We start from the raw sequence: 56,553 nt of genomic DNA, 5'->3' as shown, positions 1-56,553 counted from the left end.
AGCGTGTCACCTAAAAACTAATTCGCTCAACAGACAGACAGGACGGTCTATCTGGGCGTTTTGGCTACGCTCGGAGGGCACACCCAACACAGTGAGGAGCACCAATGTCCGGTATCTACTCGTTCGAGGGGAAGACCCCGCGCATCCACCCCAGCGCCTACATCGCCCCCGGGGCCACCATCATCGGCGACGTCACTATCGCCGAGGACGTCAATATCTGGCCGGGCGCGGTGCTGCGTGGCGACGTCGGCGCCATCGAGATCGGGGCGCGCTCCAACGTCCAGGACGGCTCGGTCATCCATGTGGAGACGGGAAGCACGACCGTCCTCGGGGAGGACGTCACGGTCGGGCACATGGCAATGGTCCACGGCTGCACCGTGGAGCCAGCCTGCCTGATCGGGATGAGCGCGACGGTGCTCTCCGGCGCGCGCGTGGGCGAGGGCAGCATCGTCGGCGGCGGGGCGGTGGTCCTGGAGGGGCAGGTCGTCCCGCCATTTTCCATTGCGGCCGGGGTGCCGGCGAAGGTGCGCAAGCAGCTGGACGCGGAAACCCGCGAGCAGCGGGTGCGCCACGCCGCGGGCTACGTGGAGCTAGCTCGCCGCTACCGTGAGGGGCTCGCGGAGCACGAGGTCTAGCGCGGCGGCGCGGGCAATGTCGCGCACCACCTCAGCGTGGGTGGGGATCATGCGCAGCTCGGGCGCCTGCTCCATTTCTGCGCGCACGGTGCGGGCGAAAGGAGCGGGGGCGTGGGGGTCGTCGATAAACGCGCTCCCCGCGATGACCACCGTGGACGGCGCGTGCTCGGTGCTGAGCTTGGCCACCAGGCTGCCCAGGTCGCGGGCGCGTTCGTCCAGCGCGGTGCGGGTGTCGGGGCTGGAATCCTGGACGGCGTCGAGCAGCGTGGCAAGCCCCGGCTTGTGAATACGCTCGAGCAGGCCGCGCGTGGTCAGCTCGTGCCGCTTCACGCGGATCGGCTGCACGCCGTCGCCGGTGGACACCGCGCAGCCGATCGAGTCGTCCGCGAACAGCGCCATGATCGGCCCGTCGCCAAGGTCCAGGTTCGACTGCATCTCGGAGCCGATGATCGCAGCGCTAATCGACGTCACCTCAACCGGAACAGAAAACTGCTCCCGCAACTGCCCGGCGAGGTCCACGCCGTCCCAGCCCAGGTTCACGGCGATGACGGTGCCGTCCTCCGTCACGGTGCCCGACGTGGTCACGCCGAGGGCGGCGAGGCGCCGCTGCATGCCCGCGGTGAGGCGGTTGAGTGCCGCCATGAGGTGCTGGATGACGTCGTCGGGCGTCATGCTGGCGACGGGCAGCTCGAGGTCGACGCAGCGCAGGGTGCGACCGCGCAGGTCGAAGACGGCGACGTAGGTGAAGTCGGTGCCCACGGCGATGCCGCCGTAGATGGGGTCGGGCTCGGCGAGCTCCAGGGGGATCGTCGGCCGACCGCGCCCGGTGGAGCGGGTGAGGTCGGTTCGCTCGTTGACCAGCCCGGCCTCCGTGAGCGCGGCGATGGCGCGCGTGACGGTCGGCTGGGAGAGCCCGGTGGCTTGCACGAGTTCACTGCGGGACGTGAGGTCCTGCAGGCGAATGAGGTGGAGACACTTCGCCGCGGGGGTCGTCGGGCGAGTGAACGGCAATGTTGTGCAAGTCATGTGAATATATTTACTCACTGGCAGACTGCTTTGTCCAGTCGCCGCCCTAAAAATGGCCGAAAAATGCGGTCTCACCATATGAAAACGTGTGCTCTGAGCAGGACAGACAGCTTGGTTCAAAAGATTTCCGATCGCAGGAAAATTCGCAGGTGGGTTAGAATCCCCAATCATGACGTCAGTTCTCCCGACCGAGCCCACACCCGAGCACGCGCCAGGTGCGATGCCTGGCCGAGAGCCATCGCTTCTCGACGCCACGTGTGAGGACTTCGTCTACGACTACGCCCAGCTCACGCCCACCCTGGGCACGCAGATCGGGCTCGAAGGCTTCGACGCCGACCTCCAGGACTTCAGCCCCGAGTACTGGGACGCGATGGCGGACCGCATCCGCGACCTCATCGCGGACGTCGACGCGCTCAACGACTCCACCGACGCCTCCGACGACGAGGACGACTTTGACGAGGTGGACAGCCTGACCGCCACGATCCTGCGCGACCGGCTGGCCTACCACCTGGAGCTGCACCACCAGGGCGAGTTCCTGCGTCGGCTGAACAACATCGAGTCGCCCGTCCAGACGATCCGCGACTCCTTCCTGCTCATGCCCAAGGTGACGGAGGAGGACTTTGACAACGTCGCGGCCCGCCTGAGCAAGGTGCCCGACGCGCTGTGCGGCTACACCGAATCCCTCTCCGAGGCGGCGAACACCGGCCACGTGGCGTCGCACCGCCAGATCGACGCGGTGATCAACCAGTGCGAGACGCTCGGTGAGTCCGGCTCAACCCTGGACTACCTGGGCCTGCCGCCGGAGTCGAAGGTGGTAGAGGAAGCCAAGGAGGCGTTTGCCAAGTTCGCGGACTGGCTCTCCACCGAGCTGTCGCCGCAGGCAAACCACGAGGACGGGGTGGGCCGCGACCGCTACGAGCTGTTCTCCGAGTACTTCTTGGGCCGCGAAGTGGACCTCGATGAGGCGTACGCGTGGGCGGAAGACGAGTTGCGGGTGACCGTCGATAAGCAACAGGCCCTGGCGCGGCAGCTGTACGGCGCGGAGACGAGCGTGCCGGCGGCGTACCGGCGCCTCAACGAGGATGACCGGTACACGCTGCACGGCACCGACGCGCTGCTGGAGTGGCTGGACAAGGTGAACGCGGAGGTCGTCGAGTGCTTCGCCGGCAGCGAGCTCGACATCCCGGAGGACATGCCCGGGGTGAACACCGCGATCGACCGGGCCGGGTCCGGTGGCGTCTTCTACACCCCGCCGAGCGACGACATGCTGCGCCCCGGCACCATGTGGTGGTCCGTGCCGGAGGGGCAGGAGACCTTCCACACCTGGCAGGAGCTGTCCACCGTGTTCCACGAGGGCATCCCCGGCCACCACCTGCAGCACGGCGCTGCGCTGCTCAACCGCAACGAGCTCAACCTGTGGCGGCGCTCCGTGTGCTTCAACTCCGCGCACGGCGAGGGGTGGGCGCTCTACGCCGAGCACCTCATGGAGAACTTCGGCTGGTTCGAGGACCCCGGCTACCTGATGGGGCTGCTGGACTCGCGGCGCCTGCGCCTGGCCCGCGTGATGGTGGACATCGGCGTCCACCTGAAGAAGCTCTCGCCGGACGGCAGCGGCACCTGGGACGCCCAGTACGCGAAGGCGTTCCTGCGCGACAACTGCGCCATGCCGGAGACGCGCATCTCGTTCGAGCTGGACCGCTACATGGGGTGGCCGGGGCAGGCGCCGTCGTACGCCATCGGCTACCGCGATTGGTGCACGCTGCGCGAACGCGCGCTGGCCCAGGGAATGACTGCCGCCCAGTTCCACACCAAGGCGCTCGGCCTCGGGTCAATGCCCATGGACATGCTCGCCCACGAGGTGCTCAACCACTAGCGCGAAAGCTTCCGCAGCAGGTTGGGCAGGTAGCCGGCGACGATGAGGATGCACACCAGCCGGATGATCTGCAGCGACACCACGGCCGGCCCCGCGCCGCCCTCCGCGGACAGCGCGAGCGCAGTCTCCAGCGCGCCGGGCGTGGTGGCCAGGTAGCCCTCGTAGAGCGAGAGCCCGAGCCACTTAGACATCACCCAGCCGGACGCCGCGCACGCCGCCATGAGCAGCACGATGTAGGCGAGCGTGGCCGGCAGCAGCCGGCTGAACTGCCGCAGCGCCGGCACGGAGAGCCCGCCGCCGCACATCCAGCCGAGGCAGAGGAACGCCCCGACCATGAGCGGCTGCGGCGGGATGATCTGGAACGGGGTGAGCGAACCGAGGAGCGCGGTGAGCAGCATCGGGCCGAACACGCTTGAGTTGGGCAGGCGCAACAGCTTGCCCAGCGGCTGGCCCACCAGCACGATCGCCGGCACGAGCAGCCACATCCACCAGTACGGGTCCGTTTCCTCCGGGGCGTGCGTCTGCGGTGCGCTGAGCAGCCCCGCCACCAGCGGCAGGGTCATAGAGACCACGAGCAGGCGGAGGTACTGCGTGAGGGTCACGTAGCGCACGTCGGCCCCGACGTCCTTTGCAATCGCGGGCATTAACGACGCCCCACCCGCCAGCAATGACAGCACACCGGTCTCCCGCGACACACCGTGGTTGGCCAGCACGAAACCGCCGACGAACGCCAGCACGATCACGAACGCGGCGGCGGCGACGCCGGGAAGGAGAAACGGCAGCAGCTCCCTCGGCGGGATGCCCACCAGCGGCAACGCCGCCATCACGCCGACTGCACCGCGGGCGAGCCGGAACACGCGGTCATCCAGCGGCAGGTCGCTGCCGGTGATCAGCGCCGCGGCGCCGGAGGCGATGATGGCGCCGAGGATCCAGGCTGCGGGCACATGGAGCGCGGAGAGCACCCAGCCCAGCAACACCGAAGCCGGGGCCACAACCATCCAACGCTGCATAGGACCTCATAGTAGCGTTTACTGCCATGGGCACACTTCTCCTGCTCGCGGTGGCGTCGGCGGCGGCCGGGTGGATCGACGCCGTCGTCGGCGGCGAGCGTGCTGGCCACCAACAAGGTCGCGGCGGTGACCGGCACCGCCTCCGCCGCGGCGACGCTGGTGCGCAAGGTTGGCGTCCCGCGGGTGACCTGGGGGTACGCGGTGGCGGCGGGGTGTGCGTCGGCAGGCGGGGCCCTGGCGGTCGCCCTGATCAGCGACTCCGTCATCCGCCCCGCAATCATCGTCCTGCTGCTGGCCGTGGGCGTCTTCATCACGCTGAAGCCCGAGTTCGGGGCGGAGGGGAACCGGCTGATCACCCGGCGGCGCGCGCTCATCGGGCTGGCCATCGCGGCCCCGGCACCGGCATGTTCCTCATTATGGGGTTCACGGCCGTGTTCACCCAGTCGTTCCTGCAGTCCGCCGCGATGGCGAAGGTGATCAACACCGCGACGAACACCGGGGCACTCGTGGTGTTCATCGCGGGCGGCTTTGTTGAGTGGAAGTTAGCGCTCGTGCTTGCTGCGGCGAACGTGGTGGGCGCCCAATTGGGGGGCAAGGACCGTATTGAGCGGCGGTTCAAAACTCGTGCGTATCGCGCTTTTGGTGCTCGTTGTGGTGCTCTGCCTGCGCCTCGGGTGGCAGGAACTGCTGACACGCTCCTAGGGATATGCCAGAATATTGACGTATGGCACACATTGATCGTGACGCAAAAGGAGACGGTTCCGCCAAGAAGCTCACCACCGAGGAGCGGATCTACGCATCCGTGCTCCGCATCGCGCAGCGCGAGGGGTTTAGCGCAACCTCCATCGACGCGGTCGTCGCCGATTCCGGTGTGGCCAAAACGACCATCTACCGTCGCTACGCGGACCGCAAAGAGATGCTGGTCGACGCGCTGGACAACATCGCCATCTCCATCCCCAACATCGTGGACTACTACTCCGAGGATGACGCGCTGACCAAGGAGGCGTTCCGCGAGTACATCACGGAGCTCGGTTCCTTCATCGAGGACAATGTGGGCACCCGCGTCTTCGGCTCGCTCATCGCCTCTGCCGACCCGCTCGTGGTCGCGTGGCGCGAGCGCTTCGAAGAGGCGTTCTACGACAGGTTCATCGAGGACATCGAGGACGCCCAGACGAAGGGCACCCTGCGCCCCGAGGCCGACCCGGGCGTCGTCGGCGCAATGGTCGTCGGTGCTGTGATTCTGCGCTCCACTTTTAACGTGGGCAGCGCGAAGCTGCAGGCCGAGCGCATCACCGAGGTGTTGTGGCCGGTGATTGGCGTTAGCTGAGGGTGAGTGTGCCGTCGATAAGCCTGAGCACCGCGAACGCGGCGCCGACGACAACGATGGCGACGACAACCCACTCGAACGCATTGAACAGGCGCTCCTTGTTGTGCACGCGCGTCCACACGTACGGCACGATGCACGGCAGGACCGCGAGCGCGCCCAGCAGCACGTAGACCGGGTCCGCGGCGTAGACGAGCCACAGCGAGTAGACGAACCCGACCACGCCGATGATGAGGCTGCGGCGGTCGTCCGCGCGGGTGGTGGCCGGCCCGGAGTCGTCGAAACGCTCGCCCGCGTGCGGGTGGCTCAGGCCCTTGCCGCGCGAGGCCAGCAGGATCAGGTACAGCGAGGAGAAGATGTAGGGCAGCAGGTACATGATGGTGGCCAGCTGCACCATCGCGTTGTAGGAGGCCTCGTTGGAAAAGAAGATGATGACAAAGAGCTGGATCACCACCGTGGAGATGAGCTGCGCGCGGAACGGGGATCCCTCGTTGTTCGTCTTGCCCAGGGCCTTGGGCAGCAGGCCGTCGTTGGCCATGAGCACGATCGGCTCCGCGCACAGCATCTGCCACGACACGTAGGCGCCGAGCACCGACAGGCACAGGCCGATGGAGATGAACACGCCGCCCCACGGACCGACGACCGCCTCGAGGACCGCGCCCATCGAGTTTTCCGGCAGCGCCGCCAGCTCCGGCTGGGTGAGCACGCCGTAGGACAGCGTCGACACCGCGACCAGCAGCAGGAGGACGGAGAGGAAGCCGATGATGGTGGCGCGGCCGACGTCCGTGCGCGTGCGCGCCTGCTTGGAGTACACCGAGGCGCCCTCGATACCGATGAACACCCACACCGTGTACAGCATGATGCCCTGCAGCTGCTGGGAAAACGGGATCGAAGAACTTTCGCCCCAAAAGTCCAACGTGAATTTGTCCCAGGAAAAGCCGAGGAAGGCGACGAGGACCACGAAGCACAAAATCGGCACCAACTTGGCCACCGTGGTGATCACGTTCATCACCGCGGCCTGCTTCACCCCGCGCGTGAGCATGGCAAAGATCGTCCAGGTCAGGACGGTCACCGCGCCGGCCAGCACCCAGTCGTTCTTGAACGCCGGCACGTAGTAGCCGATGGTGGAGAAGAACAGGGTGGCGTAGCCCACCTGCGCCATCACGGAGCCCAGCCAGTACCCTAACCCGCTGGTAAAGCCGATGAAGTCGCCCAGGCCCGCGCGCACGTAGGAGTACACGCCGGAGTCCAGGTGCGGCTTGCGACGCGCCAGGATCTGGAACACAAACGCGACAGAGAGCATGCCCACGCCGGCGATCACCCAGCCGATCAGCATCGCCCCGGGGCTGGCCACCGAGCCGATGTTTTGCGGCAGGGCAAAGATGCCGGAGCCGATGGTGGAGCCGATGATCAGGGAGACCAAAGTCCACATAGTTACAGTGTGGGCGCGGGTAGTCATGGCGAATAAGTTACCCGGCGAGCCCCCAAATCTGTTAGTTTTGGTGCTTTTTTGTGCGTGCAGTCGGCGTCGCGCTCCACGGGTCCTCCGGCCACGGGTGCTTGGGGTAGCGGCCGCGCATCTCCTTGCGCACGTCCTGGTACGGGCCGTCCCAGAAGCTGCGGAGGTCGTCGGTGACGGCCAGCTCGCGCCCGGCCGGCGACAGCAGGTGGAAGAGAAGTTTGCGCCCCGCGATCACCGGCGAGTCCGCCAGCCCGAACGCCAGCTGCAGCTTCACCCGTACGAGCGGTCGCCCCGTCGAGTAATCGATCCTGCCGATCGGCAGCCGCTCCGGCGCGAGCTCGTCCAGCTTCGCGGCCTCGGGCCACGGCAGCTGCCGCATGAGTGCGTTGCGCATATTGAGCTCGCTTATCGACGCCCCACCCGCCAGCTCGCCAACCTCCACCGAATAGTCGCCACGCGACACATCGGGCCACGGACTGCCAAGCGCGTCGTGCAGGAAGTCCAGCCGCTGCTTGAGCTTCTGCGCCGCGTCGTCGAGTTGGAGATCCTCCAGGGAGATCCCTTTGAGCGCCCCCTGCGCCTCTTCCGGCGACAGTTTCACTGGCGTCGACGACAGCTCGATCGCGCCGACCGCCCGAACCTTCCGCCCGCGGACCTTCCCGTTGTGCAAGGTTGCTCGGACGGTCTCCTCGACGCGCGCTTCCGGCAGGTGATACGGCGCGGCCTCGCGGATGATGGCGCCGCGGGACGTCCTCTGCACCTCGGCGGCGGCGATCCACTCTTCTTTTCCTGCAAAAGTTGCGCGGGTGCCGCTGGCCAGCAGGTACTCGTCGCCGCCCCGCTTTGCCACCCACTGCGGGAACGCAGTCGCAATCACGTCGCCGTCGGGGACCTTTGAGGTTTTCGGCACGAGCCGGCCGAGCCGCTTCGTGTCCATGTCGCCGAGCCTGGCGACGCACTCCGCCGCCCCCGACCCGTACTCCAGCAGCGCCGCCCCGAGCCGGGGGTCCAGCGGCAGGCCCACAAGTTTTCGGCCAAAAGTGGTGATGGCGTTGTCGGCGTCGAGGGCTCCGAGTTGGCGGAGGGTGGCGTGGGCGTCGGCAAGCGACTGCTCCGGCGGCTGATCGAGCAACGGCAGGTCGGGCGAGCCCCACGCCGCGATGGCGAGCGCGGCGCCGGTGAGGTCGCTGGTGGCAATTTCGGGCGAAATGTCCGCCGCGAATTTTTGGAAGTCATCGCGGGAAAATGCTCGAATGACGTGCCCCGGCCCGAGCCTGCCTGCGCGGCCCGCCCGCTGCTCCGCACTCGTGACGGCCTCCGAGACCGTGACCAGCCCCGTCATGCCGCGGTTGTCGCGCTTGGGCACGCGCGACAGGCCCGCGTCGACCACGCGGCGCACGCCCGGCACCGTGATCGAGGACTCCGCAATACTCGTCGCGACGACGACTTGGGAGCTTCCGTTCAGCGCCTCGTCCTGCTCGGCGGAGGAAAGCCGCCCGTGCAGGGGCTTCGCATCAGCACATGCGCCGTACACCAGGTCCACCTCGCGCGCGCCGGGGACGAAGACGAGGGTGCGCGTTGTGCTGGCCTGCGCCAACTGCGCAACGTGGCGGTAGAAGTCACGCGTGCCCTGGACGCGCTCCGGGTGCGGCGCGTACTCGATGTCCAGCGGGTGGGTCACCGCTTCCGTGGACATGACGTGCGCGCCCATGTGCTGGGCGAACGTGCCCGCGTCGAGGGTGGCGGACATGGCGGCGAGGTAGAGATCGTCGCGAAGCACTGCGACCTCCATGCACATGGCCAGCACCAGGTCGGTGTCCAGCTGGCGCTCGTGGACCTCGTCGAGGATGACTGCATTGACTCCCTCAAGCCCCGGATCCTTGAGCAGGCGGTTAAGGAGTACGCCCGGGGTGACGAACTCGACGAGCGCGCCGTTCTTATGCTCGCCGCGGATGGAGTAGCCAACTTTTTGGCCCAAAGCTGAACCGTCCAGGTGCGCCAGCCTTCTCGCCGCCGAACGCACCGCGACTCGCCTCGGCGCGGTGACGATGGTTTTGCCGACCTTGTTTGCAATCGCCGGCGGCAGCAGCGTCGTCTTACCCGTTCCGGGCGGGGCCTGTACGACGAGCGGGCCGGAATCGGGCAGCTGGTCCAGGGAATCCGCTACTGGCAGACCCTTTCCGATTTTCGCAAGGTCAAACATGAGTTTCCAGGGTAGCGTGAGGGGCATGAGACGTCTCTTCGCAGCGATCGTCCCACCGGCCGAGGTCACGGAGCACCTCATCACTGCCCTGCGCCCGATCCGGGAGTTCTCCGGCACGGAGGTGCGCTGGACGGACCCGGACAACTGGCACATCACGTGCGCGTTCTACGGCAGCCAGCCGAACGACGCCGCCGCGGTGAGCGACCACCTCTCGCAGGCGACGGCGTTTACCCGCCCGCTGCGCCTGCACCTGCGCGGCGCCGGCTGCTTCGACCGCCGCACGCTGTGGATCGGCGTCGGCGGGGACAAGGCGCCGCTCAAGGACCTCATGGCGGACTGCCAGCTCGACCCGGAGCAGTGGCGGCGCCAGCGCGCCCACCTGTCAGTCGCCCGCAGGGGGACGAGGACGCGGGACATGCTGCTTCTCGACGACCACGCCCACGCCCTCTCCATCTACTCCGGCCCCGACTTCACCGTCGACGAGGTGCTCCTCATGGAGTCGCACCGCGGGCAAGGTCGAAGCGGCGGCCCGAAGTACGAGGTCGTGGACCGGTTCTACCTGCGGTAGCGGGCGCTACTTGATGGAGAAGATGAGCATCTCGGTGTCGTCCGGCTTGCCGCGGTAGCGGCCGTCGTTGCCCGGGAAGTTGTTGTCCAGGGCGGTGAGGTAGCGGCCGTCCTTGAGCTGGACGATGGTTTCCACGCTGACCAGCGGGAAGGAGAAGGGGTCGCCGACGCCGTACGCGCGGGCGTCGGACACCATGCCGATCTTGCCCGGGTTTGCAATGTTGAGCAGGTCCACCATCAAGTCCTTCTCCAAGGTGCTGCCCGGCTCCGCATCCTTGAAGCCCTTGACCTCGAAGACCTTCTTCAGTGCCGCGTCGGAGCCCAGGTTGTCGTCGCGCTCGAGGACGAGGAGGCGGCCGTCCTCGGTGAGGAAGGCGTCGCCTAGGTTCGCGTCCTCGGTCTCGGCGACGTAGTTCCAGGTCTTGCCGGTGTACTTGCCTTCCTCGGTGTCGAACTGGGAGACGACGCGGACGTGCTTGTCGGTGGCGTCGTCAAGATAGCCCTCGAAGATGGGGTAGAGGTAGCGCCCGTCGGTGGCCATGGGCTCGAAACCCTTGGAGTTACGCAGGTTGGGGGTTTCCCCGTCCTTCAAGGCCGGGTTGGACGGGCTGGTGACGCCGGGGTAGGGGAACGGGGCGTCGAGAAGCGTGCCGTCCTTGTCAAGGTGCAGGATGTACGGGCCGAACTCTTCGCCGACCCAGAAGGTGCCGTCCTCGGCCTGGACGAAGGATTCGGGGTCGAAATCCGCGCCGGTGAGGAGGCGGTCCTCCGTGTCGTTGTTGACGATCTCCCACGGGATCTTGTGGTTCGGGTCCTTCATCCCGGCGAAGTCGAGCACCTCGACGCCGCCGACGCCCTGCGGGTCCTTGGCGGTTTCCGCGGTCTCCCAATTTGGCCTGACGTGGTAGATGCGCAGCAGGAAGTCGGAGGAGTTGTCCTTGGCGCCGAAGCCGTTATCAGGCAGGGCGTAGAAAGAACCGTCGCCGATCTCGATCATGCCGGAGAAGCCGGGGATGACCTGGCCCTTGAATGGGTGGGTCTGGCCGTTGCCGTCGAACGCGTCCTTACCGGAGTCCGGACCCGGCGCCTGGTAGAGGGCGTCGAGCTTCGCGCGGGCTTCCAGGGTCGGGCCGGTGGTGGTCTCGGTGGTCTCGGTGTTCTGGGTGGCGATCGCGCTGATCGCGCCGCCGACGAGTCCGCCGGCCACGAACACGCCGGCGATGGCGGCGATGACCTGTTCGAGCGTGGCGTCCTTGACCATCTGGTTGAGGGGTGCGGGGAGTTGCATGTGGTGCTACCTCGTTTTCGTTGCATGGTGGGTCGTGCCCAGCGAAGTTTAGGGCGCGTATCCACTTCGCGCTCGGTGAAAAGGACTAGCTCGGGAAAATCATTCCGTACTCCCGCTCGAGCGCCGCGATCCGCGCGTTGGCCTTCTCCTCGTCGTGGTCGCGGTCGAGCTCGTCCAGGATCGCGTGGCCCTTCGCGGCGAACTCGGCGGCGCGCGCCCGATTCCTTCGCACGCTGTCCAGGCTGGACCTCCATCGCGGGTGCGTCGGCACGGCTTCCTGGTTGAGGAGCCCCTCGGACTCGGCGAACTCGTACGTCCCGTCGGCGAACAGCCAGACCACCTCACCGGTCGCCCGGTCGACCAGGTACGTGGCCCGCTTATCGGTTTTCAGGTTGTGATGGTGCTGGCAGAGCGCGAAGAGGTTGTCCGGCGTCGTCGTGCCACCCCGGTCGAAGGGGATGCGGTGGTCCAGTTGACAGTCCGCCGCCGACCGGTGGCACCCCGGGAAAATACATGTGCCGTCGCGCGCCACGACGTAGCTGCGCATCTCCGCGGTCGGCGTGTAGCTCTCGGTACTTTTCCGCGAAATCTCGTCCAGGTCCACCTCGCGCGCACCGGCCCGTGCGATCCACTCGTCCAGCGCCGCCGTCGCCTCCGGCCCCGTCCACCCGCTCCCGGGCAGCTGCACCGGGTCGCCCGCCGCGCGCCCCTTCGGCGCGTAGACGTGGAGCACCGGGCTTACCGACGCCACCACCTCCCCCGTCAACAGCCGCACCACCGTCTCGGCCAACGTCAGCTTCTGCTCGCGCGCCACACGGAGAATGCTCTTCTTGCACTGGGCCGCGGTCACCTCGTCCGTGTTGAGCTGGACCACGGACTGCGACACCCCGCCCAAGACGAAGTCTGCGAACGTGACTGATGGCCCCGCAGCGGCTCGCTCTCGGCGGCGCTTCGGGTCGTAGGCGCGCTCCGGGTCGATCTGGCGGATGAGCTCGCGGATGCGTCTGGTGACGGTGTGTCTCCGGGGCATGTGCTGATCGGTTTTGGAGGGCGTGAAGAGGGCGGCCAAGGTGTCGTCGATAAGCGCGAAAGCCTCAGGGTCGACCTCCTCCCCGAGCTCGGCGAGCACCCGCTCGATGGCGGTGAGGTGCGACATGTCGAGCAGCTTCGTGCGGCAGTGGATCTCCTGGAGCTGGGGGAGGTGCCGCAGTGTGGCGTAGGCGAAGATGCCGTGTTCGACGAAGCCCTTGGACCACCCGGTGGCCTGCTGGATCTGGGTGACGCGCAGGTCGAAGTCCTCGATGTCGCCGTCGATGTACGGGGCGAAGACGGCGAAGTGGGCCTCGCGGGTGGCCTGGGCGGCGGAACTGAGTGGGTCGTCTGGTCGTTGGGTGCGGAAGTAGGTCGGTGGCGATGCGGTTGCGGTGGTCATGGTGTCCCCCCATCGAAGTGAAGTTTCCATCATGCTACCGAACGCACATACGACGCGCAAGGGTTATAGTGCGTCGACTCTGGCTACCAGGCAATATAGTGTTCGAATGTACGAAATTTAGATGTTGCGTTTGACGGTTGCGGGCACGCCCGCCACGAGGGAGTCCACGGTGATGGGCTGGCAGCCGGGACCGAACAGGGTGCGCGCCCCGATGTCCAGGATGGTGCAGTTGAAGTTCATGTAGCAGTCCGGTCCGAAGTGCGTGTTCGTGCCGTACTCCAGGTGGATCGCGGCCCACACGCTGGGGATTTCGCCGTTAGGGAACAATTCGGCCAAAAGTTCGCGGGCGCGCTTTGGGTCGGTATTGCTCGGAGCATTAAAGTCGCGGACCAGCGCCCAACCTGGCCCGTGGTCGGCCATCGCATGATCCTTCTTGCCACGTGGATCGCGGCCTGGATGATTTTCAGTGGGCGCAATCGGTCTTGTTAGGCTGATCACATGGGAAAGCAGCGAGTTGCAGTAGTTACTGGCGGTTCCGCGGGTATTGGTGCGGCGGCGGCCCGCGCGCTGGCGAAGGACGGGTGGCGCGTGGTCGTCGCGGCGCGTCGGCTGGACCGGTGCCGAGTGGTCGCCGAGGAGATCGGCGGGGTGGCGGCGGAGTTGGATGTGACGGATCAGGGGAGCGTCGATAGGCTTGCGGCCCAGCTGGAACGCGTTGACCTGGTAGTCAACAACGCGGGCGGCGCGAAGCAGCTGGACTATCTCAGGGACGCGAGCGATGCGGACTGGGAATGGATGTTTGCCACCAACGTGATGGGCACGATGCGCGTCACCCGCGCGCTGTATCCGCAGCTCAAGGAGTCGCAGGGGCTGGTGATCAATATCGGGTCGGTCGCGGGCACGGACGCCTACAAGGGCGGCGCCGGCTATAACGCGGCGAAGTACGGCCTGCGCGGCGCCACTCGCGCGTTCCGGCGCGAGGAGGCTGACCAGCGCATCCGCGTGACCGAGATCGACCCCGGCCGGGTGAAGACGGACTTTTCGCTCAACCGATTCGCCGGTGACCAGGAGAAGGCCGACGCGGTGTACGAGGGCAAACTCAATCTTTCCGCCGAGGACGTCGCGGAGGCGATCCGCTGGGTGGCCAGCTTGCCGCCGCACGTGAACATCGACAGTCTCAACATCATGCCGGTGGATCAGGCCGAGCGCTGACCTCGGCTAGAATGAGCGCATGATCTTGACTACGACTCCGACCGTTGAAGGTCGCACCATCAGTGAATACATGCGCGTGATTGGCGGCGAGACCGTCATTGGCATCAACCTCTACCGCAGCATGAGCGCCGGCTACAACCGCCCCGTGGAGATCGCGCAGGCCCGCGACGCCGCGCTCAACGAGCTGTGGAAGCGCGGCGAGGAGCTCGGCGCCGACGGCGTCATCTCCGTGGCCATCGACTACGAGCCGCTCGGCCCGGACGGCGGCGCCATGCTCGTCTCCGCGACCGGCACCGCGGTGAAGCTTGCCTAATATGGACGTTTCCATCTCCGGTGACTCGATCCGCCTCGGCCAGTTCCTCAAGCTGGCCAACCTCGTCGAGTCCGGCGGCCACGCCAAGGAGGCTATCGCTGCGGGCGACGTCGCCGTCAACGGGGAGGTGGTGACGTCGAGAAGCCATTTGCTTTACGACGCCGACGTGGTCTCCCTCGACTCCACCACCGCCACCGTCGTCTGCGGCGGGGAGGAAGACGACTACTTCGACGAACGCACCGCCAACGACGACTTCGACCCGGAGAAGTGGCGCAACCTCCCCTAACCCGAACCTGCAAAGGAGCCTTGCATGCCCGCTTTCAGCGCGGAACCCGGTATGCCGTACTGGCAGGACCTGCTCACGCCTGACGTGCAGAAATCCACCTACTTTTACTCCAAACTCCTCGGCTGGGAGACCTCCGGCGAGGACTACCTGGTGGCCAAGAAGGAGGGGCTCCCGGTCGCGGGCATCGTGCCGGGCGAGAAGCCGGCGTGGGTGACCTATTTCCTGGGCGGTGCCCCGGTGGAAAAGTTTGGCGGAAAAGTTGTGGCGTCCTCCGAGGTCTCCCTGGGCCGGATGCAGGTGTGCCAGGACCCGGCGGGCGGCCTGTTCGGTCTGATCGACCCGGCCGGTGAGGAGCAGTTCGTCGCTGCCGGCGAGCCGGGCGTGCCGGTCTGGTACGAGTACAGCGCCCCGGATCTCGCGGCGATCGACTTCTACGGCGACCTGTTTGACTGGGAGATCAAGGAGTCGGACGGCTACTACCTGGCGCTCGCGGAGGGCGCGCCGTTTTTGGGCATGCGCGTGCAGGAGCAGCACGCGGGCTGGCAGAGCTTCTTCGGCGTGGCGAACATTTCGCAGGCGCGCCAGGAGATCGGCATGCTGGGCGGGGAGGTGCTCGCCGGTCCTGGCGATAGCCCCTTCGGGCCGATGCTGGCCATGCGCGACTCCGCCGGCGCCGCCTCCTTCCTCGTCGAGGCCCCCGAGCCCGCCCCGGAGGACTTCAGCGAGGCCGACTCGGTCCTAGATTTCTAAAGAACTCCGCGAGGTCCCGGACGCGACGCCGGGCCTCAGCCGGGGTCTGGATGTAGTGCGTCGAGTGGTACTCGTGGGCGTCGGAAATCTTTGCCCCGAGCTCGTCCTTCGTCCCTACCTGGATAAATGTGGGCACGCCCAGGTCCGCAACTTTTGTGGGAAAAGTGAGGGCTAGGGCATCGACGTCGCGCGGCAGCCGCTCGCTGCCCGTGGAAAACGCCCACACCGCGACCGTTTCCGCGCCCTGCTCGCGGGCGAATGCCACCGCGTCGTCGGGCCGGTCCGACACCAGCACGGTGGCGCCCGACAGCTGCGCCACCGCCGCCGCCTCCGGCCGGAACCAGTGCTCCATCGCACTGTCCGGCCCGTCCCACAGCGCGATCACCCAGGTCGCGGCGTCGTCGCCGTACAGCTCGCCGAGCGGGCAGCTTCTCGACGCCACCTCGCCCGTATACGCAACGCCCGGCATCGTATGGTCCACCGCGGACCCCAGCATGAGCATGGCCGCGTGCGTGATCCTGTCCGGCAGCAGCGCCAGGTACTGGGGCGAGTCCGGGTCGTACGTCGCCTCGATGTAGGAGACGAGCTGCTCCAACTGCAGCGCGTCCGGCAGCGGGCGGTCCACGCCGCCGACGTTGAAGTCCGGGTCGCCCTGGACGTTCTCCGGGTACTCGTCTACCAAATCTTCACCCTGTCCTCGGGGGCGATCCACATGGCGGAGCCCTCCTCGACGTCGAAGGCCTGGTAAAGCTCGTCGATATTTGCGGCGATCACGTTGCAGCGGAACTCGTTCGGGGCGTGCGGGTCGATGGCCAGCAGCTGCGCGGCCATCTCCGGGCGGGTCTTGGAGCGCCACACGCGCGCCCACGCCTTGAACAGCGCCTCGAAGTCGGGGTTCTGCTCGTAGTTGCGGTACGCCACGACGGCGATGCCGAGCCCGCCGAGGTCACCAATATTCTCGCCGAGGGTGAACTCGCCGTTGACGCCCTGCGTCTCGGTCCCCTCGAGCACGGACGGTACGAGGCCGTTGAACTGCTCGACCAGCTTGGCGGTCAGGGCCTCGAAGGCCTCGCGGTCCTCGTCGGTCCACCAGGAGTTGAGATTGCCCGCGCCGTCGTAACGCGAGCCCTGGTCATCAAAGCCGTGGCCGATCTCGTGGCCGATTACCGCGCCGATCGCGCCGAAGTTCTCGGCCGCGCTGGCGTCCGGGTCGAAGAAGGGCGGCTGCAGGATCGCGGCCGGGAAGGTGATGTCATTGACCACCGGGTTGTAGAAGGCGTTGACGGTCTGCGGGGTGGTGACCCACTCGTTGCGGTCCGCCGGCTTGCCAATCTTGTCCAGCTGGTAGTCGTGCTCGAAGGCGGAGCCGCGGCGCACGTTGGCCACCAGGTCGGCGCCGCTGGTGGAGAACTCGAGCCCGTCGAAGCTGCGCCAGTTGTCGGGGTAGCCGATCTTGGCGGTGAACTGGTCCAGCTTCTCCAGCGCGCGCTCGCGGGTGCCTTCCGTCATCCAGTCCAGCGCCGAGATCCGCTCGCGGTACGCGGCGACCAGGTAGTCCACCAGCTTGAGCATGTGCTCCTTGCTGGAGGGCGGGAAGTGCTTCTCCACGTAGCGTTGCCCAATCTCCTCGCCCACGAGGGACTCGGCTAGCCCGACGGCGCGCTTCCAGCGGTCCCGTTGCTCGGTCGCGCCGGAGAGCGTGGTGCCGTAGAACTCGAAGTTCGCGGCGCCGATCTCCTCGGTGAGGAGGCCAGCGCGGGTGCGCAGGATGTTCCAGACGGCCCACAGCTGCCAATCGGCGAGCGTCTCCGGGCGGAGCATGCCCTCGAGGTCCTCGGTGTAGGACGGCATCATGTTGATCACGGTGTCGTCGGGAAGCCCGGAGGCGCGCAGCAGCGCCTGCACGTGGGCGGGCAGTGCGTCGAGCGTGGTCGGGTTGTAGGTGGCCATGGCGTCGCGGGAGCGCACCACGTCCCAGTGGCTGCCCGCCAGCTGCGTCTCCAGGTTGAGGATGCGCTCGGCCGCCAGCTCCGGCGTCAGGCCGAGCAGGTACTTCGGGTCCAGCACGCCGAGCATGCGTGCCACGTGCTCCTTGTATGCGGCGAGCGTTTCGGCGTGTTCCTCGGAGCGGTAGTAGGCCTCATCGGGCAGTCCCAGGCCGGACTGGATGAGGTACGGCACGGAGTCCTCGCCCTGCGAGTCCTTCGCTACCCAGTAGGTCAGCGGGCCGCCGACGCCGCTGCGCTCGAGGGCGCCGAGCGCCGCGACGAACTCCTCGACGGTGGTCACGGACAGCGCGTCCAGGTCCTCCTGGAGCGTGGCCGTGCCAGCGGCGTTGATGGCGTCGGTGTCCATGAAGGAGGTGTACAGGTCGCCCCCGCGGCCCGCGCCCTCCTGCAGCAGCTCGTGGACGTCCTCCTCCGACTTGTCGCGCAGCGCGTAGAAGGATCCGTCGATGCCGCGGTCGGCGGGGATCTCGTGCTCGCGCACCCAGTCCCCGTTGACTAGCTCAAATAGGTCATGCATGCCCCCACTGTAACGGGTTTAGGCGTGCGAGATGATCCAGTTCGACGCTTCCTGCTGGTCCGCCAGCGTGTACTGGCCGTGGGCGCCCATGCCGGTGAACACGCCCAGCGCGCCGATGCCCAGGTTGCTCAGCAGGACGTTGAACTTTTTCAGCGGAAGTTTGCCGGCGCGCAGGTCGGTGGCCAGTGCGGGCTCGACAAGCGGGCGGTACTGGGCGTCAGTGGAGCAGACGATGTCGCGCGGGTTGCAGATCTCCAGGACCCGCTCGCCGAGCTCGCCGTAGCCGCCCTTGAGCTCGCCGAGCGCGCCGCGGGACTCGGGGGCCGTGATGCGGGAGAGGACCGCGCCGTTGCCGCCCTGGTACGGGTTGGCAAACAAGGCGGCGGAGTCGACCCGGTCCGGGGTAATTGGGCCGTTGCCGTGGGCGATGTCTCGCAGGAGGCGCGACGCAATGTCCGCGCCGAGCGAGTAGCCGGTGAAGCTGAAGGTGGCGCCCGGGCAGGAGGCGGAGAGGCGCTTCACGGTGCGCACCGTCTCGTTGTACCCGTCCGCGGAGGATGCGTAGTAGTTGTTCGCCGCAAACGGGGTGGCGCTGTAGGACACCCACAGCGGCTGGACGCTCCCGCCCGTCCCCAGCTGGGTGAAGATGCCGGTGAGGAACACGTTGCCGCCGTGCGGCACCGCGTTGGGGATGCCGGGGGCGGTGTTGGCACCGCCCGGGATGGCAATGAGGTACTGGTCGGTGCAGCCCTGCTGCTCCACCAGCTGGCCAGCGTTGTCGGACGGCTGGATGGGCGCGGGGACCGCCTGCTCATCGGCCGCGGCGGCGGTCGGCGCCAGGGCGATGAGGGCAGCGGCAACTGCGGCAGCGAGACGGGAACGGCGCATTCGTCTTACTCTTCCGGGTCACGGATCTTCATCGGGCCCGGAGTCCACCAGCCCGATCGGACGACCTCATCGTAATCTATCTGCGCGTTGTTTGGGACATCGCCGACGGAGTTCGTCCTGCGCTCGTACTTCGCGGCGGAACCCCAGTCGCGCTGCCAGTCGTTGCGCAGGTAGCCGGGGATCTCGTAGGAGTAGTTCACGGCCTCCGCGGTGGACAGCGCGCCGCCGCCCAAGAAATCCATGAAGCCGGACAGCTGCTGCTTGCCCGGGGCGTCCGGCATGATGCGGTACTCCGGGATCTCGGTCACGCCGGCGTAGTGGCTGAACGTGCGCTGGCACGGGTACTGGAAGGCGACGGACCAGTCGAGCAGGCCGGGGGTGTTTGCGTCGAAGCGCTCGTTGAGCGGGGACAGGTGCGGGTTGCGCAGCGGGGTGATGGCCAGCCAGTCCTCCTGGGCAAGCGAGGCGTCCTCGGCCACCAGGCGCGCCACGTCCGCGTCCTCCGGCAGGTCCGCCAGCGGCAGGCGCAGGTTGCGCCACAGCGGGGTCGGGCCCTGGTCCAGCATCTCCTTCTCGCCCAGCTTGGTGATGCTGCCGTCGTCGGCGCGCTTGCCGTACTCCAGGACCAGCTCGGTGCCTTCCTGCTCGACGCCGTTGATGTCGTGGTGCTTGATGCGACCGGCGACGGAAGTGACGAGGAGCGGGGAATCGTCGTGAAGCTCCGGCAGCTCGTACCAGGAGGTCTTGAGCTTGGCGGACGCCTTCGGCTCGTCCTCGAAGGTGCCCAGCACCGGCACGCGCGTGTAGTCCAGGTTGAACGGCAGGCGGACGGTGGAGCCGTTGATGCCGCGCATGGACTTCGGGCGGTTGCCCTGCGTGTGCGTCGTGGTGGTGGATTGCGCCTCCTCGGTCAGGTCCTTGGAGTCCGGCGCGTCCTCCTCCGTCTCCGTGCCGTCGGTGCCAGCGCTTGTCGACGACGCGTCCTTCTCCACCGCCGACGCCTCCGAGCGCGATTCCTGCTGCGTATCGGAGGAGTTCGCGTTCTCGCTGACGATGAAGGCCGGCACGCCGTCGGGCGTGAACCCGCGGTTCTCGTCGCCGGAGTCGAGCGACTTGCCCAGCGGGACGCCGTCGGCCGGGGTGAGGAAGGAATCGTTGGTGTCGTCCTCCAGCAGTACATCGTTTGCAAGCGCGCAGGTGTCGCCGGCAAACGACTTCACGTTGCCCATGCCCACCGAGTACGCGGGGGCCTGGGACGCGAACGCCTTAGCAAAGGTGAGGCAGGAGAAGGCGACCATCGCCACCGCCATCACGGCGATGGGGGCGGCCATGATGCCGGTCCAGGCCCCGCCGACGCGCTTCTCGGTCTGGTCCTTGCGGAAGGACTGGACCACGCCCACCAGGGCAACGAGCAGGGCGAGGATGAGCACGACCTTATTCGCCTCGACCGCCTTGATCTGGACCGTCTTATCCCACCACGGGACGCCGAAGGAGGAAACGTACCACCAGGCGTTCCAGCCGGCGAGGGTGAGCGCCATGAGGAACAGGACCGCGGCGATGGCGAAGGTGCGGTTGCGCTTGGACTGCAGCGCGATGTGGGAAAGTACCACGGCGCCGAGCGCGGCAACCGCGCCGCCCAGGCCCGCGTAGATGCCAAAGTGGTGGGTCCACTTCGTCGGCGTGAACATGAGGAAGAACGTGGACAGGCCCACGATCAGCAGCATCCGCAGCGTCACGTCCTTGGCCACCCCGGGCACCTTGCCAAAGCGGGCGACCGCCCAGGAGATAAGGATGAGGCAGAAGAAGAACACGAACATGGGGAAGCGGCGCGACATCGCGCCGTCCACGGACTGCTGGAAGAGCGTGCCGTAGCGGACCCACTCGGAGAACCACTCGAGGGCCGGGCCGACCTGGCTGCGCACCGACGTGGACTCGAGCACGGTGGCCAGCGTCTGGTCTTTGAAGATAGGCACGAACACCGCCAGGCCGGCACCCAGGAACACGGCCACGTAGGCCAGGCCGGGGGCGATGTGGCGGCGCCGGTTCATGATGCGGAACACGGCCGGCAGGCTGACCAGGAAGATGCCCACGGCGGCGAGGCCGGTCGGGCCACAGGCCAGGGTGATCGCCGCGGTCACCGTGCCCCACGCGGCGGGGGCGAGCCGGCCGGAGGCGATGGAGCGCTCGAACATGGCCCAGGTGGCAATCACGCCGAGCGCGATGATCGGCTCCGGGCGCAGCCCGTTGTTGTACGGCAGCCAGAACGCCAGGAAGACGAAGGCGGCGGTCCAGTGGGCCACCTTGCGGTCTGCCACCACCGAGCCGAGGCGAGGGAGGATCTCGCGCGAGAGGATCCACCAGGTGAGGACCGCGGCGAGCAGCGTGGGCAGGCGCATCCACATGGACGCGGTGGTCACCTTGGACAGCAGGGCGAGGACGTCGTAGAACGGGGAGCCGAACGGGGCCTCGGGCACGCCGTACCAGCGGTAGTAGTTCGCCATGTAGTCCGAGTCGTTGGACACGCGGGCCATGGTGAGCAGGAAGCCGTCGTCGGAGGTGTTCGCGCCGAAGACGTGCCAGAACGCGAGGATGGCGAGCACGACGGCGTCGAGAAGCGTGAAGGTGCGCCAGCGGGGGCCGAAGGCGGGCAGGTGCTTCCCGTCGTAGCGGTCCAGGCGGCGCAGGGCCCACAGGCCGATCAGGGCGGCGACGAGGCCGCCGACCATGCTGAGCAGCTTGACGGTGGTGGGGGAGGAGGTGAAGCGAGAGTTCACGTCGACGGTGGCGGTAAGGCCGGCGTCGATAAGCTTCTGCGAAGCCTCGGGCTTGAGCTCGGTGTACAGGCCGGTGAGCTGGGGCCTGTAGTCATCGTCCGACTCCTCCACGAAGGTGGTGCCGGGGATGGCGGCGGTCATGCCCTCGTCGGTCTGGCGGATCTCCAGGCGCGCGTCGGCGGGCAGGGAGCGGACCTCGTCGGGGGTCAGCTCGAAGACGACGTCATTGAGCGAGGAGACCACCAGGCCGCCCTCGGGGGCGGTGATGAACAGGCCGCGGTCCGTCGCCTCCTTGGAGGATTCCGGGAGGGTGGACAGGATCGTGGTCTGGTCATCGCGCAGCTCGTCGACCGCGCTGAGCGGGATGGTCAGCGACACGTCCTGCGGCGCGAGCGAGATCAGCGGCGCGTTGACGGAGGCGACGCTGCCCTGCTGCGGCCAGGAAATCTTCGACTGCACCTGGTTGACGGGCAGGAAGGGGGTGAAGACCAGCAGGACGAAGGCGATCAGACCGGAAACGATCGCGGTGTAGACCAGCGACTTCGGAGCTTTTGGTTGAACATTTGAAACGGTTGCCACGAACAGTCACCTTACTGTGACTGACGCGCTATGTACGCACCACTACCGCGAACGGGCCGATCTGCTCCACGTCCCAGTCGCCGCCCTCGAACGCCTTCGGGTTGAAGAAGATGCCCTCGTAGCGGACGTTCGGCTGGTTGGGGAAGATGTCGTGCGCGATGTGCGTCTTGAACCCGGCCTCCGGGTCGTCCACGTCGCCGCGGAAGATGAAGGCGGCGGGCGGCTCCCACTTCGCGCCGTCGATGGCCGCGGTGAGCTCCTCGGGGTGGTCCCAGGACAGCTGCGACCAGGCGGCCAGGGCGTCGTTGCGCTGGTCGTACTCGCCGAGCGGGTTGGCGTAGTGGCTGGTAAACGCGTTGAAGCCGAAGAAGGGGTGGAACGCCATGAAGTTGATCTCATCGGTGTAGACCACCGCCTGGTTGGGGGCGTGCCCGTGCGACTCGATCAGCTCCGAGATTTCGCCGTAGTACTTCGCCGCGTTGGGCGGGAAGCGGTCGGCGCGCTCGCCGAAGCCGTCAGTATCCGCGTAGGCCTGGTCGATGTGCGACTCGTTCTCGGCCGGGATCTGCTGCACGTACGCCAGGCACGCGCCGGCGAGCACGACCATGACGATGGCCATGATGCCGCGGATGGACTCCGGGGAGAACCGCGCCGGGTAGAAGTAGTCCAGCCCGACCAGGCAGGCGTCCATCACGCCGATCACGCCCGCGGTCGCGAACACCTCGATCACCAGCACCTCGATGCGGAACCCGAGCAGTGAGGTGCCCACCAGGGTGGCGGACATGGACGCCAGGCACCAGGCGTAGCAAACAATCGCGGCAATGCCTAACGACGCCACCTCTTTGTCCACCGCGCGCACCACCAGAAAGATCAGACCGAAGAAGGAAAGGACGCCGATAACGGAGAAGGACAGGAACGGCAGCGGGTAGGCCGTGCCTTCCTCCGGCAGGAAGTGGTTGGCGGTGGACTTCACCTCGTAGTCGCCGAACAGCACGTTGTAGAGGTACGGTGCCCAGCTCAGCAGCGCGATGACCATGGAGCACACGCCAATGACGCACAGCCGGCCGATCACCCGGAAGTTGCGGTCCTGCATGACGCACTCCACCACCGCGAGCGCGACCACCAGCAGCGCGGCGACCGCGGTGAACAGGGTGTAGAAGCAGGCGGAGAGGCCCAGGTAGAGCACCATGAAGATGATGGCGTTGCGGGAGCCGAGGAGCGCGCGGCGGGCGATGATGGCGGCCGCGGGGAAGAACATGGCGACGATGGCCGCGTACGGCTCGTCCGGCGTCTCCGTCAGGACGATCGCGGTGGTGACGGTGGCGATGGTGCACGCGACCGGCAGCGAGCCGGTGATCTTCTGCCAGATCGGGGTGAGCATGGCCGCGCCCGCCGCCAGGGTGATCAGCGCCCAGGGCTGGAAGACCTCCCAGCCCGGGATGCCCAGCAGGTCCGCCACGCGCCCGCCGGCCCAGAACCAGCCCATTGGGTAGAAGGTGGGCAGGTCCTTGTAGCTCATGTCCGCGTTCGCCGCGGTCTCCGTCATGCGCGACAGGAACTGGGTGCGGAAGCCCTGGTCCACCTGGATGCCATCCAGCCACAGGCGGGTCGCCGCCAGCGGGATGGCCAGCGAGGTGATCACCAGCGCTGGGGCAGTGACATACATCATCACCGCCTTCGGCCAGGTGCGCTTGCCGCGAAGCCAGCCGATGCAGCAGACCAGGGTGGCGCCGAGGATGACAAACGAGCCCGCCGTGGACAGCGCGCGCGTGGACATGGACCGGTTGAACGCCGGCAGGGAGATGGAGTGGAGCACAAACCAGGCGAGTGTGGTCACCGCGGCGGCCGCGAACCCGGCGGCGAGGGTGAGGATGAGCGTCTTCCGCGCGGAAAGTGCGTCGGGTTCATAGCCGGTGGTGCGCAGCCCAAACGTGGGGTCTACCGAAGTTTCAGGTGCAACTGTCGTGCTCATGCCCTCTAGTTTCGCACAAACCTGGCGGGTGCTACTCGACACCTCGCTCAGACAGGAACATCAAGATGGCGCGCACCCGCCGATTGTCCTCGTCCGGGGTGAGACCCAGCTTGGAAAAGATGCTGGAGACGTGCTTCGCCACCGCCGCCGACGAGAGGAAAAGTTTGGCCGAAATTTCGGCGTTGGACAGCCCTTCCGCCATGAGCTCGAGGACCTCGAGCTCGCGCGGGGTCAGCGCGCGCAGCCACGGGGCGCTGGCGTGCATGAGGGAGCTGGCCACCTCCGGGTCGATGACCACGCCGCCGCCGGCGACGGTTTCGCAGGTGGTGATGAAGTCCGCCACCTCGGCGACCCGGTCCTTGAGCAGGTAGCCCGTGCCGCCGCCGAACTTTTGGCCGAAAAGTTCGCGGGCGTACGGCGCGGCGACGTATTGGGACAGGACCAGCACGTTTAGGCCCGGGTGGCGCTCGCGGAGCTCCAGGGCGGTGGTGAGTCCGTCGTCGCGCATGTTCGGTGGCATGCGGACATCGGTGATGAGGAGGTCGGGGAGGGGTGTGGCGTCGATAAGCGAGGCGAGCTCCTCGGCGTCGCAGGCCTCGCCGACGATGTCGTGGCCGCGCCGGGTGAGCAGGCCGGCCACGCCCTCGCGCAGCAGCGCGGAATCGTCTGCAACCACAATCTTCACAGCGCCACCCCGCTTTCGCCGCGGAAAAGTAAGAGCGGGATGCGCGCCGCGACGGTGGTCGGGCCGCCGGCCGGCGAGTTCAACTCGACGTTTCCGCCGAACGCGGCAACGCGCTCGCGCATCCCGTCGAGGCCGCCGCCCGGAAGGAAGTGCGCGCCGCCGTCGCCCTGGTCCGTGACCACGACGTTGAGCGTGTCGTCGCAGGTGATAAGGATGTGGACGGGGTGCCCTTTCGCATATTTCGCCGCATTCGTGAGCGCCTCGGTGGCGAAGAAGTAGGCGGCGGCGAGCACGGATGCGTCAATGGCGGGCAGTGGGTGCGGGGCGCGGACCCGCACGTGGGGGCCGTACTGGGAAGCTGCAGTCTCCACCGCCGCGACCAGGCCCCGGTCGGTGAGCTCGCTGGGGTGGATACCGCGGACGGTGCGTCGCAGGGTTTCCAGGCCGCGCTTGAGGTCGGCCGCGGCGTCGTCGAGAAGCGCCCGGGTGCTCCCGTCAGTGTCGATCCGCGCCTCGCCCACCTTCATCGCAGCGGCGACGAAGTGTTGCTGCGCGCCGTCGTGCAGGTCGCGCTCGATGCGCAGCCGCTCCACCTCGTAGGCCTCGGCGATCCTGCGCCGAGACGCCGTGAGCTGGTGAACTCGTCTGGCGGCCGTCGCCTCGTTGCTCGCTCGTTTCCTCCACCTCATACCTGCATACAGTAGCGAGGTAGTGCTAGCACTACCCGATTTTTGGGCGCGAGCACCATGGTGAAACTTTTCGGCCAAAAGTTGAATGGAAGCATGCTCACTCTCACAGACATCACAAAATCATTCACCAGGCAGCGCGTCCTCGAGGGCGTGAGCCTTCAGGTCCAAGCCGGCGAATCGCTCGCCGTGATGGGGCCGTCGGGCTCCGGCAAGTCGACGCTCTTGCACTGCATGTCCGGCGTGCTCACCCCGGACTCCGGCGAGGTGGTCTTCGATGGCACCAACATCGCAGCGCTTGACGACGCCGCGCGGTCCAAACTTCGCCTCAACCACTTCGGCTTCATCTTTCAGGATGGTCAGCTGCTGCCGGAACTCACCGCCACCGAGAACGTGGCGCTACCCCAGATCATGCGAGGCACCTCGAGAAAAGAGGCCCACGAGCAGGCGGACGACATGCTCACCCGCCTGGGGTTGGGGAACTTCACGTCAAGGTTCCCAGGCCAGCTCTCCGGCGGGCAGGCGCAAAGGGTCGCGATCGCCCGGGCGCTCGCCGGCCCGCCGAAGGTGGTCTTCGCCGACGAGCCGACCGCGGCGCTGGACCAGGCCACCGGGCATGAGGTGATGCAGGAGATCGTGGCAGTGGCGCAGAAGTTCGGCGTCACTCTCGTCCTGGTCACGCACGACCCGAAGATCGCGGCCTGGTGTAACCGGCGCATCGAGATCCGCGACGGTCTCATTCACTCGGAGGTGACGGCATGAGCGCAACCACACTTCTCAAGGCGACCAACGTGCAGTCGAAGGACGCGCTGGCGCAGAAGCATTCCGGCGAGCGCTGGGTGCGGACACTTTCCGTAGTTGCGCTGGCGGTCGCGACGTGGATGCTGTGCACCCTCGCCGGCGGCACGTGGATGTTCGTGGAGCGCGACAGGCAATACCCGGACATCGGCGGCGACATCGACATACCGCTGCTCTACATCGGGCTCGCGCTCTTCGCGTGCGCGCTGCTCGTCCCCACCCTGCTCACCCTGCTCACGCAGGCGGCGCGGGCAGACCTGAGCGGGCGCGAGCAACAGCTAGCGGTGTTAAGGCTTATCGGCGCGACCGCAGGTGAGGTGCGAGGCATGATGATCCTGGAGGCGCTACGCAGGGCCTTCGTCGGGTTGAGCATCGGCACGGCGGCCTACGTAGCGAGCGTGCCAGCCTGGTCAGCGCTTTCCTTTCAAGGAGCACAGATCGGCACCTGGGAAATGTTCACCTGGTGGGTCGTGCCGATCGCGTGGACGGCCATCGCGCTGCTCGCCGCGGGTTCCGTGTGGCGCGCGCTGCAGCAGGTGGCGGTCACACCGCTCGGCGTGACCAAGCGCGTGCCGCACCCCGGGCAGAAGATAATCACCACGGTGTGCGCTGTCGCCGCAGCAATCGCTCTGTACATCTGGCTTGATCGACACCCGGTCGCGCCGGAGGCCGATTTCGCGGACATCCTGGTAGCACTCGTCGTCTTCATCGGGTTCTTGGTGGTGAACACGCTGATCGCCGTCGGAGTGATCCAGATTGTGGCGCGCCTAAGCTACCGAATCCCAGGAGCGTACAACTACGTAGCGACGCGCCGAGTGGGCCGCGGCGCGAAGAACACGTGGCGCAGGTGCAGCGCGCTGTTCTTCGTCGCGTTCACTGCCGGGGTGGCCGGGGCATTCCAGGGCATCGCGGAAAGTGAGGTGGCCCCCGAGGAGGCGCTCATCGTGCAAGATCTGCCCAAGGGCATCGCCATCACGGTGCTCTTCGGCGCGGTACTACTGGTGCTGTTCACCCTGCTGACGCAGGCGCTCGCGGTGGTGGAGCAGAAGCAGCTGACCAAGTCGCTCCACTTCATCGGTGCGGCACCAACTTTTCACACAAAAGTTGCGGTGCGCGAAATTGGCGTGCCGATGGTGGTCGCAGCGCTGCTGGGATTTGGTCAAGGCGTGCTCGTCGGCCTGGTCATGGTCGGGGCAACGCCCGACGGGATCGCAACCGTACTGTTTTTCGGCGCGCTCATCGCGCTCGCTCTGGTCGGCTGCCTTGGTGCCGTGGTTGCCACCGGCCGTCTCCGCGCAAAGGTGCTCGCGGAAACCGGCAGGGCAAAGGACTAGTATCGGCGCGCATGAGTAAGCAAAGCCAAAATTTGACCGCAATCGCCCTCGGGTCCGCCATGACGTTCGCGGGTATCTCCCACCTCACCTTCAATCGCGAAGAGTTCCAGGCACAGGTGCCCAACTGGTTCCCCATGGACAAGGACGCCGTGGTCCTGGGCTCGGGCGTGGCAGAGATCGCGCTTGGCGCGGGGCTGCTCGCGTGGAAGAAGCGGCGCCGCGAGGTGGGCGTCGCGCTCGCCGCGTTCTATGCGGCGATCTTCCCGGGCAACATCGGCCAGTACGCCGAGCGTCACGACGGGTTCGGGCTGGACACCGACGGCAAGCGCTTGGCGCGCCTGTTCTTCCAGCCGGCGCTTATCGCCGGGGCACTCCACGCCGCTGGCCTGCCCGAGAAATAGTAAAAGTCCTGCTCCGAAACCGGGGCAGGACTTTTCGCCGAAAAGTTAGAAGTTCAGCTTGCGCATGATCGGGGCCGGGATGGCCTTGAGCACCATGGAGATCGGGCCGAACAGCTTGTGCACGAACACGTTGGACTTGCCGCCAAGCGCAGCCTCGACGGCAGCCTCAGCGACGTCCTCCTTGTTCACGGTCAGCGGCGCCTCGTCGAGGCCCTCGGTCATCTTGGTGCGGACCTGGCCCGGGCGGACCACGGTGACCTTCACACCGCTGTCGCGCAGTGCCTCACCGAGCTGGGTGTAAAAGCCGTCCATGCCGGCCTTGGATGCGCCGTAGACAAAGTTGGAGCGGCGCACCTTCTGTCCCGCGACCGAGCTCATGGCGATGATGTGGCCGTGACCTTGGGCTTTGAACTTTTGGCCCAAAAGTACGCCGACCGAGATTGGGGCGGTGTAGTTCGTCTGCGCGGAGGCGACGGCGGCGGCCTGGTCCTGCCAGAGCTGTTCCTGGTCGCCGAGCGTGCCGAACGCGACGACCGCCACGTCAACGTCGCCGTCCTCGAAGGCGGCGTCGATCACGCCGGGGTGGGCGTCGAAGTCGGTGGCGTCGAAGTCGATGAGGCGCACCTTGGAGGCGCCGGCGGCGGAGACTTCCTGCACCGCGGCGTCGATACGCGAAGAGCCCTTGCGCGCGGCGAGGGTGACGGTGGGGTTGCCGCCGCGGGAGGCGAGCTCGGAGACGATCGCGAGACCGATCTCTGAGGTGCCACCGAGCAGCAAAATGTTCTGGGCTTGGCCTACTGCATTCAGCATTGGGGATTCCTTTCTAGTGCAGCTCGAGGCGGCGGGACATGTCGGAGGCGAAGACGCCGGTCGGGTCGATGTCGTGGCGGGTCTTCAGCCAGCCGGGAAGCTCCGGGTACATCTTGTGGAACTTCTCTGCGCTGGTGCGGGACTCCTTCGCCAGGTAGAGGCGACCACCGAACTCCATGACCTGGTCGTCCAGGCGGTCGAGGAACTCGTTGAGGCCCGGACGGATCGGGAAGTCCACGCACACGTTCCAGCCCTTCATGGGGTAGGACAGCGGCGCGCGGTTACCCTCGCCGAACAGCTTAAACACGTTCAGCGCGGTGTAGTGGCCGGAGGACTGGATCTGGTAGATGATGTCCTTGAACGGCTCGACCGCGTCCGTGGGCACCACGAACTGGTACTGCAGGAAGCCCTTCGATCCGTAGCCGCGGTTCCACTCGCCGATCAGGTCGAGCGGCTGGTAGAACTGCGTGAGGTTCTTGATGTCGTTCTTCGACGGCGCGCCCATCATGTAGTAGGCCTCACCGATCGCGGACAGGGTCAGCTTGTTCATGGTCCAGGACGGGAAGATGTCCGGCACCGTCATCAGCTGCGGTGCCTTGAACTTCAGCGGGTCCTTCGCCAGCTTCGGCGCGAACTCCTTGAGCTGGTCCAGGGTGGCCAGCGAGCCGCGGGAGATGGTGGAACGGCCGGTCTTCGGCGGTGCGGAGATCGCGTCGAACCACGCGGAGGAGTAGGTGTAGCCCTCCTCCTGGCCGTGGGAGTGCTCCTCGATCGTCTCGTCGAGGGTCGTGGTGCGCACCGTGTCGGAGATGAAGTAGGCGGTCTCCGTCTTCGTCATCTTGATGCGGGCGCGCAGGATGATGCCGGTCAGGCCCATGCCGCCGACGGTGGCCCAGAACAGTTCGCTGGTCTCGCCCTCCGGCTCGAGGTGGAGGACGCGGCCGTCGGCCACGAGCAGCTCCATGGAGACGACGTGGTCGCCGAAGGAGCCTGCGGAGTGGTGGTTCTTACCGTGGATGTCCGGGCCGATGGCGCCGCCGATGGTGACCTGGCGGGTGCCGGGCAGGACGGGGACCCACAGGCCGTAGGGCAGAGCAGCCTTCATCAGCTGGTCCAGGGTCACGCCAGCGTCCACGTCCACGATGCCGGTGTCCGGGTCGATGGAGTGGATCTGGTTGAGCTCCTGCATGTCGATGACCAGACCGCCACCGTTTTGGGCGGGGTCGCCGTAGGAGCGGCCCATGCCGCGGGCGATGACGCCGCGGCCGCTCTCGGCTGCCACCTGGACGGCCTTGGCGATGGTGTCCACGTCCGGGGTGGACAGCACGTGCGCCGTGGACGGCGCGGTGCGGCCCCAACCGTAGAGGGATTTCAGTTCGGTGTGAAGTTCCATGTCTCCGCTTCTCTTCATACAACTAAAGGTGGAAAAGCTTGCGTTCTTCGAGCCTACTCACAACAGGCCGAACTTCCCTCATTGAAAGGTGTGATCTATTTCTCGTGTCTTAGAGGTCCATGATCTCGCGGATCTCCTGTGGCAGTTCCTCCTGCGACGTGATAGTCGGTTTACCTGATGCTTTGTGCTCTCGGAGGAGCTCGTAGATGCGCCCGCGGCCCACGGAATCCACAAAAGGTAGCTCTTCCGCGAAGACGCGGACCATGAAGTCGGACAGGGGCACGTCGACACGCTGTGCCGCCTCGTGGATCGCGTTCGGGTCGTCGCCCTTGTAATGCTTCCTCATGCCATTCACCCTAGCGGGTGCCAAAAACCTCTATTGTGGGCGCCATGGGCAGCACGCTGTACTCCGAACACCTGGCGCCGGTGATTCAACTTTCCCCCGGCGCCACGTTCATGGTGCGCGTGGCACTCGCCTCGGATGAAGAGGTCTACCGCTGGGTCGGCCTGGACTCCACCACCACGATCGACGAGTGCCGGGAAATCATCGCCGCGCTCTTTGGCATCGAGGAAAAGGTCGGCACGCCAGAGCAGGGCATGCTTATCGACGTCCTCTCGTCCCCCGGCGACACCGCCACCTTTACCTGGGGCCTGTGGCAGTTCACCATGCAGCTCGCCGACATCTACCCCGGCACCAGCGACGGGCCCGTCTGCGTGGCGGGCGAGGGCGCGTTCGGCGGTGCCGACCTGGACCTGGACGCCGTGCGCCAGCAGCTGGCGGCGAGCCAGCTGCGCCCCGAGGTACGCGAGGTGATCCACCGCGCCGAGTCCTTCGACTTTGTGCCGCTCCTCCAGGTGATCGCCGACGGGGAGCCCTCTTTGCCGGCGCAGGAGCGCGCGAGGCTTGCATCCCTGCTCCCGGAATCGGCGGGCAAGACGAGCGACGCGTTCTGGGTCCACGTGCTGGTGATGGCGTGCTTTGCCGATGAGCCGACGACTCGCAAGCTGGCGGTCGGGCTCATGCGCGCACTCGGCTGGGAGGACACGGACGCCGACGAAGTGTTCACGTTAAGCCGGGCCGGCGAGGCGTTCGTGGGCGATCTCTCCGCCGTGGATCGCCTGGAAATTCTTCGCGAGCTGCTACACGGGTAGACTTGTCCGCCGTGTCTTCCACATTTTTCAAACAGTTGGTCCCGTTTCTGATCATCGGAATCGGCTGCGCGGTCATTGACTTCGGTATTACTTACTCGCTCCACGAGTTTGTGGACATCCAGCGCGACCTGTCCAAGGTCGTCGGCTGGATCTTTGGCACGCTCATTGCGTACCTACTCAACTCCAAGTTTGCGTTCCAGGCCGAGGTGAACGCGAAGAAGGCCGGCGCGGTGTTCGTCCTCTACGCTGTGACGTTCGTAGTGCAGATCTTGCTCTACCGCTGGACCGAGGGCCCGCTCATCTCGATGGGCCTGGTCAACCCGTGGAAGGACGGCGTCTCCTTCGTCATCGCCCAGGGCGTGGCCACCGTGACCAACTTTGTGCTGCAACGACGCGTGATCTTCCGGGAGGAGACGAAGATCATCGCGCAGCAGGACCCGATTTAGGGTCGGCGGAAGTCCTCGCGGGCGCCGCGGCGCAGCAGCTTCAGCCACTGGAAGAACTCGCGGGGGCTCTTGCGCTCGAGCAGGAAGAACCAGCCGAAGCGCACCACTTCCTGCAGCTGCATCTTCTTCATCCCGCGCTGGTTAATGATGTAGCCGCGGTTGCGGTACGTGAAGTAGCGCTTCGTGGGGTTATCCGGCCACTGCGCGTGCGCGCGACCGCCCATGATGGGGTGGAACTCGCTCGACCCGTCCGGGTGCAGGTAGCTGGTGGTCAGCGCCGTGCCGTACTGGAGGCCGGACTGGGCCAGGCGGCGGTGGTACTCCACCTCGTCGCCGCGGATGAACAGGCGGTAGTCGGGCACGCCGATGCGTTCCATCGCTCGCGCGCTGATCAGGGCGCCATTGAACAGCGAGGCGTATTGGGGTAGGAAATCGCCGGTCAGCTCGTCGACTCGCCGGTGCCAGACGGTGCCCTGGCGCAGCGGGAATGCGAGGGCTTCGGGGTCGTTGATGTTGGCCACGATCGGGCTGACCTCGTGCAGAGCGTGCGCCTCTGCCACGCGGTAGAGCTCGCCCAGCACGTGCTCGTCGGCGGGGCGGCCGTCATCGTCCGCGCACCAGATCGCGTCCGCGCCGAGGGCAAGCGCGTGCAGGAAGCCGTAGGCGAACCCGCCCGCGCCGCCCAGGTTGGTGCGGCTGGGCAGGTAGACAGCGCGGTCGCCCGCAAGCTCTTCGAGCAGGTCCCTGACCTGGTCCTCCGCGCCGTTGTCCACCACAATCACCCACTGCACCGGGTGGGTCTGGTTCACCACCTGTTCCAGGGAAGCGCGCAAAAGTTCCACGCGCTGGTGGGTGACGATCACAGCGGCCGTTTCTCCGGCCGGGGACAGGGTGGCAGTCATGCCTTCCATTCTGCCACTCAACCACCGAACTGAGGCGTGTGACATGGAGGTGGCGAAGGTTTAGGCGTTGAATCCTGGAATCTTGAGGAAACCGGCTGATCGCAACAGGTTCCGTGAAAACAGTTTATATTCCATGACTTTTCACGGAAACTTGTAGAATATTGGCATGCTGAACGCGCGGACCACCTCAAAAATCGACGCTCTTCTTGATATGTATGCAGCGTTGCGGGAGGACAACCCCGAGGCCATCGCGGAGATTGCGCGCGCAGAGGTGGCGGAGGCGGTGTATAACTCGAACGCCATTGAGAATTCCACTTTGACTTTGGAAGACACCGAGAACATCCTGGCGGGGTTCACTGCTAGAGCGCACGATGTGCGGGAAATCTTTGAGGCTAAGAACCTGGCTGAGGTGACTGAGGAGCTAATTCGAGGCGTCGGTAAGCTCGATGCAAACCTCATTCTGCGACTGCATGGCATGTTGCTTCGCGGTATCAACGATGACTGGGCTGGCCGGTTCCGTCGGCGGGGAGAATGGGTACGAGTAGGGGCACATATGGGTGCTAATCCTGAGTACGTAGACCGGCTGGTAGAGACCATCATCACTGAGTACTACGAGGATGAGAACTATTTCATCGATCGCGTCGCGCGGTTCCACGCAGAATTTGAAACCATCCACCCATTCTCAGACGGCAATGGACGCGTAGGGCGCGTCATTATCAATCAACAACTCTTGGAGTTAGGAGCGCCGCCCATCATCATTCCGAACAAAGGAAAAGAGCGCCACTACTACCCAGTGTTCCGCGGCTATCCAGTAAGTGGTGATTATTCAGCGCTGAGCACGCTCATCGCGCGGCAACTCATTGAGTCACTGAACAAACGTATTACGCTCATCACCGCGCCGAAGGTGATTCGCCTATCGGAGTGGGCAAAGGTTAACGGTGTTTCTGGGTCTGTCGCCGCCAATAAGGCGGCGAGGGGCACCATCCCGGCATTCCGACAGCGCGGAACGTGGATGATCGACGCACACTATGGCAACGACGCAGAGGGCAGCGTCTAGGCTTCTTCCCCGTGGAATCGTTCCACCAGCTCGGCGACGTACTCGCCGGTCTCGGGGCCCTCGTATGCGGTCACCACGTCGGAGACCAGGCCCGCCTGGCGGATCTCGCCCTTGTCCACCCACAGGGCGGTGTTGCACAGCTGGGCGAGGAAGTCGTTGGAGTGCGAGGCGAACACGAGGATGCCGGAGCGTTTCACCATCTCGGCCAACCGGACGCGTGCTTTGGCCATGAAGGCGGCGTCGACGGCGCCGATGCCCTCGTCGAGAAGCAAAATCTCCGGCTCGATCGAGGTGACCACGCCGAGGGCGAGGCGGACGCGCATGCCGGTGGAGTAGGTGCGCAGCGGCATGTTGAGGTAGTCGCCGAGCTCCGAGAACTCCGCGATCTCGTCCATCTTCGCCTTCATCTGTTTGCGGGTCTGGCCGAGGAAGAGCCCGCGGATGATGATGTTCTCGTAGCCGGAGATCTCCGGGTCCATTCCCACGCCGAGGTCGAAGACGGGGGCGACGCGGCCGCGCACGTCGGCGACGCCGCGGGTGGGCTCGTAGATGCCGGACAGGAGGCGCAGCAGCGTGGATTTGCCGGCGCCGTTGTGGCCGACCAGGCCGACGCGGTCGCCCTCGCGGAGGTGCAGGTTGATGTCTTTGAGCGCCTCGACGACGACGGTGTTAGAGGCGTTCTTGCCAATCTTGCCGCCGGCCGAGGACATGACGGCCTTCTTCAGCGAGCGGGACTTGGCGTCGAAGATGGGGAAGTCGACGCAGGCGTTGTAGGTGTCGATGGAAACCATGGGGAGACTCCTTACTTAAACCCGAGTTAGACCCAGTACGGCACGCGGAAGCGCATCTGGCGCATGGCTAGCAGCGTGATCAGCAGGCCGACGACGGTGCAGATGGCCACGATGCCCCAGTGGTAGGCGGCGACGGGCTGGTTGATCATGGGGGCGCGGACGATCTCCAGGTAGTGGTAGAGCGGGTTGATTTCCGCGAGCAGCGCGCGCTGGGCCACCTCGCCGCCCTGTTCCTTGAGCGTCTGCGTGGTCCACACGATCGGGGTGACGTAGAAGAGCAGCTGCACGAGCGCCTCGAGCAGCGGGGCGACATCGCGGAAGCGGGTGGCGATGATGCCGAAGAGCATGGTCACCCACACGCCGTTGAGCACGAGCAGGAGCAGCGCGGGGATGGCCAGCAGTGTCTGCCAGGTCAGCGGGATGCGGAAGATGATGACCAGCAGCACCCAGATGACAATGTTGTGCGCGAAGAAGAGCAGCTGGCGCCACACCAGGCGGTACACGTGCACCGACAGGGCGGAGGGCAGCTGCTTGATCAGGCCCTCGTTCTCAATGAAGACGTTGGCGCCGTCCTTAATGCAGCCGGAGATGAACCCCCAGACGATGAAGCCGACGGTGACGTGCGGGAGGAACTCGCGCACGTCGATTTGAAACAGCATGGAGTACAGCAGGCCGAGGGCGAGCGCCATGACGCCGGTGGCGATGGTGATCCATAGCGGGCCGAGCGTGGAGCGTCGGTACCGCTGCTTGATGTCCTGCCACCCGAGCTGCAGCCAGAGCTCGTATTGGCTCCAGCCGCGCACGAGGTCGCGGAAGGACATCCCCATCGTCTTGGACTTGGACGGCGGGGTTTCGTGGTCTGCGTCGCTGGTCATGCGCGTGACGTCCGCGCGGAGTTGTTCAAAGTCCTGCACCTTACTCACCCTAGCGTTAAGAGCGCGCTTTGCAGGATTTTGCCCCGGAGCAGGCAGTGTGCGCGGTAGGGGTGGAACGGGCATAATTGGTTCCGATCTCAACCACTGGAGCGAAGTAAGGGGTGTGGCATGGCGTTCGATGTCGCCAGTATTCGTGGTCTGTACACCTCGCTTGGCGACGGATGGACGTACCTCAACGCCCACGACGCGCCCCAAGTCCCGGAGCGTGTTTCCGCGGCGGTGTCGCGCTCGTTCCGCCTCTCCGCGTCAGTGGCCCTGCCGGAGCCGGGGGCGGGCACCCACTCGCGCGAGCAGCTGGGCCGCCCGGAGGGCGAGTCGTACGTGCAGCAGGCGCGTTCCGCGGTGGCGGACCTGGTCGGCGCTGCCCCCGGGCGCGTGGTGCTCGGCCCGAGCCTGCCCGCGCTCTACGCGTCGCTGGCGGTGGCGCTGAAGCCGCTGTTCCGCCGCGATTCCTCCCTGGTGCTCAACGGGGTGGACCGCCCGGAGCTCACCGGAGCCCTGGCCCGCATTGACGCCCCCACGAAGTACGCGCAGGCAGACCTTGCCACGGGCGACCTGCCCGCCTGGCAGTTCGGCGACCTGGTGGACGGCGCGACCCGCCTCGTCTCCGTCCCCGCGGCGCACGCGGAGCTGGGCACCATCATCGGCGTCGGCGACGTCGTCGAGCGGGTGCGGGAGCGCTCGAGGGCTTGGGTGCTTGTCGACGTCTCCGCGTACGCCCCCTACAAACCGATCACCTTCGATGCATGGGGCGCGGACATCCTGGCGATCGACCTCGCCGAGCTCGGCGGGCCGCAGCTGGGCGCCCTGGTCTTCCGCGACGAGGCCATGTTCGGCCGCCTCGATGCGCCCGCGCTGGACATGCAGGTGTCCACGGGGCTCGCCGGCGGCGTGCCTGCGGTGGTGGAGCACTACGCCTCCCTCGTGGAGGGCGCGCAGGGCCGCCCGACCCGCCGCAACCGGCTGACGCACTCGATGGGGGAGACCGCCACCTACTTCAACCGGCTGCGCGACGACCTGGACACGTTCCTGGGGACGCTGCCGGCGGTCCACATCGTCGGCGTCTCGGGCGAGGCGGCGGAGGACGCGGCGATTGAGCGCATTCCCCGGCTGATGTTTGGGGTGCGGGGCGTGCCGTCGACAATGGTGCACCAGCGTCTCTTCGCCCACGGCATCGTCTCCACCATGGCGCGGCCGAGCCGGCTGATCAGCGACATGGGCGTCGCCGAGATGGGCGGCGCCGTCACCGTCGGACTCGCGCCCTTCAACACCGAGACCGACATCGAGCAGCTCATCCGCACCGTCGCGTCGCTGGCGTAACTTTTCGCCGAAAAGTTACTCACCCACCGTGAGCACGACCTTTCCGGTGTGAGCGCCGGAATCGAGGTACTCGTGCGCGGCGGCGGCGTGGGCAAGCGGGAACGTCTTGGTCACGTTGGGGGCGATCTGGCCGGACTCGATGAGCGGCCACACGTGCTTGACGGTGTCTTCCACGATCCGTGCCTTCATCGGGCGCGGCCGGGCGCGCAGGGTGGTGGCGTGCACCGACTGGCGCCGCGGCATCATCCGGCCCAGCGACAGCGTGCCCTTCGCGCCTCCCTGCAGTGCGATGACGACGAGTCGGCCGTCCACGGCCAGCGACTTGATGTTCGCCTCCAGGTACTCGCCGCCCACCACGTCCAGGATGATGTCGGCCCAACCCTTGAGCTCCTCCTCGAAGCGCTGCGTGCGGTAGTTGATGCAGATGTCGGCGCCCAGCTCGCGGCAGTAGGCGAGCTTCTCGTCGCTGCCCGCCGTGACGGCGACCTCCGCGCCCAGCGCCTTGCACAGCTGGATGGCAAAGGAGCCGATGCCGCCGGCGCCGCCGTGGATGAGCACCTTGTCGCCCGCTTGCAGGCCGGCGACCATGCCCAGGTTGGACCACACGGTGCAGGCGGCCTCCACCACGGCGGCGGTCTCCACCAGGCTCAGGTTGGCTGGCTTGGGCGTGAGCTGGCCCTCAGGGACCGCTACGTACTCGGCGTAGCCACCCCCAGCCAGCAGGCAGCCGACCTCCTCGCCCTTCGTGCGGCCGGTGGTGCCGGGGTCGACGATCACGCCGGCGCACTCCAGGCCGATGGTGTCCGGTTCGCCCTTCGGCGGCGGGTAGTTGCCCTGCGCCTGGACAAGGTCGGCGCGGTTGACGCCGGCGGCGGTGACGCGGACGAGCACGCAGCCGTGATCAAGTGCGGGCTCGGGCGCGTCGGCAAGAGCGAGGGAGCGGGGATTGTCGGGGTCAGTGAGTGCGATTGCTTTCATGCCCACCCAGGATAACGGAGTCGGTGGGGCCATACTGTAAGCTTTTCACCCGTTGGAGACGTGGCAGAGCGGCCGAATGCACCGGTCTTGAAAACCGGCGAGGGTCACACCTCCAGGGGTTCAAATCCCCTCGTCTCCGCCAAATGTTTTACAGGGCGTCCAGCACGTCGATGAAGCGCTGGGCCGCCGCCTGCGGGTCCGCCCACTTGTCTAGGCCGAAGAGGCCGATGCGGAAGGTGGAGAAGCCGTCGCCTTCGCCAATCTGCAGCGGCACGCCAGACGCAATCTGCAGGCCCTTGGGCTTAAACGCGGCGCCGGACTGCTGCTCCGGGTTCTGCGCGTAGAGCACGACCACGCCGTTGGACTCGAAGCCGTCCGCGGCCACGGAGCGGAACCCGCGCTGGTAAGCGGCCTCGCGCACGAGGCGGCCGAGCGTTTCCTGGTGCTGCGCCAGTACGCCCAGTCCCACCTTGGCGGATTCGCGCATGATCTCCAGGTTGTGCAGGATCGTGTCCGTGGGCAGGGTGGAGTGGTAGCCGGCCTTACCGTCGCGGTAGCCGTCGAAGATGCCCAGCCATTTCTTCAGGTCCAGGGTGAATGAAGTGGATTCGCTGGCCAGCACCGCCTCGCGGCCCTTCGGCGAGAGCAGGACGTAGCCCGTCGACGGCGAGCCCGACCACGACTTTTGCGGCGCCGAGACCAGTACGTCGATGCCCTGGGACTCCATGTTGGGGAAGGAGGCGCCCGCAGCGATGCAGTCCAGCACGAACAGCGCGCCGTTGTCCTTGGCAATCTCGCCTAGGCCCGCGATGTAGTCGTCCGGCAGGGTCAGCCCCGCCGCGGTCTCGGTGTGGGCGGTCACGATGACGTCGGGCTGGTGCTTCTCGACGATTCCCCGCACCTCCTCCAGCGCCGGCGGCGCGAATGAGGGCTGCGACTCCTGGCTGGTCGGCTGCGCGTTGAGCACGCGGACGGAGTCCGGGTCCGTGATCTGGCCGGACTCGATGATCTGGCTCCAGCGGTACGTAAAGAGGCCGGAGCGCAGGATGAGCACCTTCTTGCCCGTGAACAGTTGTCGCGCCACCGCCTCCATCGCGGCGGTGCCGCCGCCGGGGATGAGTGCGGCGGAGTCGGCGCCGTATGTGGAGGTCAGCAGCGTGAGCATCTCCTGCGTAGCGGAGATGAACTTCTGCGACATGTGGTTCAGGGAGCGGTCGGTGAAGACGACCGAGTACTCGAGCAGGCCGTCAGCGTCGATGTCGGGACGAGGAAGTTGAGTCATGCCCCACAGCGTAGCCGGAAGTGTGTCGTGGGATACCCGTTTTGGGTCTAGGTCTCCGGGAAAAGCTCCGGGGTGGTGTGGAACTGGATTCGGTCCGCGCCGAGCAAGTCTTTCGCGCGCTTTACGGTCGCGCGGTCCGCACCGGCGATGACGACGACGTCCTTCAGTGTGAGCGCGGCGGAGGGGGCAACGGAGGCATCGCCCGGGTGGCGCGGGTCCACGTCCGCAAGATCCGCGCCCGCGATCTCACCGAGCGGGACGCCGAGGAGGACGGTGGAAGTGGAGAGGCGCTCGGGGGTGGCGTGTTTGGGGGAGAGGAACAAGGGGGCGTCGATAAGCATCTGCTCCGAAACGGCGTCGATGTCCGTGACGGCCCAGACAATCCAGTCGGAGTGGTTGGCGGCGGCGGGGCCGAGGTCACCGCGGGTGGCGACGCCGGCGAGAAGGTCCGAGTTGAGTTTCATGCGCACCACTATACGGATTGGCGGCGCGGTTAGGCAGCGCATTTGGTTGTGTGGCTGCGTGTGGGTAGGATGGGCAAAGGCCTGGAGACGTGCCAGAGCGGCCGAATGGGGCTCCCTGCTAAGGAGTTGCCCTCTTTGCGGAGGGCCGCAGGTTCAAATCCTGTCGTCTCCGCCACCGCGCCCGTAGCTCAACGGATAGAGCATCTGACTACGGATCAGAAGGTTGGGGGTTCGAATCCCTCCGGGCGCACCAAGAAAACCCCAGCTCAGCGAGCTGGGGTTTCGTGCTTTCCGCTCCTAGTCGGTCTTCACCACCGGTGCGACCGTGGAGGTCGTGGACGGGGTCTCGCCGGAGCCGGAGGAACCGACGGTGATGTCCACATCGCGGACGCTCGGGACGCAGGTGCGTGCGCCGACGATGGCGAGGACGGCGGTAGCCAGGCCGATCACGCCAGCGCCGGCGGCGGTGAGTGCCTCGGGTTGGACGCCGAAGTTACGTGCGGCGTCATTGAGTGTGCGGGTCAGCTGGGCGCCGACGGACTCGAGGCCGGGCACCGTCAGTTGGGTTGCCAGCGCGAGCGGGATGATCGCCAGGATCGGCACCGCCAGGCCGGCGAGGGTCGCCGCGCAGCGCGGGTCGGAGGAGCCGCCCTCGACGCCCACGTTTGCGCCAACCTCCGGGCCCTCGCCCTCCTGGCCGAACGCGGAGGAGCCGCCGCCGGAAGACGCCGGAATACCGTCCACCTTGCCGTTGTCCGTGACCTTCACATCGGGGTTGCCGTTGTCCGTGACATTGACGTCCGCCTTGGCGTTGTCGGTGACCTTGACGTCGACAGTGGCCTTGGCGTTGTCGGAGATCTTGACGTCCGGGTTGCCGTTGTTGGACAGGTTGTCGCGCGGGTTGGCGTTGTCCGTGATCACCACGGTCGCCTTGGCGTTGTCCTTGATGTCCGCCTTGGCATTGTCGGAGATCTTCACGTCTGGGTTGCCGTTGTTGTTGGCGTTGTCCTTGACCTCTGCCTTGGCGTTGTCTGTGACCTTGACGTCGACGGTGGCCTTGGCGTTGTCGGAGATCTTGACGTCCGGGTTGCCGTTGTTGGACAGGTTGTCGCGCGGGTTGGCGTTGTCCGTGATCACCACGTTCGCCTTGGCGTTGTCCTTGATCTCTGCCTTGGCGTTGTCTGTGACCTTGACGTCGACGGTGGCCTTGGCGTTGTCGGAGATTTTCACGTCCGGGTTGCCGTTGTTGGACAGGTTGTCGTGCGGGTTGGCGTTGTCCGTGATCACCACGGTCGCCTTGGCGTTGTCGGAGATTTTCACGTCCGGGTTGCCGTTGTTGGACAGGTTGTCGTGCGGGTTGGCGTTGTCCGTGATCACCACGGTCGCCTTGGCGTTGTCGGAGATCTTCACGTCCGGGTTGCCATTGTTAGACAGGTTGTCCTTGATCTCGGCCTTGGCGTTGTCCGTGATCACCGGGTTGCCGTTATTGGCCAGGTTGTCCTTGATCTCAGCCTTCGCGTTGTCCGTGATGACCACGCTCGGGTTGCCGTTGTTGGACGCGATGTTGATGTTCACACCGCCGCCCTTGCCGTCCCCGGAGCCAGAGCCCGTGCCAGAACCCGAGCCGCCACCGGTCAGGCCGCCGAGCAGCCCGCCACCGGTTGCGCCGCCAACGATGCCGCCGAGGATCTTGCCAAGCACATCACCGGCGATGCCGGCGACCTCGCCACTCGAGGTCTGCGGATTGGACGCGTTGATCTTCAGCGTGCGCTTCACGGTAGTGGTGCCGTCGGAGAACTCGACCGGCAGGTCTTGCGTGCCCGCAACGAAGTTGCTCGGCGCGGTGATCAGGACCTTTCCGTCCTTGGTGGACACGCCCCACAACGGCTTGCCCGTACCCTTCTTCACGGTCACGCCCTCGGGCAGTGTGATCTCGTCGACAGTCTTGGAAAGTTTGCCCTCAAAGTCCACGTCGTAGGGGCTGCCTAAGTCCGGCAGGTCCGCAACCCACGCCGCATCGTTCTTGAACACGTTGACCTTGAGCGTCACGTTCTGCGGCTCTTCGCCCGGCAGCGTCACCTTCGCGGGGATGCTCTGCAGTCCGTCCCTGAACGCGACGTCGCTCTGCGGGCGGGTCAGTTCAACGGAGCCGTCCCCGTTTGCAGCCAGCTTCCAGTTGAACAGTGTCGCTGCCGCGGCCTCGATTGTCGAGCCCTCCGGCAGCACAAGACCCTCGACGGTCGCGGGCTCATTGCCGGCAAAGTTCGCGTCGTATTCCTTCTCCCAATCCACGGCGCTGTCCGGAACGCTCGTGGCGGAGGTCGCAGTCGTTTCGGTGGTCGTGGTGTCCTGCGCGTAGCCGTTCGGCACGACGATGGATGGCGCGGTCAGCGCGAGGGACAGGGCGCTCGCGGCGACGAGCGCGCGGCGGCGCGGAGTGTGGGCCATGGAGGTTCCTTTACGGTTGGGTGGGCACGTGCGTGCCCTGAGCTGGCAAGAGTTGGACAGAGTTGCAAGTACCTTAATATTTCTAGCACCTTACTGCCTGCGCGTATAGCGTTCCGCACATTCGCGTCGACCTTCTACATACATTCGGGGGCTATTGCTTATCGACGCCCCACCGCCCCTCACGTTCCATCAACCCCTCATCCACCTGGCGTTTTGGTGCTTTGTGAGCAACGGTGTAACGTATCTCTTCGTTGTCAGAGAGAATCTGACAGGACGCGCCCGTAGCTCAACGGATAGAGCATCTGACTACGGATCAGAAGGTTGGGGGTTCGAATCCCTCCGGGCGCACAAGTTGGAACCCCGCTCCGGCGGGGTTTTCTTCTGCCCGGTCAGGCGGGTGGACACGCGGGGTGTTAAAGGACGGGGGCTCGCACTTATACAGGTCAAGGCTCGATAAATATTGCATGAGTGAATCTTAAGTGTATCCTTAGGCGTAAAAGTTGGCATACGCCTGTCTACGGCATTATTGTCAATAGAGATTAAATGGAGAGTTTTCCCAGCTCTCGTAAAGGCCTCAAGTACTTACTCACGTATTGGAGAGAACTATGCGCGGAAACAATAAGCCTGCACGCGGGCTGTTTTCCGGAATGAAAAGGACCGTCGTTGCCTCGGCGACGGCCCTTTCGCTTGCTGTCGGCGGCATGGCCGTTCCGGCGATCCCGACCCCCGCGGGGGATAGCTTGTTGCCGGCAGCGTCGGCGCAGTGGACTGACGCTGACGTGCCCGATCTCGTAGATCCTTTGAAGGAATTGGTCGGAACGCAAGCTAAACAGATTGCGGGAAACACCTCTGCGTCTTTCGAAAATGTGGACCCTCTCGCAAATTACAATGAGAATTGGGCTCAGGCCCCAGAAGTATTGCGTGAGCTTTCTCAAAATGGGCAGACCGGGTATCGAGTCGAGATACTTGGAAACGACAGTAAAGAGATCCGTTTGCACGGCGTTGAGCTTTACGGCCCGTTAGTACTAAAAAAGGACGAATACAAAAGGGATTACTACGGGCCAAAGCAACAGGGTCTCGCCTTTGAGGAGGGGTATTACTACGTCTGGGTTGATGAGGCCCGCGCAGGCGAATACCGCGTCCTGGGCGACGGCCAAAATCGCGTGTTCAAGGTTAAGGCGACCGCCACGCAAGACGAGGAATATGGCGCCGAAGGTTACGGCAACGGGTTGCGGCTCGAATTTCCGAGGGAGTTGACGATCCCGAAAAGCGGTGGCGGTTCAAACGTTAGGCTAAACATATTCGGTCCGGGCTTAGGCGGTCCGGAGCTTAAGCGATTGAACAACTATGTTAAACATGTGACAGAGCCTCAACGAGCTGTGATCAACGGCGTTGTCGAAGGGGCACCTGCCGACGGCGCGCCTGTGCTTGTTAATGGTGAGCAAAAGGGCACTGTTCAGGATGGCAAGTTCTCGATTGAAGGCCTCGAAGCAGGTTCGTACGAGGTAAAGATCGGTGAGACCGACACGACCGAGGAATCTGCGACCCAGAACATCTCCGTGAGCGCTGGGGAGACCAAGCCTTTGACGTTCACCGTCAACGCGAAGACCGGCACCGTTTCGGGTTCGGTGACCGCGCCGAAGAGCTTTACCGATACCGCAAAGGTCGAGCTCCTGGACCAGGACGGTAACCCGGTCGGGCAGCCGCAGACTGTTGGTCGCGGGGAGTTTGATTACAACTTCAATGACGTGCCTTTTGGAGACTACACGGTCCGGGTTACGCCGCTGGGGCAGTACGGCCGTGATGAATCTGCAAGGTTTACGGTGGATAACAACAACCGTGACGCGAGGGTCGGCGGCCTGACGATTTCCGCCAACCCAGCAGAGGTGACCGGTTACGTGCGCGATGACGGTGGCAACGTGGTCTCTAACGCCCGCGTCACGATCAACGGCGTAGACACAACGACTAATGCGAACGGGTACTACAAGATCACCGACCTCCCTGTCGGTACACACACCATTTCTGTTGAGGGCACTAAGCTCACCGAGGATGAGACCGTGAATGTGACGCTCGCGCCGGGAGAGAGCCGCGGTACTGACATCGAGGTCAAGCGCAAGCGTTCTTCGCTCACGGTGCATGTCGTAGACGATGCCAATTCCCCAGTCAACGACGCTGAGGTGGAAATCAGCGGCGCCACTAGCGCTAAGCAGAAGACGGACGCCAACGGAAACACATCATTCGACGGCCTTCTGCCTGGCGAGTACAGCGTCACTGTGGAAGGTAACGATGCGCATGGCGGTGACACCGAAAATGTCACCGTGAATGCGGAAGCACCTGCGACGGCAGATCTGCGACTGGATCGCAAGAGTGGCACCGTATCTGGCAGGGCGACCATCAAGGGAACAAATCTCCCGGCAACCGGTGTGAAAGTAACACTGACCGGAGATGGCGACCAGGCATCCGCCGTTGTTGGCGCAGACGGAACGTACAGCATCGCTGGTGTTCAGCCCGGTAGTTATAAGCTGAACTTCGAGAAGGGGAACGAGACCCAGGCCAAGCCGTTTGGCACCGTTGAGGTGGGGCCAGGTGGAAAGCTCACGGATCAGAACGTCGAACTCGACTACATCAAGGCCAAGATTGGTGGCCAGGTCAACCTGGACGGACTTCCCCTTAAAGGCATCGAGGTGACGGTCAAGGGTAACGGCAAAACCTATACCACCAAGACCGATGAGCGCGGTTTCTATGAGCTGCTCAGCCGCGACCCTGGCGACTACACGGCCTCGATCGCGGGGAACAATACCTACAAAGGTATTACCGTCGGTCCGGAGTACGCAGGCCCGGGCAAGACTCTTGATTTGAACCTCAGCGCGGTTTCCCTGCCCGGCACCATCACCGGCACGGTTGTTGATGACGCGGGTAAGCCAGTTGAAGGCGCCGAGGTTTCCGCGGGTGGCAAGAAAGCCACGACGGGCGGCGACGGCAAGTACACCATCCCAGGCGTAGTCCCTGGAAAGAAGACCGTGACCGTCACCGACGGCGACAACTTCGCTGGAAACTCCACCGGCGTCACCGTGACCGTGAAGCCGAATGAAACCATCACGGCAGATGACATCACGGTGACCCGAGCAAACGGCTCCATTGTGGGCAAAATTGTCGATGACGCCGGTAACCCCGTCTCCCCGGATAACGTCACTGTGACGCGACCGGATGGAACGAGGGCCCCCGCATCGGTGGTAAACGGCGAATTCGAGCTCAAGGATCAGAAGCCGGGTCAGTACGAGATCCAGGTCGGTAAGACGAAGCTGACGAAGCCGCACACCGAAAAGGTGACTGTAGAGCCGAACAAGACAGCTACGCCCACGATCACGGTTGAGCGGTTTAACCCTGGATACACGGTCACCGTGCTTAATGACCTCGGCGAAACCGTGGAAAATGCCGAAGTAATCCTTTCTCGCGACGGTCGGGAGCTCGAGCGCAAACCGGCAGACGCGGATGGCAAGGTTGAATTCCTGAACCAGGCCCCCGGAGCCGGCTACGCTGTCGACGTTGTTCCAGGCGAGGACTACGTAAACGTCAAGGACAACAAGCTGCCCGACCTGGTGGAGGACGCCAACGTCACCTGGCAGATCAGCGTGGCACCGCAGCCCGGGTCCGTTACCGGCACGATCACCGATGACGCGGGTAACCCGGTCACGGGAGCAACCGTTGTCATCGACGGTGAGCGTCGCGCCAAGAACGCGCCTGACGCCGAATTCAAGACCTCGACCACGACTGGCCAGGACGGTACCTACAAGTTCGCAAGTGTTCCTGCAGGTGAGTTCAGCGTTTCGGTGGTGCCTACCAACGCACGCAGCGGCGAACCCAAGGAAGTCACGGTGCGCCCCAACCGTCCGTCGACCGCAGACATTCAGCTCACCCGGGCGCCGGGCAACCTCGAGGGTGTAGTCACCAACGATGCTGGCGAATCTGTCAACGACGCTAAGGTGATCCTCAAGGACGCCGACGGCAACGAGGTGGCCACCGCGCAGACGGACGCCAACGGCAAGTACCAGTTCAACGAGCAGAAGGCTGGCTCGTACACGGTTACCGTCGAGGCGGGTACCGCTCACGAGGCAAAAACCGTGGACGCGACCATTACCCCTGCGAACACTGAAGTTGCTGATGTCCAGGTCAAGCGCACCAACGGCTGGGCCGAGGGCACTGTAGTGGACGAAACCGGTGCACCGGTTGAAGGCGCAACCGTCACTATTGACGGCGCTGACACCTACACCACCGACGCGGACGGCAAATTCACCACGGACAAGTTGAACCCGGGCCCGCACGAGGCGACCGTTGCAAAGACTGATGAGCACGGCGGTTATGTCAGGGGCTTCGAAGTTAACCCAGGTGTGAAGACCGACGTCGCCCTGACGGTGAACCGTGCGACGGACACCGTCAATGGCTTCGTGAAGGATGACAGCGGCAAGCCGATCGCGAATGTGGACGTTGTGATCCAACGCGGCGGGCAGACCGTCGACACCGTCAAGGCCGATAGCGATGGCCTGTTCTCCATGGACTCCGTGACGCCGGGCGACTACACCGCGGTTGTTGCGGGCACCGACGAATACAAGGAAGGCAAGACTGCCTTCACCGTTGTCGCCGGTACCCACACCGACCCGGTTGAGATCGAGGTGCAGCGTAACCCTGGTTCGGTCGATGGCTCCGTGAAGGACTCCACTGGCCAGCCGCTGGAAAACATCAGCCTGACGCTGACCCGTGGCGATGAAGAGCGCAACGCGGCAACCGCGAAGAACGGCTCATTCAACTTCGATGGCGTCCCTGCAGGTCAGTGGACGCTCAGCGTTGACGCGCCGAAGACCTACAAGAAGGTCTCCAACATCGTAGTGAACGTCTCGGCCAACGGGAAGGTCACTGAGGACATCACGTTGACGTCGACAATCGGCTCCGTGCACGGCGTAGTCACGGGCGCGAAGAACGCGCCGATTGAGGGCGCGACCGTGACCATCACAAACGTTGAGAACGGCGCAAGCTACGAATCCACCACCGATAAGGAAGGCAAATACTCGCGCGGCGACCTGTCTGTTGGTCAGTACCGCATCGAGGTCCGCGCGGCGGACTACGAGTCGCCCGAGGCGCAGGTAGTGGACGTCGCGCCGAGCGCGAACGTACAGAAGGACTTCCAACTGGAGAAGACGCCGGACACCCCGCAGACGGGGACCGTCAAGGGCTCCGTGCGTGACGCCGACGGCAACGCAATTGACGGCGAGGTCGCTGTTGTGCTGGAGAACGTGGACACCGGCGACGTCATCCCGGCAACGGTTGACGCCAACGGCGACTACACCGCGGCTGACGTGCCGGCCGGCAACTACAGGGCGAAGGCGAGCGCGAACGGGTACCGCCCGACCAGCGCGCCGAGCGTGACCGTCAACGTTGGCAAGACCAGCTCGGTCCAGGCGATCGAGATGGCGAAGGTCGCCGCCCAGGATGCCAAGGTGTCCGGTAAGGTCACCAACACGGCCGGCGACCCGATCGAAGGCGCTGTCGTGGAGATGGTTGATGACAACGACCCGGAGAAGTTCGTGGTGTTTGTCACCAACGAGAAGGGCGAGTTCTCCGGTGAGGCTGCCCTGGGCGCCTACACCGCGACCGTGTCCAAGGACGACGGCAACTACGTGGCCAAGAGCGGCCTGAAGTGGGACGTTACCGACGCCGACGGTCACTCCTTCAACGTCGTGCTCGACTCCAAGCCGAGCGATCACCCGAACAACACGGGTAACTTCGAAGGCGGCGTGCGTGATCAGGAGGGCAAGCCCGTCCCGGGCACCACGGCTACGGTCCGTCACCCGGACGGTTCCACCTCGGAGCTGGAGATTGACCCCGCGACCGGTGACTTCACGTCGGACGACCTGGAGCCGGGCGACTACGTTGTCGTTGTGGATCCTGCCGACGGCCACCGCACTCCGCGCTACACCGAGGTGACGGTCAAGGACGGCGAGAAGGTGACGGTGCCGCGCATCATCACCCCGACGACCAAGAAGCCGATCAAGGTGGACAAGGGCGAGCCCGGCACCATCAACGGCTGGCTCGTTGATGACCTGAACGAGCAGATCCCGGGTGCCAAGGTCATCGTGAAGGGCAAGGGCACGGATGCCGACGGCAACCCGACCGAGACCTTCCCGGCGGTGACCGTGGACAAGGACGGCCATTTCACCACCGACAAGCTGCCGGCTGGCGACTACGAGGTTGACCTCGAGCTGCCAGAGGGCTGGACCAAGCCGAAGGACTGGCCGAAGACGGTCAAGGTCACCGACGACAAGCCGGCACACCAGGGCATTGTCAACGTCAAGGCACCGCGCTCTGAGATCAAGGGCCAGGTTGTCGACGGCGACGGCAAGCCGATCGACGGCGTGCTGGTCACAGTCACCGACTCCCACGGCGACACCAAGGAAGTTCCGGTGGACAAGAACGGCAACTACACCACGGATGTGGTGCCGGGCGACGCCATCGTGGAAATCTTCACGCCGGAGGGCGTGCAGAAGGTCGACCCGATGTACATCCCGGTCCGCCCGGGCAAGGACGTCGAGCTGCCGACGGTCAACCTGACCAAGAAGGTACTGAAGCTGGAGAAGCGCGTGCGCGGCTACGACGCCAACACGCCTGACGACGCTCCGGGCCTGCCCAACGACGAGGACCTTATCTACGGCTTCATCGTCACCAACGAGTCCGACGTGACGGTCCACGATATTGAGATCGAGGACCCGTTCGCGCAGGGTGCCATCAAGGCGCCGAAGGGCTGGGACGGCACCCTGAAGCCGGGCGAGTACAAGGTGTTCTCCGCGGTCATGGCACCGCCGGTGGACAAGGGCGCGTTTGCCAACATCGCGGTCGCGCGCGGTAAGGACGACCACGACAAGATGGTCGCCTCCACGCCGAACGAGGCCTACGTGAAGTTCATGGACATGAACATGCAGAAGAAGGTCAACGCCCGCTTTGCTACCAACGCGGATGACCCGGTCCACATGGCCGCGGACGAAGACCTCTACTTCACCTACGAAGTGGTCAACACCGGTTCCATCCGTATGGAGAACGTGACCGTGAACGACACCATCTACGAAGGTGATGAGGAGAGCTTCGACCCGAAGCACCCGGGCAAGGGCACGCCGATGGAGATCATCCCGCCGAAGGGCTTCAACGGCACCCTGATGCCGGGCGAGCGCGTCGTGTTTAAGGGCGTGCTGCCTCCGCTGGCCAAGGGCAAGCGCCACCACAACGCGGCAGAAGCCGCGGGCCAGGCCCCCGAGCCGCCGAAGCGCGCGAAGCCTGTCGACGGCGAGCCGGACTACGGCGAGGACGTCTCCGGTCTCCTGGTGATCACGCCGAAGGAGAACGCGGAGGGCAACGCCCACATTGTGGTCGAGGAAGGCGCAGCGCTGCCGGCCGTGACCAACGTTGATGGCAACGTTTGGGTTGACATGAACGAGGATGGCAAGCGCGATGCCAAGGACACCAACTTCGGTGGCATGGACATCACGCTGCACTCCCTCGACGGTCTGCCGGACGTGAAGACCACCAGCGACAGCGACGGCAAGTTCAACTTCGCCGCCGCGCCTGCTGGCAAGTACACGCTGCAGATGCGCAACCCGGGCGGTGTCGTGCTCGCCGACCCGCTGGACCCGGACAAGAACGAGAACGGCATCGGCGCTGCGCTGGAGTCGAAGGAGTTCGAGATCACCGGCGACGAGGAGAAGATGAACGTTGACGTCCGACTCCTCGACCGCCCGATCGAGTACACCGAGACGACCACCCCGGCACCGGAGCCGAAGGGCAGCTCGCTGGGCAAGTGCCTGGCGGACACCTCCTCGGTCTCCAACCCGGCCACCTGGCTGATCCCGATCGGCATCCTGATCGCGGCCATGGGCGGTGCGGCGGTCCTGTTCGAGGACGAGTTCAACGCCGCAGCGGCGCAGTTTAACCAGGCCATGCCGAACCTGAACATCCAACGCCCGGAGTGGATGAACGAGATCTCCCGCCAGCTGTCGCAGATCGACCCGGCCGTCCCGGCGGGCGTCCTCGCGGCAGGCATCATTGGCCTGGGCGCGCTCGCCCTCGGCCTGACCTACGCCTCCTGCCAGTCCGGCGGAGAGATGGGCAGCAGCACGGGTGACGCGAAGGGATCCTCCTCCAAGAAGGAAGCGAAGACCCTCACCACGGCCGCTGAGCCGACCAAGGTCAACGCCTAACGCCAGGCACCACTGAGGCGAAAGCCCGTCGCGGAAACGCGGCGGGCTTTACGCTTATATACAGCTAAGAAATTGCGCGGCGCTGCGTATTGAGAACGCCTGCCAACACGGATACATTAGTAATGGTTTTTGGGCTGAGTGCGCCCGCAATAACGCTGAGAGGTACCACATGATTTTGAAGAAGCACACCGGCAAACTGAGCTGCGTCGCGCTCGCGGCGGCGGTCGCGGGCACGGTTGCCCTCACGCCCGTCGCGAGCGCGCAGGATCCGTCGCTCGCTGCGGGTCTGGCAGACCTCGCCTCGAAGGCGAACGAGGCGCTCCCCTCCGTGCAGGAAGCACCCGCCGGCACGGGCTCCTACCAGGCGCACTTCACCTCCGGCGGCTGGGCCTACACCGCACTCGCACTCAACCCGTTCAATGACCGGGTTTACGCGGTGTCGAAGGCCGAGCAGGGCAAGCCGGCCAACCACCTCCTGCGTATCCACCCCGTCACCGGTGAGGTGCTCGACATGGGGCCTTTGGCGCTTGACGACGCCACGTCGACCCCCACCATCACCTCCGCCGCCTTCACCCGCGCCGGTGACCTCGTGCTCAACACCGGCGACGCCATCCACACCCTGGACCTCTCACAGGATGCGGCAGGCAGCCGCCACGAAGGCGCCCTCACCTTTGACTTCCACGCACTGGAGCAGCGCGGCGAGACCGACGCGAAGGCACCGCACGCGTGGGGCTCCCTCGGGGGCGACGCAGATGCCAACACCCTCTACGCCGTTTCTACCGGCAAGGACCCCAAGACGAAAAAGGACGTCCCCTTCCTGTGGACGCTCGACGTCCGCGAGGCCACAGTCAGCGCCGAGCCGCTCGCCGTGGCGAAGGGCGTCGACGCTGCCAAGGTGGGTGACCTGAACTACGCCTACACCAACCGCGCCGGCAACCTGGTCTTCGCAGACGACAAGGCCTCCACCGTCGAGGTGAAGGACGCGGCCACCAAGCCGCTGCTCATCGCCGCGACCACCGAGGGCACCCGCGTCACCGACAACTTTCTCAACCTGGCCAGCCTGCGCGCAGGCGCCTGGTACAAGCCGGTGACGGAGCCGCAGAAGCCGCCCGCCGAGCCGACGGCGCCCCGCGTCGCAACCGGTGCCCCCACCGAGCCGACCGTGAAGGCCGCCGAGCAGCCATCCCCGAGCGCGAAGGAGCCCGCTCCGGCGCCGGCCCCGGCCGTGCCTACGGAGGTGGCGGAAGTGACGGAGCCGAGCTCGTCGGTAAGCACTCAAGCCCCGGCGCCCACCGCGGCCGAGGCGCGCGACGTGCTGGTGACCGTGATGGACGAGAACGCGCACGCGGTCGGTGGCTACGAAGTGATTGTGGACGAGGACCCCTCGATCTACGCCAAGACTGACCGCGAGGGCCAGGCGCGCCTGTCGCTGCCCGAGGGCATGGGCGACGTGAAGGTCGCGGCTGGTGATGAGCTGTTCCCGGTCGCTGCTGGCGACACCTCGCTGCGCGTGCAGTTCAACGCGGGCGAGGCAGATGGGACCGCGACTGACACCACCTCGAAGACCGCCCCGGTGACGACGACCGAGGGTGACGAGAGCCAGACCAGCACAACTACGACGGCCGCGGCCGACCTCGAGGCGGCGAAGGTGAAGCTCACACTGCTGGACGAGGACGACAAGCCGGTGAAGCGTGTGCATCTGGAGGACCGCAACGGCGACGAGGCAGGGCGTACGAACAAAGACGGCGAGTTCACTGTCACGATTCCCGCCGGTAAGAAGAGCGTCCGCGTTCGGTTGGAAGAAGACGACGTCCCGAAGGGCTACAAGAACTCCTACTTCACCGTCGACCGCGACATGGATGGGGAGGAAATCGTCCTGAAGAAGGACTCCACCTCTGGTGATGGCAAGTACCCGGAGAAGAACGCGCGCATCTCCGTCGTGGACGAGGACGACAACCCGGTGGAGAGCGCCGTCCTGGTGTCGGGCGACTCGATCCTCGGCGTCACCAACGCCAACGGCGTGGCTGACGTGGTGATCCCGTCCGGCGACGAGCGCTTTGTGCGCATCACCCTGGACGAGGTCCCGGATGGCTACAGCAACAAGGAGCTCGTATTCAGCCGCGAGAACAACTCCGGCGAGATCGTGTTGAAGAAGAAGGGGAGCACCACCTCCACCAAGTCCAAGCCGAAGGAGATCCTGGAGGTCATGGATGAGGTGAAGCCGCTGCTGGCCGGCATCCTCGGCCCGGTGGGCGCCGCGGCCGGTGCGCTGGGTGGCGGCAAGGCCGGCAGCAAGACGACGGGCACCAAGTCCACCTCCACTTCCACCACCGGTACGTCCACGGAGAGCACCAGCTACTCCCGCGCGAACCTCACCGGCGGCGTGTCCACCGGGCGCACCACCAGCGTGGAGCAGAAGCAGTCCGTGGTGAAGCGCACGGTGAGCAACAAGAAGTCCGGCTCCTCCAAGGACGATTCGGACGAGACCACCAAGTCCTCCAGCCGCGATGGTGATCTGGCGGAGACCGGTACGCCGATGACCACCGTTATCACCCTCGGCCTTCTGCTGCTCCTGGCCGGTGGCGCCTACATGTACATGGGCCGCCGCCGCGAGGGCGAATAGCACCGGACGCAGACGAGAACCCCCAGACACCGTGTCTGGGGGTTCTTCGTGTCTCAGGGCACTGCTAGAACACCTCGACGCGCCCGCCCAGGGACTCGATCTGCTGGAGCTGGCGCACCCACCCCGGCGCACCCGGGTGCAGGCGCATGACGGGCCGCGAGGAGATCTTCACCGGGGAGACGGACTCGCGGCGGGCGCCGGAGCGGGCGCTCATCCGGGTGTAGGCGCGGTGGCCGGACTCGGCGAGCTGCTTCATCGACGGCGTGGCGCCGGCGAGGTCGGCGCGAGCGGTGTGGAGGACCTCGATGTACTCGTCAAGCACGCGGACCAGGGATTCCGCGTTCGTCTCGCACATGTTGCGCACCAGGACCGGGTCGGTGCCCGCCACGCGCGTGCCGCCCTTGTAGGAGCCGGCGGCCAGCGACTGCGCGAGGGTCCCGCCCTTGTCGCCCACCAGGGCGAGCGCCTCCGCGAGCACGTGCGGCAGGTGGGACACGCGGGCGACCGCCTCGTCGTGCGGGTTCACCCGCACCGGCACTGCCTCGGCGCCTGCGGCGGCCGCCAGCTTGCACACCTGGGCGAACAGCTGCGACCAGCACTCCGGCACGCGGTCCACTTCCAGGGCGTAGTCGTAGGTGACCACCCAGGCGGCGCGGGAGAACAGGCCCTCCTGGGACGCCACCCAGCCGGAGTGCTCGGTGCCCGCCATCGGGTGCCCGCCCACGTAGCGCTCGCCCATCCCGCGCGCGAGGACGAGGTCGTACACCGGCTTCTTCACCGAGACGACGTCCGTAAAGCCGCAGCTCGGGGCGTACTGGGCGATGGCGTCTAGCACGTCGGCTACTGCCTCGAAGGGGACCGCGATGACGATGAGGGCGTCGTCGCGCTGGGCGCGCTGGAGGACGTCGATAAGCGAATTGGTTGCGTCGAACCCGTCGCGCTGCGCGGCGCGGGTGCCATTGCGGGAGTGGGTGTAGCCGTAGGCGGTGTGTCCCTGGGCTACGAGGTCGCGGAGGAGGGAGCCGCCGATGAGCCCGAGGCCGACGATGCAGACGGGCTTGAGGCGGGTGCTGGGGATCCGGGATGCGTCGCTGAGATTCACGCCCCTCATTCTAATGACAACGGCCCGCCGTGCCGACTACTGTGGGCGAACATGAGCGAGGATTACACGGGCGGCTGGGCCGTGACGGTGGCGCAGCACAACGGGGTGTGGAATGTCCGTGGGTACGCGGATGATTTTGGGGACATGGGGGCGTCGATAAGCGCGGTGCGCGCGCTGCGCAACGAGGGGCCGGCGTTTGCGATGCTCAACGTCGAGGACGATTACCTGGTGGTCGTGCGGCCCGGGCCGGTGCGTGCGCGGGTGCTGCTGTCGGACGCGACGATGGCCGTGGATGACGAGTTCGCGGAGTCCGTGCTCGCGGAGGCGGGGATCGACGCGCCCGACATCGACCCCGATGAGCTGGACATGGTCGACGCGTGGGGCGACGGCGACTTTGACATCTTTGCGGACCTCGGGGTTTCCAGCGAGCAGATCAGTGTGCTTATCGACGATGACGCGGACCCCGAAGACCTCGCCTTCATGCTCGCCGACGAGCTCGGCTTCGGCGACGAGCTCGCGGACGCACTCGGGGATGCGGACTAGCGCACCGCAGCGCCGCGCCGAGGCCCGCATGCGCGAGGCGCTGGACCTGGCGCGCACGACCCCGGCCGGCGACGTCCCCGTCGGCGCGCTCGTCTTTGATGCGTCGGGGCGCGTCGTGGGCAGGGGAGTCAACCGCAGGGAGGCGGACGGCGACCCGACCGCGCACGCCGAGGTGGAGGCGATCCGCGCCGCCGCCCGTGAGCTGGGCACGTGGCGCCTGGACGGCTGCGAGCTGGTGGTCACGCTGGAGCCGTGCACAATGTGCGCCGGCACCATCCTCGGCGCACGCGTCGCCTCCCTGGTCTTCGGCGCGTGGGAGCCCAAGACCGGGGCGGTGGGCTCGCTTTTCGACGCACTCCGCGACCCCCACCACCTGCACACCGTCGAGGTGCGCGCGGGGGTGCTGGCGGAGGAAAACGCGGCGCTGCTGGGGGCGTTCTTCCGGGACCTTCGGTAAGCTGGGCAGCGTTAGCAACAGACTCGACCGAAAAGGAGACCGTCATGGGTTTTGAGGACAAGGCAGACCAGCTCAAGGGCAAGGCCAAGGAGGCAGCCGGCGAGGTTACGGACAACGAAAGCCTGGAGAACGAGGGCAAGGCCGACCAGCTCAAGGGCGGCGTGCGCGAGAAGCTCGAGGACGCTGGCGACGCAGTGAAGGACAAGTTCAACGAGGTCGCTGGCAAGGTCCAGGACCGCGTCGACGGCGAGAAGTAAGCCGCGGGCGGATTTGGTCTCCGGCGCACCCTACCGTTATTCTGTTTCACGGTAGCGTGTCCGAGCGGCCGAAGGTGCTCGCCTCGAAAGCGAGTGAGGGTCAAACCTCCGCGGGTTCAAATCCCGCCGCTACCGCCAAAGAAAAGTGGCGCATCCCCGGATGTTGGGGGTGCGCCACTTTTTGCGTTCGTACTTGTTTGAGCCTCTAGACTTCAATCTAGAGGCTAACTATATTGGCCTTACAGCGGTTCCATATCTATAGACTATGCGAAGTTTCCATAGCCAGAAATTGTGCTCACCCATAAGAACGCTGATACGACGAAAAACGCGGCGAATGTGAAGGCAAAAGCACGCCATGATCGGTCGCTAAGCCGATCCTTTTTCAACATGTAGACAGACATGGCTAATACGCCCAACACCACCAATGAAGGTAGAGGTAGCCCATAGAAAACGAAAGGTATTGGAAGCCATGTGGACAGGAGCACTCCGCCATAAAGGGTTGCGAAGCCCAAGACAATTCCAAAAAGCACTTCCGGAATGATCGTTCTTTCTTTCACAACAAATTCCTTACCAATCAGTTTATCTTGATCAGACCACCGTTTTTAGCCTGCGCATGACATTCATTGATGGCGCCCGCTTCATCTCCTTCGTGTCGCAATCCAATGTCTCGACCAATGGCATTGTTTGTTTGATCCATGTGCCCAGCTTCAGGAGAACCAGGATGGTCTGTTTCGTGGGCATCGCCAATTTTTCGTGCAAAATCTGCGTTAACCCGGATCGTTGTCAGCGCCTGCCACACACAATGCCTATCAGCGTCCTGAATGTTATTCTGCCGAGCTCAAAGAGCGAGTTCAAAGAGAAGGCGGTCCATTGCCACTAACTGCACAAACAAAAGAGCCTGTTTGACGAGATCCCCGTGACGAGCCCCTGGCGTTCGGGCCTGCGGATGTTTTGTTGGAGTGCCCCGGGGGCTTGTGTGTTGTTGTTTAGACTCCAAGTGCTTGGCGGTGTTCGGCGATGGTGGCATAGCCGTTGCCTAGCGTCGACTTCAGCCTGGTGTGGGTGTAGAAGTCGATGTAGTTGTCAATATAGTCTCGCATTTGTGCCACCGTCATCTTTTTGGTGGCGGGTCTGCCGTTGAGCAGTTCTTGTTTCATCGTGCCGAAGAACCCCTCGGTGCGCGCGTTATCACCACTTGTGCTTTTCCGTGACAGTGACGGGATGTATCGCCACCGCCTCTGGCACCATTCCCCTGTGGCGCATGCCTTGCACCCGGTGATGTTGTGGGCGTGGTCGGTAATCAGGTTGACCCAGCGTGTGCTGCGGTAG

The 56,553-nt window shown here is 65.5% G+C and carries 48 protein-coding genes, 5 tRNA genes and 1 pseudogene; 26 read left to right on the top strand and 28 right to left on the bottom strand.

All coding sequences use genetic code 11. From position 1 onward, the window contains the following. Positions 1–104 precede the first annotated feature (104 nt). Positions 105–635, top strand: coding sequence for a gamma carbonic anhydrase family protein (locus EAW56_RS08035; RefSeq protein WP_122086040.1), 531 nt, complete (start codon positions 105–107; stop codon positions 633–635). On the opposite strand, the gene EAW56_RS08030 is transcribed toward EAW56_RS08035, so the two are convergent. Then, positions 591–1,661 carry an ROK family transcriptional regulator gene (locus EAW56_RS08030; protein WP_095535858.1) on the bottom strand — a complete coding sequence of 357 codons (1,071 nt, stop codon included), beginning with the start codon at positions 1,659–1,661 and terminating at the stop codon, positions 591–593. The genes EAW56_RS08035 and EAW56_RS08030 overlap by 45 nt on opposite strands. A gap of 169 nt (positions 1,662–1,830) precedes the next feature. Here EAW56_RS08030 and EAW56_RS08025 point away from each other — a divergent pair, with 169 nt between their 5' ends. Further along, complete coding sequence (locus tag EAW56_RS08025; RefSeq protein ID WP_244213389.1) at positions 1,831–3,534, top strand: DUF885 domain-containing protein; 1,704 nt, start codon at positions 1,831–1,833, stop codon at positions 3,532–3,534. Here the strand turns inward: EAW56_RS08025 and EAW56_RS08020 are convergent. Next, entirely contained in the window at positions 3,531–4,544 is a 1,014-nt protein-coding gene (locus tag EAW56_RS08020) for an AbrB family transcriptional regulator (RefSeq protein ID WP_095535860.1), read from the bottom strand. The two genes, EAW56_RS08025 and EAW56_RS08020, sit on opposite strands and share 4 nt — an antisense overlap. A gap of 26 nt (positions 4,545–4,570) precedes the next feature. Here EAW56_RS08020 and EAW56_RS08015 point away from each other — a divergent pair. Together EAW56_RS08015 and EAW56_RS08010 are read left to right on the top strand one after the other, a co-directional pair. Then, positions 4,571–5,246: pseudogene (locus EAW56_RS08015) on the top strand (TSUP family transporter). A 22-nt stretch (positions 5,247–5,268) separates the two neighbouring features. Then, positions 5,269–5,871: a TetR/AcrR family transcriptional regulator gene (locus EAW56_RS08010; RefSeq protein ID WP_122086037.1), complete on the top strand. Its 603-nt coding sequence runs from the start codon at positions 5,269–5,271 to the stop codon at positions 5,869–5,871. Here the strand turns inward: EAW56_RS08010 and EAW56_RS08005 are convergent. Both EAW56_RS08005 and EAW56_RS08000 read right to left on the bottom strand, forming a co-directional pair. Further along, the gene (locus tag EAW56_RS08005) at positions 5,864–7,327 is read right to left on the bottom strand and encodes a basic amino acid/polyamine antiporter (protein ID WP_095546902.1); all 1,464 of its coding nucleotides are present in this window, start codon (positions 7,325–7,327) and stop codon (positions 5,864–5,866) included. The genes EAW56_RS08010 and EAW56_RS08005 overlap by 8 nt on opposite strands. A 34-nt stretch (positions 7,328–7,361) precedes the next feature. Then, positions 7,362–9,533, bottom strand: a complete 2,172-nt coding sequence (locus EAW56_RS08000; RefSeq protein WP_122086035.1) for an ATP-dependent RNA helicase — start codon at positions 9,531–9,533, stop codon at positions 7,362–7,364. Positions 9,534–9,558: 25 nt separating this feature from the next. Here EAW56_RS08000 and thpR point away from each other — a divergent pair, with 25 nt between their 5' ends. Further along, a complete protein-coding gene (gene thpR / locus EAW56_RS07995; RefSeq protein ID WP_095275281.1) occupies positions 9,559–10,101 on the top strand; it encodes an RNA 2',3'-cyclic phosphodiesterase in 543 nt (180 codons plus the stop codon). 6 nt (positions 10,102–10,107) lie between these two features. Here thpR and EAW56_RS07990 read toward each other — a convergent pair whose 3' ends face one another. From EAW56_RS07990 to EAW56_RS07980, 3 genes are all read right to left on the bottom strand, one after another. Then, positions 10,108–11,388, bottom strand: coding sequence for an esterase-like activity of phytase family protein (locus tag EAW56_RS07990; RefSeq protein ID WP_122086034.1), 1,281 nt, complete (start codon positions 11,386–11,388; stop codon positions 10,108–10,110). Positions 11,389–11,473: 85 nt separating this feature from the next. Next, a complete protein-coding gene (locus tag EAW56_RS07985; RefSeq protein WP_122086032.1) occupies positions 11,474–12,820 on the bottom strand; it encodes an HNH endonuclease signature motif containing protein in 1,347 nt (448 codons plus the stop codon). Between the two features lie 117 nt (positions 12,821–12,937). Next, positions 12,938–13,240: an LbetaH domain-containing protein gene (locus tag EAW56_RS07980; RefSeq protein ID WP_122086031.1), complete on the bottom strand. Its 303-nt coding sequence runs from the start codon at positions 13,238–13,240 to the stop codon at positions 12,938–12,940. A gap of 78 nt (positions 13,241–13,318) precedes the next feature. On the opposite strand from EAW56_RS07980, the gene EAW56_RS07975 reads away from it, so the two are divergent. From EAW56_RS07975 to EAW56_RS07960, 4 genes are read left to right on the top strand one after another with little or no spacing between them, the layout of a single operon-like run. Next, positions 13,319–14,032 carry an SDR family oxidoreductase gene (locus EAW56_RS07975; RefSeq protein ID WP_122086029.1) on the top strand — a complete coding sequence of 238 codons (714 nt, stop codon included), beginning with the start codon at positions 13,319–13,321 and terminating at the stop codon, positions 14,030–14,032. A 19-nt stretch (positions 14,033–14,051) separates the two neighbouring features. Further along, positions 14,052–14,345: a heavy metal-binding domain-containing protein gene (locus EAW56_RS07970; RefSeq protein WP_095275276.1), complete on the top strand. Its 294-nt coding sequence runs from the start codon at positions 14,052–14,054 to the stop codon at positions 14,343–14,345. 1 nt (position 14,346) lies between these two features. Beyond that, the gene (locus tag EAW56_RS07965; RefSeq protein ID WP_095535870.1) at positions 14,347–14,631 is read left to right on the top strand and encodes an RNA-binding S4 domain-containing protein; all 285 of its coding nucleotides are present in this window, start codon (positions 14,347–14,349) and stop codon (positions 14,629–14,631) included. 24 nt (positions 14,632–14,655) lie between these two features. Further along, positions 14,656–15,381, top strand: a complete 726-nt coding sequence (locus tag EAW56_RS07960; protein WP_122086028.1) for a VOC family protein — start codon at positions 14,656–14,658, stop codon at positions 15,379–15,381. On the opposite strand, the gene EAW56_RS07955 is transcribed toward EAW56_RS07960, so the two are convergent. The 7 genes from EAW56_RS07955 to EAW56_RS07925 are packed head-to-tail and all read right to left on the bottom strand — an operon-like array spanning position 15,350 to position 25,494. After that, positions 15,350–16,093: an alpha/beta hydrolase gene (locus tag EAW56_RS07955; RefSeq protein ID WP_122086026.1), complete on the bottom strand. Its 744-nt coding sequence runs from the start codon at positions 16,091–16,093 to the stop codon at positions 15,350–15,352. The two genes, EAW56_RS07960 and EAW56_RS07955, sit on opposite strands and share 32 nt — an antisense overlap. After that, entirely contained in the window at positions 16,057–17,907 is a 1,851-nt protein-coding gene (locus EAW56_RS07950) for a M13 family metallopeptidase (RefSeq protein ID WP_122086024.1), read from the bottom strand. Before EAW56_RS07950 ends, EAW56_RS07955 begins: the two co-directional genes overlap by 37 nt. A gap of 18 nt (positions 17,908–17,925) precedes the next feature. Beyond that, positions 17,926–18,795, bottom strand: coding sequence for a cutinase family protein (locus EAW56_RS07945; RefSeq protein ID WP_095275271.1), 870 nt, complete (start codon positions 18,793–18,795; stop codon positions 17,926–17,928). A 5-nt stretch (positions 18,796–18,800) separates the two neighbouring features. Next, the gene (locus EAW56_RS07940; RefSeq protein ID WP_122086023.1) at positions 18,801–22,148 is read right to left on the bottom strand and encodes an arabinosyltransferase domain-containing protein; all 3,348 of its coding nucleotides are present in this window, start codon (positions 22,146–22,148) and stop codon (positions 18,801–18,803) included. A 28-nt stretch (positions 22,149–22,176) separates the two neighbouring features. After that, entirely contained in the window at positions 22,177–24,120 is a 1,944-nt protein-coding gene (locus EAW56_RS07935; protein WP_122086021.1) for a galactan 5-O-arabinofuranosyltransferase, read from the bottom strand. 31 nt (positions 24,121–24,151) lie between these two features. Then, positions 24,152–24,805: a response regulator transcription factor gene (locus tag EAW56_RS07930; protein WP_122086020.1), complete on the bottom strand. Its 654-nt coding sequence runs from the start codon at positions 24,803–24,805 to the stop codon at positions 24,152–24,154. Next, positions 24,802–25,494, bottom strand: a complete 693-nt coding sequence (locus tag EAW56_RS07925; protein ID WP_122086018.1) for a sensor histidine kinase — start codon at positions 25,492–25,494, stop codon at positions 24,802–24,804. Before EAW56_RS07925 ends, EAW56_RS07930 begins: the two co-directional genes overlap by 4 nt. A 93-nt stretch (positions 25,495–25,587) precedes the next feature. Between EAW56_RS07925 and EAW56_RS07920 the strand changes: the two genes are divergently transcribed. From EAW56_RS07920 to EAW56_RS07910, 3 genes are read left to right on the top strand one after another with little or no spacing between them, the layout of a single operon-like run. Beyond that, positions 25,588–26,253, top strand: a complete 666-nt coding sequence (locus EAW56_RS07920) for an ABC transporter ATP-binding protein (RefSeq protein WP_240510561.1) — start codon at positions 25,588–25,590, stop codon at positions 26,251–26,253. Further along, positions 26,250–27,623, top strand: coding sequence for an FtsX-like permease family protein (locus tag EAW56_RS07915; protein WP_122086017.1), 1,374 nt, complete (start codon positions 26,250–26,252; stop codon positions 27,621–27,623). Before EAW56_RS07920 ends, EAW56_RS07915 begins: the two co-directional genes overlap by 4 nt. A gap of 11 nt (positions 27,624–27,634) precedes the next feature. Then, complete coding sequence (locus EAW56_RS07910) at positions 27,635–28,024, top strand: DoxX family protein (protein WP_095535880.1); 390 nt, start codon at positions 27,635–27,637, stop codon at positions 28,022–28,024. A 45-nt stretch (positions 28,025–28,069) separates the two neighbouring features. Here the strand turns inward: EAW56_RS07910 and dprE2 are convergent, their stop codons facing one another. From dprE2 to EAW56_RS07895, 3 genes are all read right to left on the bottom strand, one after another. Next, entirely contained in the window at positions 28,070–28,834 is a 765-nt protein-coding gene (gene dprE2, locus EAW56_RS07905) for a decaprenylphospho-beta-D-erythro-pentofuranosid-2-ulose 2-reductase (protein ID WP_095275263.1), read from the bottom strand. Between the two features lie 13 nt (positions 28,835–28,847). Beyond that, positions 28,848–30,227: a decaprenylphosphoryl-beta-D-ribose oxidase gene (dprE1, locus tag EAW56_RS07900; protein WP_095538021.1), complete on the bottom strand. Its 1,380-nt coding sequence runs from the start codon at positions 30,225–30,227 to the stop codon at positions 28,848–28,850. A gap of 109 nt (positions 30,228–30,336) precedes the next feature. After that, the gene (locus EAW56_RS07895) at positions 30,337–30,573 is read right to left on the bottom strand and encodes a hypothetical protein (protein ID WP_095538022.1); all 237 of its coding nucleotides are present in this window, start codon (positions 30,571–30,573) and stop codon (positions 30,337–30,339) included. 44 nt (positions 30,574–30,617) lie between these two features. Between EAW56_RS07895 and EAW56_RS07890 the strand changes: the two genes are divergently transcribed. Together EAW56_RS07890 and EAW56_RS07885 are read left to right on the top strand one after the other, a co-directional pair. Then, entirely contained in the window at positions 30,618–31,379 is a 762-nt protein-coding gene (locus tag EAW56_RS07890) for a hypothetical protein (RefSeq protein ID WP_095535883.1), read from the top strand. 11 nt (positions 31,380–31,390) lie between these two features. After that, positions 31,391–31,825, top strand: coding sequence for a GtrA family protein (locus EAW56_RS07885; RefSeq protein WP_233125671.1), 435 nt, complete (start codon positions 31,391–31,393; stop codon positions 31,823–31,825). On the opposite strand, the gene glfT1 is transcribed toward EAW56_RS07885, so the two are convergent. After that, a complete protein-coding gene (gene glfT1, locus EAW56_RS07880; protein ID WP_369801185.1) occupies positions 31,822–32,736 on the bottom strand; it encodes a galactofuranosyltransferase GlfT1 in 915 nt (304 codons plus the stop codon). The two genes, EAW56_RS07885 and glfT1, sit on opposite strands and share 4 nt — an antisense overlap. A 157-nt stretch (positions 32,737–32,893) precedes the next feature. On the opposite strand from glfT1, the gene EAW56_RS07875 reads away from it, so the two are divergent. Then, positions 32,894–33,784: a Fic family protein gene (locus tag EAW56_RS07875; RefSeq protein WP_095535885.1), complete on the top strand. Its 891-nt coding sequence runs from the start codon at positions 32,894–32,896 to the stop codon at positions 33,782–33,784. Here EAW56_RS07875 and wzt read toward each other — a convergent pair. Both wzt and wzm read right to left on the bottom strand, forming a co-directional pair. Then, on the bottom strand, positions 33,781–34,575 hold the full coding sequence (gene wzt / locus EAW56_RS07870; protein WP_095535886.1) for a galactan export ABC transporter ATP-binding subunit Wzt/RfbE: 795 nt from the start codon (positions 34,573–34,575) through the stop codon (positions 33,781–33,783). The genes EAW56_RS07875 and wzt overlap by 4 nt on opposite strands. Positions 34,576–34,601: 26 nt before the next feature. Then, positions 34,602–35,450: a galactan export ABC transporter permease subunit Wzm/RfbD gene (wzm, locus tag EAW56_RS07865; RefSeq protein ID WP_244213390.1), complete on the bottom strand. Its 849-nt coding sequence runs from the start codon at positions 35,448–35,450 to the stop codon at positions 34,602–34,604. A gap of 168 nt (positions 35,451–35,618) precedes the next feature. Between wzm and EAW56_RS07860 the strand changes: the two genes are divergently transcribed. Continuing rightward, the gene (locus tag EAW56_RS07860) at positions 35,619–36,830 is read left to right on the top strand and encodes an aminotransferase class V-fold PLP-dependent enzyme (protein ID WP_122086014.1); all 1,212 of its coding nucleotides are present in this window, start codon (positions 35,619–35,621) and stop codon (positions 36,828–36,830) included. Between the two features lie 15 nt (positions 36,831–36,845). Here EAW56_RS07860 and EAW56_RS07855 read toward each other — a convergent pair whose 3' ends face one another. Then, a complete protein-coding gene (locus EAW56_RS07855; RefSeq protein WP_122086012.1) occupies positions 36,846–37,808 on the bottom strand; it encodes an NAD(P)H-quinone oxidoreductase in 963 nt (320 codons plus the stop codon). Between the two features lie 54 nt (positions 37,809–37,862). Here EAW56_RS07855 and EAW56_RS07850 point away from each other — a divergent pair. After that, a tRNA-Ser gene (locus EAW56_RS07850) sits at positions 37,863–37,950 on the top strand. Positions 37,951–37,956: 6 nt separating this feature from the next. Here the strand turns inward: EAW56_RS07850 and EAW56_RS07845 are convergent. Both EAW56_RS07845 and EAW56_RS07840 read right to left on the bottom strand, forming a co-directional pair. Further along, entirely contained in the window at positions 37,957–39,090 is a 1,134-nt protein-coding gene (locus tag EAW56_RS07845; RefSeq protein WP_095538030.1) for an aminotransferase class V-fold PLP-dependent enzyme, read from the bottom strand. A gap of 47 nt (positions 39,091–39,137) precedes the next feature. Then, positions 39,138–39,554, bottom strand: a complete 417-nt coding sequence (locus EAW56_RS07840) for a hypothetical protein (RefSeq protein ID WP_122086011.1) — start codon at positions 39,552–39,554, stop codon at positions 39,138–39,140. A gap of 83 nt (positions 39,555–39,637) precedes the next feature. Between EAW56_RS07840 and EAW56_RS07835 the strand changes: the two genes are divergently transcribed. Continuing rightward, positions 39,638–39,729: transfer RNA gene (locus EAW56_RS07835), tRNA-Ser, on the top strand. Positions 39,730–39,731: 2 nt separating this feature from the next. Beyond that, a tRNA-Arg gene (locus EAW56_RS07830) sits at positions 39,732–39,807 on the top strand. A gap of 44 nt (positions 39,808–39,851) precedes the next feature. Here the strand turns inward: EAW56_RS07830 and EAW56_RS07825 are convergent. Further along, positions 39,852–42,002, bottom strand: a complete 2,151-nt coding sequence (locus EAW56_RS07825; protein WP_122086009.1) for a hypothetical protein — start codon at positions 42,000–42,002, stop codon at positions 39,852–39,854. Between the two features lie 275 nt (positions 42,003–42,277). On the opposite strand from EAW56_RS07825, the gene EAW56_RS07820 reads away from it, so the two are divergent. The 3 genes from EAW56_RS07820 (at position 42,278) to EAW56_RS07810 (ending at position 52,865) form a co-directional block, all read left to right on the top strand. After that, positions 42,278–42,350, top strand: a tRNA-Arg gene (locus EAW56_RS07820). Positions 42,351–43,360: 1,010 nt separating this feature from the next. After that, positions 43,361–50,242: a carboxypeptidase regulatory-like domain-containing protein gene (locus EAW56_RS07815; protein ID WP_167457419.1), complete on the top strand. Its 6,882-nt coding sequence runs from the start codon at positions 43,361–43,363 to the stop codon at positions 50,240–50,242. A 169-nt stretch (positions 50,243–50,411) separates the two neighbouring features. Beyond that, positions 50,412–52,865 carry an LPXTG cell wall anchor domain-containing protein gene (locus EAW56_RS07810; RefSeq protein ID WP_122086006.1) on the top strand — a complete coding sequence of 818 codons (2,454 nt, stop codon included), beginning with the start codon at positions 50,412–50,414 and terminating at the stop codon, positions 52,863–52,865. 64 nt (positions 52,866–52,929) lie between these two features. Here the strand turns inward: EAW56_RS07810 and EAW56_RS07805 are convergent, their stop codons facing one another. Continuing rightward, positions 52,930–53,976 (bottom strand): prephenate dehydrogenase, encoded by a 1,047-nt coding sequence (locus tag EAW56_RS07805; protein WP_095538035.1) that lies wholly within the window; start codon positions 53,974–53,976, stop codon positions 52,930–52,932. 42 nt (positions 53,977–54,018) lie between these two features. Here EAW56_RS07805 and EAW56_RS07800 point away from each other — a divergent pair, with 42 nt between their 5' ends. The 4 genes from EAW56_RS07800 (at position 54,019) to EAW56_RS07785 (ending at position 55,362) form a co-directional block, all read left to right on the top strand. Continuing rightward, entirely contained in the window at positions 54,019–54,510 is a 492-nt protein-coding gene (locus EAW56_RS07800) for a tRNA adenosine deaminase-associated protein (RefSeq protein WP_095535895.1), read from the top strand. Beyond that, complete coding sequence (locus EAW56_RS07795) at positions 54,500–54,967, top strand: nucleoside deaminase (RefSeq protein WP_244213388.1); 468 nt, start codon at positions 54,500–54,502, stop codon at positions 54,965–54,967. Before EAW56_RS07800 ends, EAW56_RS07795 begins: the two co-directional genes overlap by 11 nt. Positions 54,968–55,011: 44 nt before the next feature. Beyond that, the gene (locus EAW56_RS07790) at positions 55,012–55,224 is read left to right on the top strand and encodes a CsbD family protein (protein WP_095275245.1); all 213 of its coding nucleotides are present in this window, start codon (positions 55,012–55,014) and stop codon (positions 55,222–55,224) included. Between the two features lie 50 nt (positions 55,225–55,274). Further along, positions 55,275–55,362, top strand: a tRNA-Ser gene (locus EAW56_RS07785). 125 nt (positions 55,363–55,487) lie between these two features. Here EAW56_RS07785 and EAW56_RS07780 read toward each other — a convergent pair. The 3 genes from EAW56_RS07780 to EAW56_RS07775 all read right to left on the bottom strand — a co-directional run. Then, on the bottom strand, positions 55,488–55,781 hold the full coding sequence (locus EAW56_RS07780) for a hypothetical protein (RefSeq protein ID WP_109561210.1): 294 nt from the start codon (positions 55,779–55,781) through the stop codon (positions 55,488–55,490). A gap of 17 nt (positions 55,782–55,798) precedes the next feature. Continuing rightward, entirely contained in the window at positions 55,799–56,047 is a 249-nt protein-coding gene (locus EAW56_RS12590) for a DUF6973 domain-containing protein (RefSeq protein WP_415528549.1), read from the bottom strand. A gap of 163 nt (positions 56,048–56,210) precedes the next feature. Further along, positions 56,211–56,553, bottom strand: a 343-nt coding sequence (locus EAW56_RS07775) for an IS3 family transposase (RefSeq protein ID WP_147453268.1), incomplete at its 5' end; no start/stop codon positions are given.

The organism is Corynebacterium gottingense (assembly GCF_003693265.1).
GTDB lineage: Bacteria > Actinomycetota > Actinomycetes > Mycobacteriales > Mycobacteriaceae > Corynebacterium > Corynebacterium gottingense.
The sequence above is the reverse complement of the archived record's forward strand: the minus strand, read 5'-3'. Positions and strand labels throughout refer to the sequence as shown.

Bases quoted from the DNA above. Each gene is read 5' to 3' on its own strand.
- EAW56_RS08035 (WP_122086040.1), top strand. From the start codon at position 105: ATGTCCGGTATCTACTCGTTCGAGGGGAAGACCCCGCGCATCCACCCC.
- EAW56_RS08030 (WP_095535858.1), bottom strand. From the start codon at position 1,661: ATGACTTGCACAACATTGCCGTTCACTCGCCCGACGACCCCCGCGGCG.
- EAW56_RS08025 (WP_244213389.1), top strand. From the start codon at position 1,831: ATGACGTCAGTTCTCCCGACCGAGCCCACACCCGAGCACGCGCCAGGT.
- EAW56_RS08020 (WP_095535860.1), bottom strand. From the start codon at position 4,544: ATGCAGCGTTGGATGGTTGTGGCCCCGGCTTCGGTGTTGCTGGGCTGG.
- EAW56_RS08010 (WP_122086037.1), top strand. From the start codon at position 5,269: ATGGCACACATTGATCGTGACGCAAAAGGAGACGGTTCCGCCAAGAAG.
- EAW56_RS08005 (WP_095546902.1), bottom strand. From the start codon at position 7,327: ATGACTACCCGCGCCCACACTGTAACTATGTGGACTTTGGTCTCCCTG.
- EAW56_RS08000 (WP_122086035.1), bottom strand. From the start codon at position 9,533: ATGTTTGACCTTGCGAAAATCGGAAAGGGTCTGCCAGTAGCGGATTCC.
- thpR (WP_095275281.1), top strand. From the start codon at position 9,559: ATGAGACGTCTCTTCGCAGCGATCGTCCCACCGGCCGAGGTCACGGAG.
- EAW56_RS07990 (WP_122086034.1), bottom strand. From the start codon at position 11,388: ATGCAACTCCCCGCACCCCTCAACCAGATGGTCAAGGACGCCACGCTC.
- EAW56_RS07985 (WP_122086032.1), bottom strand. From the start codon at position 12,820: ATGACCACCGCAACCGCATCGCCACCGACCTACTTCCGCACCCAACGA.
- EAW56_RS07980 (WP_122086031.1), bottom strand. From the start codon at position 13,240: ATGGCCGACCACGGGCCAGGTTGGGCGCTGGTCCGCGACTTTAATGCT.
- EAW56_RS07975 (WP_122086029.1), top strand. From the start codon at position 13,319: ATGGGAAAGCAGCGAGTTGCAGTAGTTACTGGCGGTTCCGCGGGTATT.
- EAW56_RS07970 (WP_095275276.1), top strand. From the start codon at position 14,052: ATGATCTTGACTACGACTCCGACCGTTGAAGGTCGCACCATCAGTGAA.
- EAW56_RS07965 (WP_095535870.1), top strand. From the start codon at position 14,347: ATGGACGTTTCCATCTCCGGTGACTCGATCCGCCTCGGCCAGTTCCTC.
- EAW56_RS07960 (WP_122086028.1), top strand. From the start codon at position 14,656: ATGCCCGCTTTCAGCGCGGAACCCGGTATGCCGTACTGGCAGGACCTG.
- EAW56_RS07950 (WP_122086024.1), bottom strand. From the start codon at position 17,907: ATGCATGACCTATTTGAGCTAGTCAACGGGGACTGGGTGCGCGAGCAC.
- EAW56_RS07945 (WP_095275271.1), bottom strand. From the start codon at position 18,795: ATGCGCCGTTCCCGTCTCGCTGCCGCAGTTGCCGCTGCCCTCATCGCC.
- EAW56_RS07935 (WP_122086021.1), bottom strand. From the start codon at position 24,120: ATGAGCACGACAGTTGCACCTGAAACTTCGGTAGACCCCACGTTTGGG.
- EAW56_RS07925 (WP_122086018.1), bottom strand. From the start codon at position 25,494: ATGAGGTGGAGGAAACGAGCGAGCAACGAGGCGACGGCCGCCAGACGA.
- EAW56_RS07920 (WP_240510561.1), top strand. From the start codon at position 25,588: ATGCTCACTCTCACAGACATCACAAAATCATTCACCAGGCAGCGCGTC.
- EAW56_RS07915 (WP_122086017.1), top strand. From the start codon at position 26,250: ATGAGCGCAACCACACTTCTCAAGGCGACCAACGTGCAGTCGAAGGAC.
- EAW56_RS07910 (WP_095535880.1), top strand. From the start codon at position 27,635: ATGAGTAAGCAAAGCCAAAATTTGACCGCAATCGCCCTCGGGTCCGCC.
- dprE2 (WP_095275263.1), bottom strand. From the start codon at position 28,834: ATGCTGAATGCAGTAGGCCAAGCCCAGAACATTTTGCTGCTCGGTGGC.
- dprE1 (WP_095538021.1), bottom strand. From the start codon at position 30,227: ATGGAACTTCACACCGAACTGAAATCCCTCTACGGTTGGGGCCGCACC.
- EAW56_RS07895 (WP_095538022.1), bottom strand. From the start codon at position 30,573: ATGAGGAAGCATTACAAGGGCGACGACCCGAACGCGATCCACGAGGCG.
- EAW56_RS07890 (WP_095535883.1), top strand. From the start codon at position 30,618: ATGGGCAGCACGCTGTACTCCGAACACCTGGCGCCGGTGATTCAACTT.
- glfT1 (WP_369801185.1), bottom strand. From the start codon at position 32,736: ATGGAAGGCATGACTGCCACCCTGTCCCCGGCCGGAGAAACGGCCGCT.
- EAW56_RS07875 (WP_095535885.1), top strand. From the start codon at position 32,894: ATGCTGAACGCGCGGACCACCTCAAAAATCGACGCTCTTCTTGATATG.
- wzt (WP_095535886.1), bottom strand. From the start codon at position 34,575: ATGGTTTCCATCGACACCTACAACGCCTGCGTCGACTTCCCCATCTTC.
- wzm (WP_244213390.1), bottom strand. From the start codon at position 35,450: ATGACCAGCGACGCAGACCACGAAACCCCGCCGTCCAAGTCCAAGACG.
- EAW56_RS07860 (WP_122086014.1), top strand. From the start codon at position 35,619: ATGGCGTTCGATGTCGCCAGTATTCGTGGTCTGTACACCTCGCTTGGC.
- EAW56_RS07855 (WP_122086012.1), bottom strand. From the start codon at position 37,808: ATGAAAGCAATCGCACTCACTGACCCCGACAATCCCCGCTCCCTCGCT.
- EAW56_RS07845 (WP_095538030.1), bottom strand. From the start codon at position 39,090: ATGACTCAACTTCCTCGTCCCGACATCGACGCTGACGGCCTGCTCGAG.
- EAW56_RS07840 (WP_122086011.1), bottom strand. From the start codon at position 39,554: ATGAAACTCAACTCGGACCTTCTCGCCGGCGTCGCCACCCGCGGTGAC.
- EAW56_RS07825 (WP_122086009.1), bottom strand. From the start codon at position 42,002: ATGGCCCACACTCCGCGCCGCCGCGCGCTCGTCGCCGCGAGCGCCCTG.
- EAW56_RS07810 (WP_122086006.1), top strand. From the start codon at position 50,412: ATGATTTTGAAGAAGCACACCGGCAAACTGAGCTGCGTCGCGCTCGCG.
- EAW56_RS07805 (WP_095538035.1), bottom strand. From the start codon at position 53,976: ATGAGGGGCGTGAATCTCAGCGACGCATCCCGGATCCCCAGCACCCGC.
- EAW56_RS07800 (WP_095535895.1), top strand. From the start codon at position 54,019: ATGAGCGAGGATTACACGGGCGGCTGGGCCGTGACGGTGGCGCAGCAC.
- EAW56_RS07795 (WP_244213388.1), top strand. From the start codon at position 54,500: ATGCGGACTAGCGCACCGCAGCGCCGCGCCGAGGCCCGCATGCGCGAG.
- EAW56_RS07790 (WP_095275245.1), top strand. From the start codon at position 55,012: ATGGGTTTTGAGGACAAGGCAGACCAGCTCAAGGGCAAGGCCAAGGAG.